Origin of the sequence: Brucepastera parasyntrophica (assembly GCF_022376835.1) — a bacterium.
Taxonomy (GTDB): Bacteria; Spirochaetota; Spirochaetia; order Treponematales; family Treponemataceae; genus Brucepastera; species Brucepastera parasyntrophica.
The window spans coordinates 2,109,631-2,167,301 of sequence record NZ_CP084606.1 but is presented as its reverse complement, the minus strand read 5'-3'; the positions used below and the strand labels follow the sequence as shown (position 1 = coordinate 2,167,301).

General features: G+C 45.8%; 58 protein-coding genes, 1 tRNA gene and 3 pseudogenes (2 of these 62 only partly in view). 17 read left to right on the top strand and 45 right to left on the bottom strand.

What is annotated here, in order from left to right:
- Positions 1 to 208 carry the start of a GGDEF domain-containing protein gene (locus K7I13_RS10285; protein WP_255945345.1) on the bottom strand. Its footprint begins 464 nt before the window's first position, so the window shows 208 of its 672 coding nt (coding positions 1–208); it begins with the start codon at positions 206 to 208; the stop codon falls past the left edge of the window.
- Between the two features lie 138 nt (positions 209 to 346).
- Between K7I13_RS10285 and K7I13_RS10280 the strand changes: the two genes are divergently transcribed.
- Entirely contained in the window at positions 347 to 514 is a 168-nt protein-coding gene (locus tag K7I13_RS10280; protein WP_255945343.1) for a hypothetical protein, read from the top strand.
- Positions 515 to 982: 468 nt separating this feature from the next.
- A complete protein-coding gene (locus K7I13_RS10275; protein WP_255945341.1) occupies positions 983 to 2,365 on the top strand; it encodes a M48 family metallopeptidase in 1,383 nt (460 codons plus the stop codon).
- 99 nt (positions 2,366 to 2,464) lie between these two features.
- Here K7I13_RS10275 and K7I13_RS10270 read toward each other — a convergent pair whose 3' ends face one another.
- Positions 2,465 to 2,827: a YgiW/YdeI family stress tolerance OB fold protein gene (locus K7I13_RS10270; protein WP_255945329.1), complete on the bottom strand. Its 363-nt coding sequence runs from the start codon at positions 2,825 to 2,827 to the stop codon at positions 2,465 to 2,467.
- 215 nt (positions 2,828 to 3,042) lie between these two features.
- On the opposite strand from K7I13_RS10270, the gene K7I13_RS10265 reads away from it, so the two are divergent.
- A complete protein-coding gene (locus K7I13_RS10265; protein WP_255945327.1) occupies positions 3,043 to 3,891 on the top strand; it encodes a hypothetical protein in 849 nt (282 codons plus the stop codon).
- 234 nt (positions 3,892 to 4,125) lie between these two features.
- Here K7I13_RS10265 and K7I13_RS10260 read toward each other — a convergent pair whose 3' ends face one another.
- The 18 genes from K7I13_RS10260 to K7I13_RS10170 form a co-directional block, all read right to left on the bottom strand.
- Positions 4,126 to 4,917 carry a class I SAM-dependent methyltransferase gene (locus K7I13_RS10260; RefSeq protein WP_255945325.1) on the bottom strand — a complete coding sequence of 264 codons (792 nt, stop codon included), beginning with the start codon at positions 4,915 to 4,917 and terminating at the stop codon, positions 4,126 to 4,128.
- Between the two features lie 365 nt (positions 4,918 to 5,282).
- Positions 5,283 to 5,825 (bottom strand): GyrI-like domain-containing protein, encoded by a 543-nt coding sequence (locus K7I13_RS10255; protein ID WP_255945323.1) that lies wholly within the window; start codon positions 5,823 to 5,825, stop codon positions 5,283 to 5,285.
- 134 nt (positions 5,826 to 5,959) lie between these two features.
- A complete protein-coding gene (locus K7I13_RS10250) occupies positions 5,960 to 6,382 on the bottom strand; it encodes a GyrI-like domain-containing protein (RefSeq protein ID WP_255945321.1) in 423 nt (140 codons plus the stop codon).
- A gap of 364 nt (positions 6,383 to 6,746) precedes the next feature.
- The gene (locus tag K7I13_RS10240; RefSeq protein WP_255945319.1) at positions 6,747 to 7,205 is read right to left on the bottom strand and encodes a GyrI-like domain-containing protein; all 459 of its coding nucleotides are present in this window, start codon (positions 7,203 to 7,205) and stop codon (positions 6,747 to 6,749) included.
- 60 nt (positions 7,206 to 7,265) lie between these two features.
- Positions 7,266 to 8,186: a helix-turn-helix transcriptional regulator gene (locus K7I13_RS10235; RefSeq protein WP_255945317.1), complete on the bottom strand. Its 921-nt coding sequence runs from the start codon at positions 8,184 to 8,186 to the stop codon at positions 7,266 to 7,268.
- 4 nt (positions 8,187 to 8,190) lie between these two features.
- Positions 8,191 to 8,979 (bottom strand): HAD family hydrolase, encoded by a 789-nt coding sequence (locus K7I13_RS10230; protein WP_255945315.1) that lies wholly within the window; start codon positions 8,977 to 8,979, stop codon positions 8,191 to 8,193.
- Between the two features lie 65 nt (positions 8,980 to 9,044).
- Positions 9,045 to 9,473 (bottom strand): phenylacetate--CoA ligase family protein, encoded by a 429-nt coding sequence (locus K7I13_RS10225; RefSeq protein ID WP_255945313.1) that lies wholly within the window; start codon positions 9,471 to 9,473, stop codon positions 9,045 to 9,047.
- Positions 9,440 to 9,838 (bottom strand): AMP-binding protein, encoded by a 399-nt coding sequence (locus K7I13_RS10220; protein WP_255945311.1) that lies wholly within the window; start codon positions 9,836 to 9,838, stop codon positions 9,440 to 9,442. The genes K7I13_RS10225 and K7I13_RS10220 overlap by 34 nt, the downstream gene beginning before the upstream one ends.
- 14 nt (positions 9,839 to 9,852) lie before the next feature.
- Complete coding sequence (locus tag K7I13_RS10215) at positions 9,853 to 10,365, bottom strand: phenylacetate--CoA ligase family protein (RefSeq protein WP_255945309.1); 513 nt, start codon at positions 10,363 to 10,365, stop codon at positions 9,853 to 9,855.
- Positions 10,366 to 10,377: 12 nt separating this feature from the next.
- Positions 10,378 to 10,944: an indolepyruvate oxidoreductase subunit beta gene (locus tag K7I13_RS10210; protein WP_255945307.1), complete on the bottom strand. Its 567-nt coding sequence runs from the start codon at positions 10,942 to 10,944 to the stop codon at positions 10,378 to 10,380.
- Between the two features lie 117 nt (positions 10,945 to 11,061).
- Positions 11,062 to 12,216 carry a M3 family metallopeptidase gene (locus K7I13_RS10205; protein WP_255945305.1) on the bottom strand — a complete coding sequence of 385 codons (1,155 nt, stop codon included), beginning with the start codon at positions 12,214 to 12,216 and terminating at the stop codon, positions 11,062 to 11,064.
- Complete coding sequence (locus K7I13_RS10200) at positions 12,195 to 12,926, bottom strand: gluzincin family metallopeptidase (protein ID WP_255945303.1); 732 nt, start codon at positions 12,924 to 12,926, stop codon at positions 12,195 to 12,197. Before K7I13_RS10200 ends, K7I13_RS10205 begins: the two co-directional genes overlap by 22 nt.
- A gap of 66 nt (positions 12,927 to 12,992) precedes the next feature.
- Entirely contained in the window at positions 12,993 to 14,663 is a 1,671-nt protein-coding gene (locus tag K7I13_RS10195) for a thiamine pyrophosphate-dependent enzyme (RefSeq protein WP_255945301.1), read from the bottom strand.
- A gap of 44 nt (positions 14,664 to 14,707) precedes the next feature.
- Positions 14,708 to 15,958 (bottom strand): sodium:solute symporter family protein, encoded by a 1,251-nt coding sequence (locus K7I13_RS10190; protein WP_255945299.1) that lies wholly within the window; start codon positions 15,956 to 15,958, stop codon positions 14,708 to 14,710.
- Entirely contained in the window at positions 15,883 to 16,176 is a 294-nt protein-coding gene (locus K7I13_RS10185) for a sodium:solute symporter family transporter (RefSeq protein WP_255945297.1), read from the bottom strand. Before K7I13_RS10185 ends, K7I13_RS10190 begins: the two co-directional genes overlap by 76 nt.
- A 404-nt stretch (positions 16,177 to 16,580) precedes the next feature.
- Positions 16,581 to 17,150 (bottom strand): M23 family metallopeptidase, encoded by a 570-nt coding sequence (locus K7I13_RS10180; protein ID WP_255945295.1) that lies wholly within the window; start codon positions 17,148 to 17,150, stop codon positions 16,581 to 16,583.
- An 85-nt stretch (positions 17,151 to 17,235) separates the two neighbouring features.
- Positions 17,236 to 17,973 carry a hypothetical protein gene (locus K7I13_RS10175; RefSeq protein WP_255945293.1) on the bottom strand — a complete coding sequence of 246 codons (738 nt, stop codon included), beginning with the start codon at positions 17,971 to 17,973 and terminating at the stop codon, positions 17,236 to 17,238.
- Between the two features lie 109 nt (positions 17,974 to 18,082).
- Positions 18,083 to 19,003: a hypothetical protein gene (locus K7I13_RS10170; RefSeq protein WP_255945291.1), complete on the bottom strand. Its 921-nt coding sequence runs from the start codon at positions 19,001 to 19,003 to the stop codon at positions 18,083 to 18,085.
- Between the two features lie 460 nt (positions 19,004 to 19,463).
- Between K7I13_RS10170 and K7I13_RS10165 the strand changes: the two genes are divergently transcribed.
- Entirely contained in the window at positions 19,464 to 20,459 is a 996-nt protein-coding gene (locus K7I13_RS10165) for a carboxylesterase family protein (protein WP_255945289.1), read from the top strand.
- A gap of 47 nt (positions 20,460 to 20,506) precedes the next feature.
- On the opposite strand, the gene K7I13_RS10160 is transcribed toward K7I13_RS10165, so the two are convergent.
- The gene (locus K7I13_RS10160) at positions 20,507 to 21,679 is read right to left on the bottom strand and encodes a hypothetical protein (RefSeq protein WP_255945276.1); all 1,173 of its coding nucleotides are present in this window, start codon (positions 21,677 to 21,679) and stop codon (positions 20,507 to 20,509) included.
- Positions 21,680 to 21,981: 302 nt separating this feature from the next.
- Between K7I13_RS10160 and alr the strand changes: the two are divergent.
- Positions 21,982 to 23,108: pseudogene (gene alr / locus K7I13_RS10155) on the top strand (alanine racemase).
- Between the two features lie 9 nt (positions 23,109 to 23,117).
- Here the strand turns inward: alr and K7I13_RS10150 are convergent.
- Positions 23,118 to 25,310 (bottom strand): DUF4954 family protein, encoded by a 2,193-nt coding sequence (locus K7I13_RS10150; RefSeq protein WP_255945274.1) that lies wholly within the window; start codon positions 25,308 to 25,310, stop codon positions 23,118 to 23,120.
- Positions 25,311 to 25,490: 180 nt separating this feature from the next.
- Here K7I13_RS10150 and deoD point away from each other — a divergent pair, with 180 nt between their 5' ends.
- From deoD to K7I13_RS10120, 6 genes are all read left to right on the top strand, one after another.
- On the top strand, positions 25,491 to 26,195 hold the full coding sequence (deoD, locus tag K7I13_RS10145) for a purine-nucleoside phosphorylase (RefSeq protein WP_255945272.1): 705 nt from the start codon (positions 25,491 to 25,493) through the stop codon (positions 26,193 to 26,195).
- A 4-nt stretch (positions 26,196 to 26,199) separates the two neighbouring features.
- Positions 26,200 to 26,421 carry a hypothetical protein gene (locus tag K7I13_RS10140; protein ID WP_255945270.1) on the top strand — a complete coding sequence of 74 codons (222 nt, stop codon included), beginning with the start codon at positions 26,200 to 26,202 and terminating at the stop codon, positions 26,419 to 26,421.
- A gap of 118 nt (positions 26,422 to 26,539) precedes the next feature.
- Positions 26,540 to 26,623 (top strand) — tRNA-Leu (locus K7I13_RS10135).
- Between the two features lie 580 nt (positions 26,624 to 27,203).
- Positions 27,204 to 28,136: a M23 family metallopeptidase gene (locus K7I13_RS10130; protein ID WP_255945268.1), complete on the top strand. Its 933-nt coding sequence runs from the start codon at positions 27,204 to 27,206 to the stop codon at positions 28,134 to 28,136.
- A 1-nt stretch (position 28,137) separates the two neighbouring features.
- Positions 28,138 to 28,746 carry a hypothetical protein gene (locus tag K7I13_RS10125; protein WP_255945266.1) on the top strand — a complete coding sequence of 203 codons (609 nt, stop codon included), beginning with the start codon at positions 28,138 to 28,140 and terminating at the stop codon, positions 28,744 to 28,746.
- Positions 28,747 to 28,763: 17 nt separating this feature from the next.
- Positions 28,764 to 29,279: a hypothetical protein gene (locus K7I13_RS10120; protein ID WP_255945264.1), complete on the top strand. Its 516-nt coding sequence runs from the start codon at positions 28,764 to 28,766 to the stop codon at positions 29,277 to 29,279.
- Positions 29,280 to 29,332: 53 nt separating this feature from the next.
- On the opposite strand, the gene K7I13_RS10115 is transcribed toward K7I13_RS10120, so the two are convergent.
- From K7I13_RS10115 to K7I13_RS10090, 6 genes are read right to left on the bottom strand one after another with little or no spacing between them, the layout of a single operon-like run.
- Positions 29,333 to 29,950 carry an energy transducer TonB gene (locus K7I13_RS10115; RefSeq protein ID WP_255945252.1) on the bottom strand — a complete coding sequence of 206 codons (618 nt, stop codon included), beginning with the start codon at positions 29,948 to 29,950 and terminating at the stop codon, positions 29,333 to 29,335.
- A gap of 35 nt (positions 29,951 to 29,985) precedes the next feature.
- Complete coding sequence (locus K7I13_RS10110) at positions 29,986 to 30,378, bottom strand: ExbD/TolR family protein (protein ID WP_255945250.1); 393 nt, start codon at positions 30,376 to 30,378, stop codon at positions 29,986 to 29,988.
- The gene (locus K7I13_RS10105; RefSeq protein WP_255945248.1) at positions 30,375 to 30,776 is read right to left on the bottom strand and encodes an ExbD/TolR family protein; all 402 of its coding nucleotides are present in this window, start codon (positions 30,774 to 30,776) and stop codon (positions 30,375 to 30,377) included. Before K7I13_RS10105 ends, K7I13_RS10110 begins: the two co-directional genes overlap by 4 nt.
- Positions 30,766 to 31,476, bottom strand: a complete 711-nt coding sequence (locus K7I13_RS10100) for a MotA/TolQ/ExbB proton channel family protein (protein WP_255945246.1) — start codon at positions 31,474 to 31,476, stop codon at positions 30,766 to 30,768. Before K7I13_RS10100 ends, K7I13_RS10105 begins: the two co-directional genes overlap by 11 nt.
- A gap of 7 nt (positions 31,477 to 31,483) precedes the next feature.
- Complete coding sequence (locus K7I13_RS10095; RefSeq protein WP_255945244.1) at positions 31,484 to 32,365, bottom strand: hypothetical protein; 882 nt, start codon at positions 32,363 to 32,365, stop codon at positions 31,484 to 31,486.
- Between the two features lie 5 nt (positions 32,366 to 32,370).
- Positions 32,371 to 34,908, bottom strand: a complete 2,538-nt coding sequence (locus K7I13_RS10090) for a TonB-dependent receptor plug domain-containing protein (RefSeq protein ID WP_255945242.1) — start codon at positions 34,906 to 34,908, stop codon at positions 32,371 to 32,373.
- A gap of 279 nt (positions 34,909 to 35,187) precedes the next feature.
- Here K7I13_RS10090 and K7I13_RS10085 point away from each other — a divergent pair, with 279 nt between their 5' ends.
- A complete protein-coding gene (locus K7I13_RS10085; RefSeq protein ID WP_255945240.1) occupies positions 35,188 to 35,604 on the top strand; it encodes an EamA family transporter in 417 nt (138 codons plus the stop codon).
- A gap of 53 nt (positions 35,605 to 35,657) precedes the next feature.
- Here K7I13_RS10085 and K7I13_RS10080 read toward each other — a convergent pair whose 3' ends face one another.
- The 4 genes from K7I13_RS10080 to K7I13_RS10065 all read right to left on the bottom strand — a co-directional run bounded on the left by K7I13_RS10080 (position 35,658) and on the right by K7I13_RS10065 (position 37,945).
- Positions 35,658 to 36,242, bottom strand: coding sequence for a TDE1717 family outer membrane beta-barrel protein (locus tag K7I13_RS10080; protein ID WP_255945231.1), 585 nt, complete (start codon positions 36,240 to 36,242; stop codon positions 35,658 to 35,660).
- 249 nt (positions 36,243 to 36,491) lie between these two features.
- Complete coding sequence (locus K7I13_RS10075) at positions 36,492 to 37,088, bottom strand: TDE1717 family outer membrane beta-barrel protein (protein ID WP_255945230.1); 597 nt, start codon at positions 37,086 to 37,088, stop codon at positions 36,492 to 36,494.
- Between the two features lie 231 nt (positions 37,089 to 37,319).
- Positions 37,320 to 37,682: a hypothetical protein gene (locus tag K7I13_RS10070; RefSeq protein ID WP_255945229.1), complete on the bottom strand. Its 363-nt coding sequence runs from the start codon at positions 37,680 to 37,682 to the stop codon at positions 37,320 to 37,322.
- A 56-nt stretch (positions 37,683 to 37,738) separates the two neighbouring features.
- A complete protein-coding gene (locus tag K7I13_RS10065) occupies positions 37,739 to 37,945 on the bottom strand; it encodes a hypothetical protein (protein WP_255945228.1) in 207 nt (68 codons plus the stop codon).
- A gap of 375 nt (positions 37,946 to 38,320) precedes the next feature.
- Between K7I13_RS10065 and leuS the strand changes: the two are divergent.
- The 3 genes and pseudogenes from leuS (at position 38,321) to K7I13_RS10045 (ending at position 42,957) form a co-directional block, all read left to right on the top strand.
- Positions 38,321 to 40,896, top strand: a pseudogene (gene leuS / locus K7I13_RS10060) (leucine--tRNA ligase).
- Between the two features lie 77 nt (positions 40,897 to 40,973).
- Positions 40,974 to 42,013: pseudogene (ltaE, locus tag K7I13_RS10050) on the top strand (low-specificity L-threonine aldolase).
- A 2-nt stretch (positions 42,014 to 42,015) separates the two neighbouring features.
- Positions 42,016 to 42,957 carry a cation diffusion facilitator family transporter gene (locus K7I13_RS10045; RefSeq protein WP_255945225.1) on the top strand — a complete coding sequence of 314 codons (942 nt, stop codon included), beginning with the start codon at positions 42,016 to 42,018 and terminating at the stop codon, positions 42,955 to 42,957.
- Positions 42,958 to 42,963: 6 nt separating this feature from the next.
- On the opposite strand, the gene K7I13_RS10040 is transcribed toward K7I13_RS10045, so the two are convergent.
- The 10 genes from K7I13_RS10040 to K7I13_RS09995 all read right to left on the bottom strand — a co-directional run bounded on the left by K7I13_RS10040 (position 42,964) and on the right by K7I13_RS09995 (position 53,222).
- A complete protein-coding gene (locus K7I13_RS10040; protein WP_255945223.1) occupies positions 42,964 to 43,818 on the bottom strand; it encodes a M15 family metallopeptidase in 855 nt (284 codons plus the stop codon).
- Positions 43,815 to 44,483, bottom strand: a complete 669-nt coding sequence (locus K7I13_RS10035) for an HAD family hydrolase (RefSeq protein WP_255945221.1) — start codon at positions 44,481 to 44,483, stop codon at positions 43,815 to 43,817. The genes K7I13_RS10040 and K7I13_RS10035 overlap by 4 nt, the downstream gene beginning before the upstream one ends.
- A 5-nt stretch (positions 44,484 to 44,488) precedes the next feature.
- On the bottom strand, positions 44,489 to 44,902 hold the full coding sequence (locus K7I13_RS10030; protein WP_255945219.1) for a hypothetical protein: 414 nt from the start codon (positions 44,900 to 44,902) through the stop codon (positions 44,489 to 44,491).
- A gap of 4 nt (positions 44,903 to 44,906) precedes the next feature.
- A complete protein-coding gene (locus K7I13_RS10025) occupies positions 44,907 to 45,233 on the bottom strand; it encodes an STAS domain-containing protein (RefSeq protein WP_255945217.1) in 327 nt (108 codons plus the stop codon).
- A gap of 12 nt (positions 45,234 to 45,245) precedes the next feature.
- A complete protein-coding gene (locus tag K7I13_RS10020) occupies positions 45,246 to 47,378 on the bottom strand; it encodes a SpoIIE family protein phosphatase (RefSeq protein ID WP_255945215.1) in 2,133 nt (710 codons plus the stop codon).
- Between the two features lie 2 nt (positions 47,379 to 47,380).
- Entirely contained in the window at positions 47,381 to 48,763 is a 1,383-nt protein-coding gene (locus tag K7I13_RS10015; RefSeq protein ID WP_255945213.1) for a PP2C family protein-serine/threonine phosphatase, read from the bottom strand.
- Between the two features lie 140 nt (positions 48,764 to 48,903).
- Positions 48,904 to 50,028, bottom strand: a complete 1,125-nt coding sequence (gene dnaJ / locus K7I13_RS10010; RefSeq protein ID WP_255945211.1) for a molecular chaperone DnaJ — start codon at positions 50,026 to 50,028, stop codon at positions 48,904 to 48,906.
- A 63-nt stretch (positions 50,029 to 50,091) separates the two neighbouring features.
- Positions 50,092 to 52,023, bottom strand: a complete 1,932-nt coding sequence (dnaK, locus tag K7I13_RS10005) for a molecular chaperone DnaK (protein WP_255945209.1) — start codon at positions 52,021 to 52,023, stop codon at positions 50,092 to 50,094.
- Positions 52,024 to 52,154: 131 nt separating this feature from the next.
- Positions 52,155 to 52,775: a nucleotide exchange factor GrpE gene (locus tag K7I13_RS10000; protein ID WP_439647432.1), complete on the bottom strand. Its 621-nt coding sequence runs from the start codon at positions 52,773 to 52,775 to the stop codon at positions 52,155 to 52,157.
- Between the two features lie 297 nt (positions 52,776 to 53,072).
- Positions 53,073 to 53,222 (bottom strand): Nif11-like leader peptide family natural product precursor, encoded by a 150-nt coding sequence (locus K7I13_RS09995; RefSeq protein WP_255945205.1) that lies wholly within the window; start codon positions 53,220 to 53,222, stop codon positions 53,073 to 53,075.
- A gap of 393 nt (positions 53,223 to 53,615) precedes the next feature.
- On the opposite strand from K7I13_RS09995, the gene K7I13_RS09990 reads away from it, so the two are divergent.
- Complete coding sequence (locus K7I13_RS09990) at positions 53,616 to 54,899, top strand: hemolysin family protein (RefSeq protein ID WP_255945203.1); 1,284 nt, start codon at positions 53,616 to 53,618, stop codon at positions 54,897 to 54,899.
- Complete coding sequence (locus tag K7I13_RS09985; RefSeq protein WP_255945201.1) at positions 54,896 to 56,158, top strand: hemolysin family protein; 1,263 nt, start codon at positions 54,896 to 54,898, stop codon at positions 56,156 to 56,158. The genes K7I13_RS09990 and K7I13_RS09985 overlap by 4 nt, the downstream gene beginning before the upstream one ends.
- 11 nt (positions 56,159 to 56,169) lie before the next feature.
- Here the strand turns inward: K7I13_RS09985 and K7I13_RS09980 are convergent, their stop codons facing one another.
- The 3 genes from K7I13_RS09980 to nagB form a co-directional block, all read right to left on the bottom strand.
- The gene (locus K7I13_RS09980; protein ID WP_255945199.1) at positions 56,170 to 56,511 is read right to left on the bottom strand and encodes an AI-2E family transporter; all 342 of its coding nucleotides are present in this window, start codon (positions 56,509 to 56,511) and stop codon (positions 56,170 to 56,172) included.
- 43 nt (positions 56,512 to 56,554) lie between these two features.
- Complete coding sequence (locus K7I13_RS09975; RefSeq protein ID WP_255945197.1) at positions 56,555 to 57,316, bottom strand: AI-2E family transporter; 762 nt, start codon at positions 57,314 to 57,316, stop codon at positions 56,555 to 56,557.
- A gap of 66 nt (positions 57,317 to 57,382) precedes the next feature.
- Positions 57,383 to 57,671, bottom strand: the end of a protein-coding gene (gene nagB / locus K7I13_RS09970; RefSeq protein WP_255945195.1) for a glucosamine-6-phosphate deaminase. The gene runs 506 nt beyond the window's last position; only the last 289 of its 795 coding nucleotides appear in the window; its start codon lies beyond the right edge, outside the window; its stop codon occupies positions 57,383 to 57,385.

Here is a 57,671-nt window from a genome sequence, read left to right as displayed (position 1 = left end):
AATCGGTCACCGACATTATTTCAAGCTGATTTTCCTTTATGTACTGGATCCTCCGGACAACGTTCAGGTTATAGGAATAAATGGAAGCCAGCAAAATAGCGCAGACAAAATAAATACCGACTCCAACATACTGATACACGGGAATGTTTCCCGCATAAGCCGGTATCGTTATAAGAAAGCCGATGGCGACACAGATGCTGAAAAACACGCAGTAAATCCACCGGGAAGGAATTAAAAAAGAGCGAAAACAATTAACAGAAAGGCCATGGCATAATCCATGAAACCGGAAGACCCCGCGGTGACCACAATGAGGAACTGATAACTGCATATAAAGATCACTTCATAAATGAAAATTGAAATTACCACAATACGCGGGTCTTTTACTTTCCGGATAATGCCGAACAGAACAAGTCCGAAACAGCATACGGAAGAACGGACTAGAATTTCAAAAAAAATAACCGATTCGTCGCTTCCAACCAGAAATAAATCAAAAAAAGCAGGAGAAAAAAGATGATGCCGACGACAAGAGAGATAATACTCATGCTATTGCGGGAAGTGTCCATATATTGGGAAAAAAGTGTTTTTCTGTTTTTTTATCCCGGAATTCGGCAATCAGATTAAGCGGTGACGCTGTTTTTTCCTTATTCATTCTGATTTTACACCTGTGTTAACCCGGAAAGAAATCAGACAGAAAACCATTATCCGGCGGACAGAGACTGTCTTTCATTTCCGCACGGCCTGTAAAAGTACTTTCGCACATAAAATCTCCCGGCAACTCACAAATTTTCATTTTATAAATAACTCAGACCCGGTCCGGTAACATTTATAAAAAACTGATGCCCATACAAGTCATGGCTAAAGCCGGAAAAAAGGTATTAGTATGTTAAAAAAGCTGACAGAAGGGCATACTCATACTATACTATGATATGCAATTTGAAAAGATGGGGGCCGATATGACCGGAAAAAATGTTTCCTTGTTTTTTTGATTATAGTCCAGTCATTTTCCGCATTTTCCCAAAACCTGGGAGACTTTGTTAACACGGCCCTCGACATATTAGCGCCGCTGATAATAGAAAACAGCAGCAATAAGGCCGAGACACAGCAGGTCCTTGGGTTACTGAAGGACGCAACAAAATATGCTTCAGATTACAATAATCTGTCAAATAATCTGCAGGCGGCGGCCAATGCCCATATCCAAAACGGCGCTTATATACAAAACCCCAATAATAAGGATTACGCATTAATATCTATTATATTCCAGCAGCTTTTGTCCTCTCCGCATATCCCCAAATCAGGGATGAACTGGCAGATATACCTGGATAACACAGACGATATAAACGCATTTGCACTGCCGAACGGCGCCGTCATTGTTAATAAGGGATTTATTGATTTCTGCCGGAATGATGATGAACTTGCCCTGGCAATCGGACATGAAATAGCCCATATCACACTGCAGCATGCCCTTGAACAGGCGAAGCAAGCGCTGGCCTCACAAACCATTGTTGATCAGCTGAATAAGCATATCGGGTACACCAGCAATGCAGAAGCGCAGGCGTTTAACAAACTGTTCGGTCTCGGCGGAGGAATGGCGCTCCTGAAATTCAGCCGCGATGATGAAAGGGAAGCCGACAGGGCCGGCGCGATATACGCGGCCAGCGTGGGTTACAACACTATTGTCGGGTATAACTTCTGGACCAGAATTGCGGCCCTGCAAGGAAGCGGTACTCTGGCTTTTCTGCAAAAACATCCGAGTTCAGCGGAACGGGCAAATGCCTTTCTTACAAGCAATATCCATAGTACGTACTACAGGACACGGACCTCATACCGTAATCTACTTGAATTCTATGACAGTTTTGACAATCCTTCTTCCGGCTGGGCCTCAGCAACGATTAATGAATTTCCGAATGGATATTTAAATGGCCAATATTATCTGAGCTCGGCAGAAGCGGTAAATGGCGTTTACTTTTTTCCTGCGCCTTATTACATAGGGCCAAGGTCTTCAATTTTTATTGATATTATTCCCTACAGCGGAATAAATGAATCCAATATTATAGAGGTTCAATTCAATCTCAATGAAAATGGCAGCAGTATTCCCTTTACCATATTATTTACACGGGAAAAAGTATTTATAGCCGAAATGATAAATGACAGCTGGACAATAAAATATGAAAAAGAATTCCCCACTCTCCATTCCTGGCGGCTGAATATCGTCCGTGTAGACCAGATATACCAGATTAACATTGACGGCATTGAATACTTCAGATTCCAGGTTTCAAACACCGGGGCCACTTCCATATGTTTGACAAATGCCCATGGAGGAGTCAATGTAATATATGATAATTTCATATATTATTCACTGCATTAAACGAAATAATATGTTCTGCGGGAAAGGGCAGCCCCGCCGCTCGTTTGGCCGGCGGGGTAAAATAACACCGGAAGAAATTTTCTTTCCGGAAAACCTGTCTTATTTTTTTACAATTCTGTCAACGTCGATTTCTACCTTTCCGACTTTTTTGTCGACTTCACCATAGATAATCACAACATCTTCAGCGCCGACATTCAGTCCGCCCCATTTGTCCTCATCGATCTCTATCCTGACAGTTCCCGTGCTGTCTGTAAACAGGTATTTATCACCGCCAAGGTGCCTCGTTATTTTTCCTTCGAGAGAGACATTTGTGTCATCCCGCATTTTCTTTGCTTCAGCGACAGTGCTTACCGTAATAGTGGGGCCGGTGTAACCGCCGCCTGCGGCAGTCTGCGTGAAAAGCGGCAAAGAAAAAAGGACTCCCATCATTAAAACTAAAAGAGAACTTCTGATTTTTTTCATTGGATTTTTCCTCCTGTAAAAGAAATTCCGGTCCGGAAATCCGCGGACCCTGTATTAAAGATACTGTCTTTGCGGCGGGGAAGCAAGGCTTGTTTCCTCAAATAATTCTCGGAAAAAACGTATTTAAACCCGTCCCCGAACGGGTTCGGGAATTTGCCGGAACAGGCTTGTTTTCAATATATTATAAATATAATTATTAAAAGGAGGGAATGCTTATGTCAAAAGCACTCCGATACGGAAAACACAGTATAGTTTTTATTTTCGCCGTCTTCATTCTGGTTGCGGCGGCAGGCTGTAAACAGTCAAATGATAATGTTCCTCCGGCGGATACCCCGGATTGGAAAAGCTGGCCCCAGGATGGGGTTTGGGCTGCATACGGACTCAGCGGTATACAGGAACCGGCTTCGGCCAGCGGAACGTTCAGGGGTGGCTGGAATGTTAACCGTTTTGACCTTGACGGTATTACGGTAAGCATGAATGGGATTACCGGGACGGAATTTGATACATACCGTTCTAACCTGGAAACAGAATTTTCCGCCCTCCCCCTTGTATTCTCACAGGCAGGAAGTTATTTCAATAAGGCGGGCGCAAGCTCAGACATGTATACTTCAATATATCAAAACAGCGGCAAGTACTACACTATCTTTATAAGCCGCGCCAATCAGGCTTATACAATTGATAAAACCAGCGTGCCCGAAAACAGAATGGATTTTTCGGTGTTGGATGGATATGCCGGAACAGCCTGGCTTCCTGAAGGCCTGCTTGCCAATTTCGGCTTTACAGGAATAGACCAGCCGGACGGAACAACAGTTGAAGCTTCCGTTGCCACAAGCAGCGCAATCCAGCTCATCTCCCTTACCGGGATGACCGGGACAGTTTATGCAGACTTCAAAGCGGAACTTGAAAGCGCTACAGGAGAGACATTCACACAGGAACCGGATGACGGCGGTCTGGAATTCTATCTTATGCAATATACTATAGGAAGCGACACGTTCATACTTTCCACATTTTACAGTACTGCAGACAGCAGCTTTTTATTGTATGATGTCAAAGTGAGCAATTAATAATAGCCACACTGCCCGGATAATGTATCCAGGTTAAAATAAAACCGGGCGGGGCATCAGGTGAAATGCCCCGTCGTCTGTTCAGCGTCAGGTAGCTAAAAGCTCAGTCCGGCTAATGTCCTTTGTGCGGTTTTGTTCCGCCATATTTTATGCGGTTACAATAATCAGGAAGCGGTCCGGCATTATTTCTTTTTACAATCTGTTATATATCTTAATGGGAGTCTTTTCATATTTTTAATATCTTTTCATTTTATATATACCGATATTTATTTCATGCATTATTCTGAATGGTTCATCTGTTATTTCCTTTACCATTTTCATATGGTCCCTATTAAAATCATTTACAACAGGTTCCGGCAATGAAGCGGAAACCCCGCGGCAGGCCCTTATTCTTCCGGTCCATAATTCATAATTAAATTCAAGGGCCTCGGTATAATTTATTATTTCTTCTGTTTCCAATATTTCAGGCAAAAAGTTCAGAAAATTATTGTGTGAACGCTTGTAACCGGAACCGGTCCATTCGGGATTGTATTTTAAAACAAGCCTTTCAGTTTCTTCGGCTATTTTGCATTCATCAGGAAGCCAGGCCATCCATATTATTACTACTTTACCGTCTTTTTTTAAAAGCCGTTTTATTTCAGGCGTAATTTTTTCTTTATCAAAATATATAAAGCTTTGAACCGAAGTTATTATGTCATATTCATTTGAGTTTAATCCTGTTGATTCAGCGGAACAGGCTTTAAATACTATATCCATATTCTGGGCTTCACGTAATTTTTTTGCACATTCAATTTGCTCTTCTGAAATATCTATTCCGGTAAATTCTGCTCCGTATTTATACATTGCCCTTGGGAACACACCTGTTCCTGTACCCATATCAAGAATTTTTTGCCCCTTCAGTCCGATCCCGCGGCTAAATAATTTTCGGTACATCGAATCAGGATATATATCCCTGAATTTTGAATAATCCGATGAGGTTTTACCCCAATTAAATTCATTGCCGTTATCTATATTTTCCAGTTTCATAAACGCCTCTTTTTACTATATCCGGAAATATGCAGTAAAAATAATTACACAGTAAGCTGATGCAAAACGTCCCGGATATAACAGACCTCAGCCGCGTTTCCTGTTTATTCCAGGTATCCTTCCGGCAGCCACCCGTAATAACAGGGCCCGCCTCCGGCTGTAAAATTCAATAAGTAATAATACCAGACTATTCCATGTATATCAGCTTTAGCAAGTTTTACTGTTTTTTTGCTGCATGAAATCAGGGAGAATACCAATAATAACAGGAATATTCTATTCTTTTAACCACCAGAGCCTGCGGGCCCTGTATCTGGCTTCCGCTATTCATTTATACACAGTTATCCGGATTTTCCGTCATGATCATTTTACTGCGTTATAATTTTCCTGTATATTATTTTTTTTTCAGGAACATCATATATTTCCATTACAGGTCCGTCATTATATTTATGTTCCCGCATGTATTTTTCAATTGCGGGATAGACTCTCATAATTCCCATCATTATGGAAAATGATCCCCGGAGAGGAAATTCTGCCACCGCGCAGTTTTCAACGGGTAACTGTTTTACCTGATATTTTTCCCTGAGTTTTTCAGTGACAGTATTATCCGCATTTTCTATTATACACCCGACTTCGGAACGCAGCTTATCCTGCGCAGTATTTTTCGGATTGTCATAATAGATTCCGAATCCCTTTGTTGTTTCTATTCCGTCATTATCCAGCAGGTCGTAGTATATTCTGTCGGAAACTTTTGCGGACTGACTGTATGGACCTGTTACATTTTCATACACCAGAATTTCACCGCCCTGGTTTAGAGTCCGGATAGTTATTTTTGCAAATCCGCCGAAATATCCATAGAATACGGCAGCAATTATCAGGATGGCCGCTACGATTTTAATAGCAATTTTCACTGGGTTCTTCCTTTGCAGATATTCTGTCAAAAACAGTATTATGTATGCACGCCCGGAAAAACTACGCAATCCAGCGGCCGGTAAATCCGGTTCACATCAGACCGCTAATTTTTCCGGGCCGCAATATGACAGTTTTACTGAAGCTTCCTTACCGGATGCCGCAGCACTGTTTTCAAATTCTTTGCCGCAGTTTTTCTCGGGTCGTTAAGATAAATTTCATGGTGCCGCAGAACAAGACCTTCCGGCGACTTTTTTCCTATGGCAATTTCGAGATTGTTCGCGGCAACAAATTCTTCCATCTTTTTCATGGAAGCCGGTTCGTCATCATAGGGACCCTGGTGCATAATCTGAACACAAAGTCCTTCCGTGTATGTTTCAAAACGGGCCTTTGAAAAATCAAGCTCGGGCCGTTTCTTTTTCAGAATATCACAGGCCCAGGAAAATATTTCCGGGGTGACGAATTCCGGCTGACGGACCATTGATATCCAGCGGAATTCACGCTTGTTTCCCGTAAAATCATACTGGATATCCCTGCCATCGCGCTCGAGCCACCACAATCCTTCAAGGGAGGCATTGCATAATCAAAATATCCGGGAAGCTGGGTCCCGTTTTTTCTGCTCATCTTTATGGTAAAATACAGGCCATAGTGAATTCCCATCGTTTGCTGGTATTCGCCGCCGGTTTCATTGGGGTCGCCCTTTCCGCTCACCATGACGAAATTGATTGCGGGTACTTCAATGAGCGAAGGTTCCTTTTTCGGTGTATATAAATCCCTGTATTCCTTTCTGTAATCTTTTTTCTTTCCCGTTTCCTGCATCCCATACCTCCCGCGTCGCTGCTGTCTGTCTTGCATTTTGCGTGTGTAAACACAGACCGGTCTGTTCAATAGCTGCTGTATGACCGGAATATGTTCCCGCCCAGTTATTCCTTCAGCGCAATATATATGTGGATCTCACAGTTAGTCATATCACCGTTATTCTGGTATTCCTCAAAATCTGCGGTATATGCCCGGTTTAGATCCATCTTCCAGAGGCGTTTCCAGAAAGCCGCGACATCTTTCTGTACATCGCCTCTCACAATAAAGCGGGCATAGATTCCGGCAGGAATTTCCGCGGAAGCGGAGCCCACAGGCAGAGAGGCGTCAGACCGGACCTCGCAGCAGGCCAGCATGTCATAATCACTGTCCGCGTCTCCCGCGTAGTTTGTATACAAGCCGATCGCCTTTGCATCCGGGACCGCCGGCAGCAAGGGATACAGGCTGGCGTAAAACTGCTTCCACGCCCCGCCTATTTTTTCACCCATTCCTGCGTCGTGATTATTGGTGCGGATTAACACGCCTGCCACTTTTTTTGCGGACAGTCGAACCTTTTCATATTCCATATATTCCTCCTGGGATAGTTTCTGGTTCCACTATAACAGGAAAAACCTGACACAAGTCTGTCAGGTTTCAGAAATATTTTTGTATTTTTCCGAAACTTTTTCCGCCTGTTCCAGAAGCCGGGCGGCGATATGCTCGGGAGAAAGAACCGTTACCGAGTCTCCGTAAGAAAGAAGATAGCTGCACACCCAGGAGTCATCGGGAAAAGCAACGGAAACCCGCAGACTGCCGTCCGCAAGCTGGGTGACGGAAAGAGGATCGAATTCATCATATACCCTGAAAGCGCATTCCGCTTTAAAAAGCAGTTCGAGACGGACTTCTGTATACGGGATTTTTTCTTCATTTTCAAACCGCGGAACGGAAGGTACCCGGCCTGCGGGCTTTTCCGGCAGAACTGAAATATCTTTCATCCTGCTTATTTTGAAAAACCGCCAATCCTGCCTGGTGGTACAAAAAGCATACACATACCAGCTCCTGCTTTTAAAAAACAGTTTGACAGGTATTGCAGTGCGTCCGGTTTTTTCTCCTGATGTATTATAATAGGTGAAGGTTATTTCCTTCTGCCCGAAAATGGCGTTTTTGAGAAGTGTGAAAATTTCATGCGTACCGAAACCCGTGGACCAGGGAGAAAAATCTATTTCGATCCAGTTTGTCCCCGTTTTTCTGAACAGGCCTCCTATTTTTTCAATAACGGACGACTCGTCGGCGGCCCCTGTTGCCTGAAGACTCCGGAGCGCATAGAGGATTTCATTCTGCTCGCTTTCCGAAAAAAAAGATCGGTCAAGAGTAAAGGTATCCATGAGTCTGATGCCTCCGCCCTTTCCCTGAAGTCCGTATAGCGGGATGCCGGCCCCGGAAAGTATTTCTATATCCCGGTAAATAGTCCTGACGGATACTTCAAGCTTCTCCGCAAGTTCCGCCGCCGTGGTCTGCTCCTGCCCAAGAAGAATATATACTATCTGAAAAAGACGGTGTATCTGCATGTCATTATTCCCGGCGTCTGATCACTATATCGGGATTCACCCCTGTCAATTCAGCTTCCGATCCGAGGCCTCCGGTTATGCCGCAGGCAGCCACGCCGGCGTTTTTGCCGGTGGCAATATCAATGGCAGAATCGCCTATCATTAGGGTTTTGTCCGCGGGTATTTCCGTTTCAGTCATTATCGAAAAAATTCCTGCAGGGTCCGGTTTCAGGGTCTGTATCCGGTCTGGCCCCATTATTACGGAGAACAGGCCGTCCGCTTTCAGCGCGCTGATTATTTTTTTCGCCGCTGCATCCGGTTTATTCGAAAGTACTGCAAGGGTTTTCCCCCGGGTAAGAAGTGTATCCAGCCAGCTGCGTATTCCGGGATAAAATGAAGTATTGTCCGTACAGTGTTGTAAATATATTGTCTGATATCCGGGAAGCATCTGGGTGATGAGCGTATCAAAAAGAGGATAACGGTCGGCCCGTTCATTCGCAGTCAGGGGATCAGGATCATCAAGCACATCGCTCCAGATAATTTCGGAAAGGCAGTTGTCCAGTCGGTATAAATCATCACTGCTCATTTCAGCGACCGCCTGTTTCGCGGAAAAAATAAAAGCCCTGAACAGAAGATTGCGTGCGCCGGTCCCGACACAGCGCCGGACGGTTTCGCTTCCGACAGGAGGAAGTTCACAGCGTCTCAGAAGGATGTTCACCGAGAGAGTCAGATCAGCAAGAGAATCAAGCAGGGTCCCGTCGAGGTCAAAAATGTATAACATAAAGCGGTCTGGAATGTATCCGTCGTAATCCATAAGCCTTGTCTCCAAACTATAACCATATTACCGGGACCGGCCAATGAAAGGGCCTGGTCCGGGATCTATTCCTGCGGCCGTCTGTCCTCAACCCGTTTTGCCTTGCCTTCGGAAACAGGCAGGGAACCGGGCTGTTTGATTTCAACGACCGGATTAATGGTAATAAGCGCGGCTATTTCATTCTCGAGCCGGCGCCGGAGCGCATTGATCACCCTGGAGTCATCGGCAAACATTTCGGGAGTGATTTCAACCTGCACGGTAAGACGGTCGAGCACGCCTTCTTTTGTAACGATTATAAAATAATTGGCGCCTACTCCCTTTGTCCGCAAAAGCACTTCCTCAATCTGGCTGGGGAAAACATTTGCCCCGTTAATTATAAGCATATCATCCGTACGTCCCGTAAAGCGGGCAAGACGGCGGTGGGTTCTGCCGCATTCGCAAATTCCGGGAACAAAACTGGTCAGGTCACGCGTGCGGTAACGGATAAGGGGCATCGCGTCCCGGCATAAAATAGTGACAACCAGTTCCCCGGTTTCACCTTCCCCACCGGCTCAAAAGTTTCGGGATTGAGGATTTCCGCAATATAGCGGTCTTCCCAGATATGCATTCCAGTCTGGAAAATACATTCGAAGGCGACTCCGGGGCCATTGAGTTCGCTCATGCCATAACAGTTGTATATATGAATGCCTAATTTATTCTGTATTTTTCTGCGGAGTTCTTCCGAGTGGGGTTCCGCGCCTGTTATTGCCTTGCGCAGTTTAAATTCCGAACGGTCATATCCTTCACCTTCTATGGCCGCGTGAAGATGGAGAAGATAACTCGGCGTGGCGTGGATCATGGTTGTTCCGAAATCTTTCATGAATTTAAGCTGCCTCAGGGTATTTCCCGCCCTGTAGGAATAACCATCGCGCCCAGGCGTTCAGCGCCGTAATGGAAACACATACCGCCGGTAAACAGGCCGTACGACATCATATTCTGTATAACATCTTTTTTTGAACCGCCCACGGAAGCGAGCGCCCGCGCCATAGTATCGCTGGCAGTATCAATATCTTTTTGGGTAAGAAAAATAACGGTCGGCGTACCGGTAGTTCCGCTCGAAGCATGAAGCCTTACCACATCGTCCTGCGGAACGGCCAGGAGTCCGTACGGATAGGCTTCACGCAGATCATTTTTTGTTGTAAACGGAAGTTTACGTATATCGCTGAGCGACTGGATATCCTCCGGGGAAGTAATTCCCGCTTCTACAAGACGGGGCCGGTAAAATTCCGTTTTCATGCCCTGTTCAATCTGCCGCCGTAAACCCTCGAGCTGTATTTTCCCGATTTCTTCACGGGAGGCGGTTTCTATCTGTTTATCCCAAAAGGGAATTGTTTGCTGTTCCGACATCATCTTCTCCGTTCAGGCCTTTTCACCGAGTTCAAGGGCTTTCATATTTATTTCAATAAGTCTTGGATCTTTCTTTGCGAAAGTATCATGGACACTTTGCGCCACCGCCTTATCGGTCAGAGGAAGAGAAGCAATAGCGGAACCGATTAATACTACATTAACGGACTTGGCGTTTCCGGCTTCCTTTGCCAGTTCTTCGGCATGGACAATACGGTGCCGCGGCAGTTTACGGATCCCGGCATATACAGTTTCAATTTCAGGATAGTTTGAAATATTAACAAAAGGTTCGGCGGCGGTTATAAGAATTCCTTCCGGCTTTAAATATGACAGATAGCGGAGGCTTTCAAGCGGCTCCATAGCAAGAACCATGTCGGCTCCGCCTGAAGGTATCAGATCGGAATGTATTTTCCGGTCGGATATGCGCATATGCGCCTGGACGCCGCCGCCGCGCTGGCTCATGCCATGTACTTCCGACTGCCTTACTTCATAGCCGTCTATCATAGCGGCCCGCGCAATAATTGAAGCAATCGAAAGGACTCCCTGGCCTCCAACACCGGCAAGGATAATATCAAATGTCATAACTTACTCCTGTTTCTTTTCTTTCATCGGCAGCGGAATAGCCGCAGGCCTTTCCGCAATACTTATATTTATGTTCCGTTTCCGGAAACGGAAAGACCGGAGCCCTTCCATATTATTTTATCCTGCCGCAGCATGCGTTTCCGCCAGTGCGCAAAAATCATCAATTTCATTATAGAAAATTTCAAGCCCCGATCTCCAGAATGATATATCTTCAATGTTAAATCCTGCGGATGCTGTAAGGGCTACGGCATCCATACTTCCGGTGGCAAGCAGAATACTTTCATAGGTTTCCGCAAAGCCGCTCCCTTCGGAAAGATATCTCGAATACAGGGCCATTCCGAGGAGCTGTCCAAATGCATAAGGAAAATTATAAAACGCAAGGCCGCTGGAATAATAATGACTCTTGACCAGCCACATATACGGGTGCAGGTTTTCAGGATCGAGACCGTCGCCATAGGTTTTTTTCTGGGCGTCAGCCATAATGCGGCAGAATTCATCCGCGGGAAGTTCGCCTTTTTCACGCAGGGCAAAGACCTCCTTTTCAAAATAAAACCTTGAAAGTATATCAACTATAATCTGGCAGCCGTCCTGTAAATGTTTTTCAAGTAAACCGAGCCGGAAACTTTTTCTCGTGTTTTTTTTCAGCTCGGCGTTAAATATAATCGTTTCCGAAAAGGTTGAAGCTGTTTCAGCCAGTGTCATGGGAACACCCTGCTGGCTGCCAGGGAGATTTTTCATTACATCAAAATGAAAGGCATGGCCGAGTTCGTGCGCAAGAGTCATAACACTGTTAAAGGTATTATCAAAATTGCACAGTATCCTTGGCTCCTTTTTTGCGGGCATTCCGGTCATATAAGCCCCGCCGACTTTTCCCCTTCGCGGCTCGGCATCTATCCATGATGACGCGAAGGCCCGGTTAACAAAAGTACCCATACGGGGGGAAAAAGAAAAAAAATCTTCCAAAAGCGTTGCCCTGGCCTTTTTCCAGTCATAGACCGGGCCCTGGCCACCCACCGGAGCGAAAAGATCATAAAAGGCACAGGCGTCGATTTTCAGCAGCGAGGCTTTTGCCCTGAGATATTGCCGCCAGCGCGGAAGAGATTCTTCCATCGCAGCAATAAGGGCTTCCAGTGTTTTCGGGGACAGCTCGCCCTGTTTCACCGCCTTATCAAGAGAAGGGCAGCCCGCGTCTGATTTTTTCTCCCAGTGGCGGCGGCTGTTCAGTGTTATCCCGGTCCCCTTCACGCCGTTCAGCGCCGCCGCGACTGGCAATGCAATTGACCGGCATACTTCCTGTTCTTTAAGAAAAGCTTTTTCCTCACGGAACGGCTGGGGTGATAGGCAAGAGACCTGAGTTCGGTCAGCGTTTTGCGCTCTCCGGTTTTCCGGACCCATAGACAGTCCGCCGTAGAAGTAAGCTGGGAATGCAGTCTGTTCCAGGCATCGCCTCCCGAACGCGCGAGATCGGCGGCAAGGTCTTCTTCAGCCGGAGACATCTGTTTTTTCTGCCAGAAAAGAAGATGGTCAATATAATATGTGTAATCATGAAACCTGAAATCAGTCTGCGTTTTGTCCCGGAGAAAATTTTCATGGGCTGCAATTGTGTCGGCAAAATTCACAAAAATACGCGCATAAGGCTGTGTAATCTGTTCCACCGCATTCAGCTCATTCAGGGCCTGTTTGTCTTCGGTATTTGTTGAATACCGGGCATAACAGTATGAGGCCAGGGTTTCCTGCAAAAGCAGATACTCATCATTCAGGCTGAGAAAATCAAAAAACCAGCCGGCTTTTTCATCGTCCGGTTTTTCTCCGGCAGACTGCGCAAAATGTTCAAGGCGCTTTTCCATTTCCGCCAGAAAGCCTGTTACTGTTTTTTTTGCCTCATCATATTCCGCCGAATTAAAGCCGGGAAAAACCGAATCCAGCTGCCAGCGCGGCGCCACGCCGTTCCGCGATTGCTGTGCGTTATCAGTCTGATTCATATCATGTCCCTCCTCGTTTATTCTGCGGGTATGTTTTGCCGGCGTCCCTGCCGGGGATCATATTCTTCAGCTATTTTCCGCCGGGCCCTTTTCCAGGGCTTCCTTTTTTCTCCGGAGACGGAAAGCCTCGAGGCATTCACGGACCATAATTATAACTGAAAGGCCCCTGTACTCGGCCTCTTCAACAAGCGCTTTTGTATTTTCTTCAAGTTTTGCGGGACTCGCGGAAAGGGTCCGTATATGGGCCGGATCAACACCAAGGCCGGCGACTATTTTTTCAAACTGGCTTGACGGCAGCATTGTAGGCTGGCAGCCGGTCATGGCGACAATAGAATTGTCAAGAATGATAACGGTCATCGGAGTATTGGAAGCAACTGCGTCAACAATTCCGGTCAGGCCCGAATGAAGGAATGTGGAATCGCCGATAACGCCGAAGGTATATTTATACCCCGCATCCGAAGCGCCTCTTGCCATACCGATAGAAGCCCCCATACATACAATTGTCTCAATTGCCTTGAGCGGGGCCGAGGCTCCAAGCGCATAACAGCCTATATCCGCGGCGACAACCGTTGAAACCTTTCCTTCTTTTTCATTCAGAATCGCGACAGTCTGGTTCAAGGCTGTATAGGAATCCGTATGCGGACAGCCCTTGCACAACTGGGGCGGCCGGCCCGGAAGTCCGGACTGGTCCATGGAATCCTGCACGGATGCCTTTGGAGCGAGACCAAGAGCCTTGCGGACAATATCCGGGTTCAGCTCGCCGGCGCGGGGGAGGAGTCCGGTATATTTTCCGGTAATTTTATTTTTGCCGGGAATAATACCGCGCAGCTGTTTTTCTATAAAGGGCATACCCTCTTCAATTACCATGATGGTCTCGGCCGCCTCGGACAGCTTCAGTACAAGACCTGCAGGGACCGGCAGGGTTGAAATATGCAGGGTGGACGGAAGTCCGGCGTCGCCGCACAGGGCCTTGTAATCAGCCAGGTTTTCCTGAAAATAATTAAGCCCCAGACCGCTCGTTATAATAGCGAGGTCTTTCCGCCCGGAATTAATGTTCAGAATATTTCTGCCGTACCCGTCTGCCCAGGAACCGAGGGCAGGCTGCTTGTCGAGCATTTTATTGTAGTTTTTCCGGGCAAGCGCGGGGAGGAGCATCCAGTCTTCGGGCTTCCCTTTTTCGAGCGGATTTTCCGGCCGGGCCGTATCGGAGGCATGGACAACCGCCCGGGAATGCGCGAGCCGGGTGACCATACGCATAATGACAGGCACATTGAATTTTTCTGAAATTTCAAAAGCTTCGCCAACCATTTCATACGCTTCCTGCTGGTTGACAGGTTCAAAAAGGGGCACCATGGCAAAGTCGGCGTAAAACCGGGTGTCCTGCTCCCCCTGACTGGAATGCATGGAAGGATCATCGGCAACAACACAGATCAGTCCGCCCTTGATTCCGCAGAGAGAAGAATTCATAAAAGGATCGGCCGCAACATTGAGGCCGACATGTTTCATTGTCACAATCGTACGTTTTCCGGAAAAGGAAAATCCGAGGGCCGTCTCATACGCTGTCTTTTCGTTTACGCACCACTGTGCAAGGGGTCCGCCGTTTTTTTCATAATTTTCAATAAGATACTCCAGAATCTCCGTGGAAGGTGTTCCGGGATAGCCAAAACAGCCGGAAACTCCCGCGTGAAGCGCGCCGAGCGCAAGGGCTTCATCGCCCAGCAAAACCATTTCTTTCATATTTTTAACCTCAAAAAAGCATCATATATAATATCACGACAGCGTCAGGGCTGCGGTTTTCTGAAAGCAGTTTCAATAATCGCTCCGTCCATCTTCGGCGTTACCAGACTTACCAGAGGCACAACAATAAAGGGCGCGATCATGGCAATACTGGACGCAAGCGGAGAATTCTCGGGGCCAAGTACAAAGAAAAGCAGAATGGCAAGACCCGCACCGGTAAAAAGTCCGGCATAGGCCCCGGCCTTTGTTACCCGTTTCCAGAAAATCCCGAGGATATAGGGGGCCATAAACCCGCCCGAAAGAACTCCCCAGGAAAGAGACATAAGGGTAACGATAAAGCCGACCTGCATCTTTGAAATCGCGTATGAACAGATAATAAAAACACCGCTCAGCACCCTGATAAGTATAAGCGAAGTTTTCTCGGACACATCAGGATTCAGATATCCCTTATACAGATCAATGGTTATCGCCGAAGACGAAACCAGGATCATGGAAGCGAGCGAAGACATTGAAGCGGAAAGGACAAGAAGCATTATTACAGCCAGGAGAAATTCCGGCAGATAATTCGCGAGGAGAGTGGGCATAATCAAATCGAAATTGATACCGCCGGAGTCGAGCCTGGGAACGGACTCAAGGTCGAAGAAAACATGGCTGAGCGAGCCTGCGGAATAAGCGGCGACTCCGATAATCAGTGAAAAAATGGTCGTAATCACAGTAGCCTTTCCGATAACTTTTTCGTCCTTGATCGCGTAAAATTTCTGCACCATCTGGGGAAGCCCCCAGGTACCGAAACTGGTCATAAAAACCAGCGACCCTATAGTAAGCAGGGAAGGTCTCGTCTCCGGAGGAACATGCTCGGCGTAGTTTTTCGCAACATTTGTCACGGCCTCGGCAGGACCGCCCGCCTTATACACAAGCACAATCACCATTGCGGTCGCGCCGGCAAGCATGATAATGCCCTGGATAAAATCGGTAAGCGTCACCGCAAAATAACCGCCCAGAATCAGGTACAGGCCTGTTATTCCTACCAGAACGATAAGGGCGAAATCATAGGAAACCTTGAAAGTCGATTCGAAAAGGTGTCCCAACCCCTTGAAAACCGAAGCCGAATACGGCAGAAGAAAAACAAAAATCATGACGGCCGAAATCATTTTGAGATGGTCGGAACCATAGCGGGCTTCCAGGAATTCCGGCATGGTCATAACATCAAGATTCTGGGTCATGCGCCGGGTACGCTTTCCAAGAACAATCCAGGCAAGCATGGCCCGAGTATTGCGTTCGCAACGCCAATCCATATAGAGTTCAGGCCGAATTCCCAGCCCTGTTTGCCCGCAAAGCCGATGAATATGACCGCGGAAAAATATGTGGTGCCGTAGGCAAAGGCGGACAGCCAGGGTCCGAGCGTCCTTCCGCCCAGAAAGAAATCATTAACGGTGGTGGTTTTCCGCATTCCCCAGACACCGACGGCAACCATTACGGCTAAAAATAAAAGAAGCAGGACAAGACTGTACATTCAATGCTCCAACTGATAAATATAATGAAAGTATATACTATTATATTATTCCATGTAAACATTTTGAAGCGGCCAGGCTTTGCGGCGCGTTCCCCCGTTTTCAAACGCCTCAGAGTCCGGCTGTATCTCCATACTTATTATAACACTTATAATAAGTGTTATAATAAGTATGCGGCCATATAATTCCGCAGATAAGACGGGGGGGTGTATGATTTTTTATATGTTAAGCATCATACAGAATCCCTGCCGCCTGATTTTAAAAGACGGACAATACCTGTTTTTTTACAGTTATACCAACGGGTGTAATAATTTAGAAATCGCCAGAGAATCATAAACATTTGGAAGGTTTATTATATAAATCTTAAAATTATGGGTTTGAAATAAATAATTATACAGGTCCTGCCCTATTTCAGCGATTTGCTGGTTATAAGATAGATAGCGTAATCCCTGTCACTGTCCTCAGCCGCCTCTATCCTGATGCCGAGCTGGGGCTCAAGTATTGGCCCAGTCATTCCTGAATATGCTATCAGTTCACTTGATTTGATTTCGTCTTGTCTTGATCGCGCGATTAGTATATGTGTAAGATTTGTATAATCGATAATAATATCTCTACTTTGTATAGTTATAAAATTTCCATCAGAAATACTATAACGTAAACTGACTGTATATCCATCCCACAATGGATATACAGGGATGCCTCGAGGCATACGGATACTGAATTTATTTTTTTCATAACCCACAATATCAGCAACCATTTCATCAGGCAGAAGGACAAACAGAGTTTCAGATACCTCTGATTTTTCGGTGTCTGTTTCGCTTCGCAGATATTCCAGTTCGCTGCGCGCGGCAGACTGATCTCTTACCAGATTCTGTGCTTCCTCCGTGGTCAGTAACTTAAACCTATTACTTTCCGCAGAAAGTCCACACAGGATACAGATGAACAAGAGTTTTGTCAGAATTGTTTTTTGTTTCATAGGCTGACGTCCTTTTATCAACTTGAAAGAACAACGCCTTAATATCTGAAACTGATAATATGACAATGATAAATTTTCTCGTTTCTCATTTAAATTCTATAGTTGACAGTATCATTTCAAATGCATGCTCCAATGCAAGTACCTGTTTTGGCAATGTCTTATCATGCATTCTCAGCAATTCATAAAATTGAGCAGGTGACTCCCGACTCTTCCAATACCATTTTTTATTCTTTCGCTGTTCAAAAATGTCAGGGAAGCGGTTAAATTTTTCAGTATTAACGAGATTGAGCGTTATGCTATAGACCGTCTCGTTATATAAAAGATTGATTGTATATTGATAAGTCCCATTTGCCAATAATTCTTCAGAAGATGCGCTAAAGAAACTTTCGCCGCGTATCTGCTTTGCCCCATCATAAACATATCCATACGATTCCTTAACTTGTCCTGCCATTGAAAAGTATTTTGTCAACACAAATGTTGCGCCTTTCTGAAATAAGTCATATATATCTGTTTCTGTTACTTTGTTATTCGATTGAATTATTTTCAATATATCTTTTGATAACAAAGACTCTTTCTGTTTCTGAAACATTCCGATATCCATTTTTGTTACATTATAAACGATTTTACCTTTTCTATAGTTTAACTCATCTGCATAAGAACGAAATAAAGGAAATTGACTATAGTCTAAAAGTTCAGAAGGATATTGAAATACCAATCCATCATCTTCATAGCTTAAAAATGAATTCTGTGGAAAACATATCTGTATAGATATTATGAAAATAATTAAAGACAGAATAATTTGTTTTCTTTGTATCCGACACATTAATCTTCTCCTTTTTATAATTATATTACTGGTATCAAAAACTTAAAACTTTTTTGGTTTTACTTTTTCTGATATTACTATTAAAGAAATTACCCATATTGTCACCTGATTACGGGATAAAATCAAAACCTCTGTATGGTCTATCCTGTTGTAATGAAGTATCCCCAACTATACCAATTTCCCCATTCCATGGATCATAATAGGTACCATCCGCTGCAGAATTGGTAAAATGTGTAGGAAAATTGCTGGTACCTTCAGCATAAATGACATGATCAGCTGATCCTGTTTCATTAACAGTAAAAGAACCCGTGAGTCCAGTTGATTCCCACATGCTATTAGCTGCATCTCCCCAACTGTTTACAAACGCATCAGTTGAATCGATATATCCCGCACCGACGGCAGCAGCCATAGCTGACTCTGCTTGTTCCGTTGTCATTACATTCCCGGTTTCCGCTGTATATCGTTCTGAGATTTCATTTAATATGGAGGTAGCAGCACAAGCTTCATTTCCAAAATTTTCACCATATTCTGTAGAAAAATCATGTTGATTAAAATACTGGGTACTTTCATTTCCTGTTTGTGCATCACCTTGTTCTGTGACAGTTTCTCCACTTAGAGTTGTATTACCGCCCGAAGCAAAACTATCCGAAGAACCCCCACTTTCATCCTGTTCCAGTCCTCCTGTCGCCGCGTCATACCCTGACCCGGCCCCATATGTTGACGACGAAGCTCCCGGATATACATAGTCTTCAAGTCCGCTCGTCAGCGCGCAATATGATGGGGATGCCTCACTCGTGGTGACCGTTCCGGTCGTGCCGCTGGTCGTTGAACCTCCGCCGCTTGAACCGCCGTAGTTTGCCGATGATACAGTCACTGAGCCTCCACCGATATTCGAGCTTGACGAATACTTTCCTCCGCCGGAACTCGATGAGTATCCGCCGTTTACCGCAAGCAGATCTTCCAGCTCAAGTTCTCCGTAGTGTTCAATAAATGAGTCCATTTCCACAATTTTTTTAAGCAGCATTTTCATTATTAGTCTTCCTTTTTGGGTTATCCATACCCCCGAAACATACCTTCACCCTGAAGGCTTTTTCATCATGCATACCTGTTTGTGATACCAGTATATCAATGCGATACATTACGGATGATGTTCAGTGGAGTATGAACGTATAGAACACGGCCTGCGCGATGGCTGCCAGCGTGCCTTTTGATGTAAAACATATATATTTTATTCAGCATTTTTATACTGGAGAAAGTATAAAAACTATCCTCAAAATCTGTCAAGGCAAATAGATGCATTTTAAGGCTTTTTAAAGAATATTCTGCTTGAAAGATATATAGCGAAGCAGGCTTGGCACATATCTTTAACACTCGAATTCACAATGAACAGGGCCTAACCCGATAAACACCGGTATTATGGTTTACGCGGGTTTTTTCGTATATTTAAAGTATCCTGCCCTGGCGGGAAAACTTTTTTGCGGGAGAATACCATGAAAAGGGCTCTTCTTTTTGGTTCGGCAATTCTTGCGGTAATTGCGCTGAATACCGGCTGTGCAACGTCAAAAACCACACAGCAAACGGACTCCTGGGATACATCGTACGGAGGAGCCGATAAAAGCTTTGACACCGGACTGCTGGAACTTCGCGCGCAGATAGCCCCGAAATTCAAGGCGTTCGAGTTTCATGATACGGTAACAGGAAGAACACTGGCGTACAATCTTTTCATACCGGAAGACTATGATGAAAACCTGAACTATCCGCTGGTTCTTTTCCTGCATGACGCAAGCTGCGTCGGAAAAGGTGTGGAAGCGCCCCTGATGCAGGGCTATGGCGCTATCATTTGGGCAACTGATGAAAGCCAGTCGGAAAACCCGTCCTTTGTTCTCGCTCCCGCGTATGCCGGTCCCGACCCTGTCACAAACGATGACTGGCAGGTATCCGGGGAACTGGACATGACGTTACGGATGCTGGACTATGTTACGGGCCAGTACAGCATTGACGAAACCAGGCTGTATATTACCGGGCAGTCCATGGGCTGCATGATGGCCTTCTATATAAACGCGAACCATCCCGATTTATTTGCCGCGTCCATGTATGTAGCCGGCCAGTGGGATGCTTCCGTGCTGGCTCCGCTCGCAAACATGAAATTTTTCTACATCATATCTGAAGCCGACCCCAAAGCCTCTGTGGGCATGGGTTCACTGCGGAGCATTCTGGAAAAATCGGGGGCGGTAATCGGGGAAGCAAAATTTTCCGCCCGCCTCCCGGACGCCGAACAGGAAAAATATGTGCTGGACTTAATCCATAAAGGCCACAGCATCAATTTTGTCCGTTTCAATAAGGGAACCGTTGTACCTGCAACCTTTAATCCGGGGAAGCCTGACTTCTTCGTTGAACACATGTATTCTTTTGACTGCGCTTATAAACTCAGCTCCGCAAGGACCTGGCTGTTTGAGCAGTCAAAAGAATTCTATACAACGGAATAGATATGAATGAACGGTCCTGAGCAGAACCCGGACCGCCGCGGGGTGTTTTACAGATTATACAGGAGTTCTTCAGGGAGCATTTCCCCGCTGATTTTTTTCCGCGCGAGGTCAATGGCTGCGTTCGCGGTTTTCGCCGTAGCTGTATAGTCTATTACGGTTTCAAAGGTTTTCACCGCGGAAGTAAAATCCCACACGGAAATATTGGCGACAGCGGTACAGTTCCAGGAAGTATCCTCGGCCTGCGAAATATCGGTAAGTTTCACGGTGCCGTAAATTAACCTCTGAACGCCGGTTCCGAATTGGGCCGCGGCCGCTCGTATCAGCGCGTCTTCATCCCCGGAGGCAAGCTGACCCGGAAAATCCGCCATGCCTATTCTGGAGAACCCTTTCTGCACCAGAGGCATTAAAAGGGCTGTTGATGAAACATTGCTGTTTAAAACGGGTTTCCCGTTTCTGTCATAATCAAGAATGGAAATGGAAGTTGATATACTTTTTTTGTTTGTAGCCACAATATGCGGAAATATGGCGGAAAGTGTTCCTGATTCTATTTTTTTATTTATATAATCAGACAGAACAGGGTCGCTGGTTTCAAAGGCCGGGAAAATTACCAGATTATTCTTTCCTGAAAAGGCGGGGACCGGAGCGGAAAAGGAAACGACGCCGCTCCCGTCCGTTTTGAGCTGCTTCGCTGCCGCCCCGGAAGGTTCGGGATTTGCCGGACAGGAGACAGCACACAATAGTCCGGCAACAGGCAGGACTGTTCCGTCATTTTCAGCGGATATTTTTACCGAAAAGTCTTTTTTAAAGGCCCTGCCCGCGATGGTTTCATCGGGAGACGAAACCGCTTCAATGCTCAGAAGATCAAGGGACCTGATTATTTTGTTTCTGTTTTCATCAATTTCCTTCCGGAATGACGCGTCATTCTGCAGAAGTGAAAAAATCTCGTTATATGCGGAAAAGGCGCCCTCATAATCAAAAAGAGCGAGGCTGTCATTCAGCAGAACGGCATACTGCTCATAGCCGGCGGGAATTTTTTTTATCTGCCGGGTTTCAGCGGGAGCCGTATCCTGTGAATTTTTCCGCTGGGCCAGATATATATCGTTCCGGAAAGCCGAGTCCTCAGCCGAGCCGGCGCCATAAAGGAAAGGATTCTGCCTGTTGTTTATTCGAGGCGAGGGTTTAATACCTCGCTGCTCCGCAGCGGTTTTTATAGGTTCCATGGTATTAAACCCGAGACCAATTCCTCGGGAGAGAAAAATACCTCGCGGCTCTGCGGCGAGGTATTTTATTCCGGAAAGAGATGTACAGGACACAAAGCACAGACACATACAGGAAAAACATAAAACACGATACATAACTTCTTTCTCCGAATAAATACTTCAGCTTATGATAACATAAAAACAGCTTTTCAGCAAATAAAGTAACCCGATAAAATGTAAAATTTACGGACACACGGTATACGGAAAAAACACTCCGGACGGACGGCTTGCACACCGGTTTTTAAATAGGTACAATAACGGATATGCGTGCAACACGGACCCTGATTCATCTTGAAAATCTCCGTTATAATATTAATGAAATCCGAAAAAAAGTGTCTCCGGAAACGGAATTGTGCATTCCTGTTAAAGCAAACGCCTATGGACACGGCGCAGTCAGAATAGCGCAGGAATCCCTCCGGGAAGGAGTATCTTTTTTGGCGTTGCCTCTGTTCAGGAAGGCATTGAATTGAGGGAAGCAGGGATAGACGCCCGGATACTTTCCTTCAGTCTCCCGATACCGGAAGAAATTCCCCTGCTTGCGGAATACGGCCTGACACCCCTTGTCGCCGACGCCGGATTGGTTGAAGCAATAAATACGGCGGCAGCGGCCATGAATAAGACGGTTTCCGTCCATATAAAAATTGATACGGGAATGGGCCGGATCGGATGCCGGCCGGATGCAGCGCTTCAGCTTGCGGAGCTGATAGCCGGGAAAAAGAACCTTATTCTGGGAGGGGTCGCTTCCCATTTATCAGTTTCGGATTCCTGCGGAGACAATGACGCGGAATTCTCAAAATATCAGATAGATTTATTCAACGATTCCGTCAATGCCATAAAAAAAGCCGGTATTGATCCCGGAATATTGCATGTGGCTGCTTCAGGAGGAATTCTGCGGTATCCGGAAGCCCATTTCGACATGGTAAGACCAGGCATAATGGTATACGGGTATCCGCCCTCGCCGGAAACGGAAGGACTCATACAGCTTAAACCTGTTATGGAGCTGGAAACCCAAATTGTCGCGATAAAACAGGTCCCGGCACATACGCCGATTTCATACGGCAGGACCTGGACGGCTGAAAAAGAAACCTTTATCGCAACCCTTCCCGTAGGGTATGCTGACGGTCTCACGCGCCGGCTGTCTCCCGGCCTGTCCGTCCGGATAAAGGATAAACGCTACCCCATTGCCGGAAGAATCTGCATGGACCAATGTATGATAGATATAGGCCCGGAACCGGAAGCCGTCTTGTGGGACCGCGCGACCATTTTCGGCCCCGGACCCGAAGACAATACAGCAGCCACCCTGGCCGAAATGCTGGAAACAATACCCTATGAAATTACCTGCGGAATTTCCGCCCGGGTACCAAGGATATATACAGACGCCGGAAATTAAAAAAGGAAATCAGGCGCGGACCTTAGCAACCATCCCGCGGAACAAAACGCTTTCTTCTTTTGCCGTTTTAATAAAAGGATTGTCTTCCACTCTTCCCAGTACGGCGTCCCGTTCTTCGGTATTTCTGTAGGTTATTTCCCTGAAATGATTAGCATAATCTTTTTTCTTCGTCAGATATACCTGTTCTTCAATATATTCCCGGATTCCGAGAGATTCATCGAGTAATTCATTCCATTTTTCCGGCGTGATATTCTGCTGTCCGGTCAGGTGACGCAGTGCGGCATAGGCATTTTCGGACCGGTCACGGGGATAGGCTGCCCACCAGTCTTCATACTGCCGGTGAATTTCTTCCCACGAAGAAAAAAGCCCTGAACGTATTCCTGCGCGGAGGGCGTCAACCTTTTCTTCCGGAACCAGCTGTCCGCCCAGATTAACCCACTTCATGTTTATATTTGCCGGGACCTGCGCGGCAAAGTATTCATAGTGTATTCCGAATTTGGAAAGATATTCGGCAATTGATTTTACTCCATAGTATAAGAGCATTTGCCGGTACGCCCGCCAGGCCCGGGCCGCTTTTAATATGCGGACAGGCCTGGTTGTCCGTTCTATTTTTTCACCGCCAATAAAGAGCGCATCAGCCAGTTCCGGCATGCTGGACAGAATGGCCCTGCCCTTTTCCTCAAGGCTGCTGTCTTCTATCAGGGAGGCGTCCAGCCCTTCCGCGGCATACCAGGCTTTGCCTGTCCAGAGTTCCAAAAGCTTTAAGGCGTGACATATTTCACCGGCTGTATCCGGCGCAAGATGGTTATTTTCAATATGCTGGGCAATATGCTTCCGTTTGTCCCTGTTCTGGTATTTCCAGCTGTTGCGCTCAAGCGCGTACATATTGTACATCCAGTAATAAGCCGGCATAATTTCAAGCCTGTCATCCTTTCTGTTTTCCAGTACCATGCAGAAAGGAAACGGAATATCCATTTCAGCAGGGTAACTGCCCTTGGTGAGCAGTGTATAACTGGCAAAACGGCAATTATGTTTCAGGGTACTGGAAAGGCCGGGCCAGAAACCCCGGCCGGCTATTATTTCACCGTCGTTTCCCCTGCTGTTATGATTCGAACCCACCGTTGAACCGGCGGCCATATTCGACTGGCCCATGACAAGCGTTGCGATAAGAAAGGAATTATTATGGTGCTGTTCATGTCCAGGAAATACAAGATTATTCAGGACTTCGCAGCAGGAAATAGTGGAATTATCTCCCAGAATGGAATGGATCAGCCGGGCGCCGTATTTCAGGTTTGAGTTATTTCCCAGAACAAAACGGACCGCTTTCACGCCATAAAAAACATGACAGCCAAACCCAATAATACCGTTAACCAGTTCAACTCCCTCCCCGATCTGGGTCGGTTCATCCCTGCTGGATTTGATTGTCAGATTTTTAAGTTTGTTCGCGCCCTTTATATATGCACAGGGGCCTATCAGAACATCTTTGATAATCTGGCAGCTTTTTATTATTGATTCGCGTCCAATAACACCATAATATCCCCGGCGGGAATCAGACTGGGCCTGTGTTATTTCCTTAAACCGCTCCATTAATCCGGCGTCATCACGGTATATAGCCCATAAATAGGCGTCGGCACAGATCATTTCCGTGAAAGGAAGAATTGACCGGCCTCCGGCTTCGTTTATCGGGTCAATCCAGATACGGACATCCTCTTTTTCGCCGTCCTTTATAATTCCTTCGCCGAATTTCGCGTGATTGGTAGTGGTAATTTCATCAATACAGAATAAAATCACCCTGTCTTCAATAATATAATGGGAAATTGTTGCGCAGTTATGTATCGCACAGTCTCTTCCTATATCAGAGGAGATAATTCTGCTGTGCGTAATACCGATAGGAGACACAAAGTCATGGTATTGGAGATAGCTCTCCCTGTTTGCGCCAATCCGCACGAGACCGGCAAAAAAATTGTCTTTTACAAGATCCGGATTAAAGGGATCTTCCACAAGAACATCTTCCCAATTCGGACAGATATTCCTGTTTTTTTCCAGCTTTTCCACTTCGTCAGGGCGCAATTGCCGCCATACTGTTTCAGATGTGTTCTGTATATTCCGGAAATAATTTTCATCTTCTCCGGGTACAAGAAATTCGGCGGATACAAAATCATACCCGAATTTGTCGGCGGGCAGTATTGATATTTCATTCATTATAATACAATATATCCTTAGTTTATATAAACTTGCAATTCCTATAACCCGGATTTTTTTTAAACAAAAGAACTATTTCGGTTTTTATTAATGAAATTTTATATTATTTTATAAAAAAGCAGAGGGAAGCCTGAACCGGAACAGGAATATTTCCCGGACCCAGTAAAAAAAGGAGCGCTTATGAGTACACATATAGGGGCAAAACCCGGGGAAATTGCGGAAGACATTCTGCTTCCCGGCGACCCCCTGAGAGCAAAATTTATTGCTGAAACATATCTGGAAAATCCTGTCTGTTACAATGAAGTCCGCGGAATGTACGGTTTTACCGGAACATATAAGGGCAAAAGAATTTCCGTGCAGGGTACCGGCATGGGCCAGCCATCTATTTCAATTTATGCCAATGAACTTTTCCGCTTTTACGGCGTCAAAAGGGCAATCAGAGTGGGAACCTGCGGAGGGATACAGCCGTCTGCAAATCTCCGCGATATCGTCATAGCGATGAGCGCCTGTACCGACTCGTCTCTTAATGGCTACCGGTTTGGAGGAAGGAATTTCGCGCCCACGGCCAGCTTTAATCTTCTCAAAAAAGCCTGGGAAACTGCCGCTACTGCCGGAATAACGCCGCTCGTGGGCTCTGTAGCTTCTTCGGACATGTTTTACGATGATAAGGAAGCGTGGAAGCTTTGGGCGCAGTATGGCATTCTCGGCATTGAAATGGAAGCCGCAGAGCTGTATACACTGGCCGCGTTTTATAATCGCGAAGCGCTCGCAATCCTTACCGTTTCCGACCATATTGCCAAAGGGACGGCCACAACTGCCGAAGAAAGGCAGAAAACCTTTAATAAAATGATGGAAATCGCCCTTGATGCGCTTTCCGGGGAATAAAAGTATGAAAGATCCTCAGCCAACCGAAATAGAATTAACGTCAAAGCGAAAGAAAAAGTCTTCCTCACCGGCAAAAAAAATTGTATTTATTATTATTCTGGTAATTTTTATTGCTTTTATTTCAGCTGTTACCATTGCGCTTGCACACCGGGCATCCCTTGTTCCCGAATCGGTCCAGTCAGGAAGTCTTCCCGTAACGGAATCGCTCAGCGAACCCACTAACTGATCCGCGGCAGTAAAAATCCGTCCTTTTTGGAAACGGCAGGCTTTTTTATCCCTGCAAAGGCGGAAATATAAAATATTCTTGACACGTACAAGCGGTTTCAGGTACACTTTCCTCTATCCCCCGGATGGTGGAATTGGTAGACACGCTAGTTTCAGGTACTAGTGCTCGCAAGGGCATGGAAGTTCAAGTCTTCTTCCGGGGATTGCAAATAAGTCCCTGCATTGCAGGGACTTATTTTTTTTCGCCCTTCCTGATGATATAAACCATACATGTTACAGAAAACCCTACACTAGTTATTATCTTTAATCAGAAACAAAATTGAGCTGTATCAGGTGCGTGACATTTTTGCTACTTTTTTACCCGCTTTATGGGTATTTTCGTTACTGGTAAAAAAGACGATGCAGGTGAGCGGAACGTTCCGATATTCATTTCAATAATCATGATGTTTTATTTTTTTACGCATGACAGTATATATCCTGACCGTAATTTGCCGGATAAAAAAATACCTCAAGATTATATGAACGCACTTGACAGGTTTTGAGGATAGTTTTTATACTTTCTCCAGTATAAAAATGCTGAATAAAATATATATGTTTTACATCAAAAGGCACGCTGGCAGCCATCGCGCAGGCCGTGTTCTATACGTTCATACTCCACTGAACATCATCCGTAATGTATCGCATTGATATACTGGTATCACAAACAGGTATGCATGATGAAAAAGCCTTCAGGGTGAAGGTATGTTTCGGGGGTATGGATAACCCAAAAAAGGAAGACCAATAATGAAAATGCTGCTTAAAAAAATTGTGGAAATGGAATCGTTTATCGAACACTACGGAGAACTTGAGCTGGAAGATCTGCTTGCGGTAAATGGCGGATATTCATCGAGTTCCGGCGGAGGAAAATATTCGTCAAGCTCGAATATCGGCGGAGGAACAGTGACTGTATCATCAAGCGGGTACAGCGGCTCAAGCGGAGGAGGATCAAAAAGCAGCACTCCGGTGGTGACGACCGCAAGTTCCGCGCCTGCAGGGTATTGCCCGCTGACGGGCGGGCTTGAGGACTACGTATATCCGGGAGCTGCCGGGAACCAGAGCGGCTATGGTGTGCCTGCGGGCTATGATCCACAGACCGGTTGGATAGACCAGGGAGGAAACGGTGAGACATCTGATGGACTGACGCAGGGGGGCACCGGCGACGGAACTGTACAGGGTGGCGATGCGGCCGGAGAAGCGGACAATACCCCGGTAGTCACTGAATATGCGGTAGTCATAAATGGTATTGCCTGGCCCCTTGGGTTGGGATATGACGACAGCCATATCATGAGCAGTGATTATGGCAACCGTGACGCAATTCCAGACGCAGGTATCAATTATAGCAACTACCACAATGGTATGGATTTGGCCGCAGATCAGGGGACCCGTATTAATACTGTAGGCGATGGAGTGGTTACGGATGTTGGATATAGTGAAGCCCTCGGAAATTACGTTGTGGTCCAGCACGCAAACGGAACAAGCACCCGCTATGCTCATTGTGATACCGTATCAGCGGAGGCAGGCTCCGCCGTTCTTGCCGGACAACAGATAGCTACCGTTGGCAGTACAGGCTATAGCACAGGACCGCATCTGCATTTTTCATATGACGCGAATGGTAACGGGAGCTTTAATGATCAGGGAATTGATGATCCGACCTCATTATTATTCGGAGGACTATAATTTGAATATCAAAAAAAAGATTGTTTTTCTTGTACTTCTTGCGGTATGTCTCGGCAGAATCGCCGCAATCGAACCTGTTCAGCGGCGGTCTGGAAGCAGCATGCGATTTCCATTTATTGACCAGCTAACTGTTTATGACGGCGAAGGGCATGAGTTCCGCCTGTGGATGACAGCGGATGAGGTTGTCGCACAGTTGGGGGAACCTGATACAATAGAATATTATAACACCTTTCCCGAAAACAAGGATAAATATAACCCTGTAAAAATAAGCTATAACAGCGGTATTACTTTTTCATATCGAAAAGGGTTCCCTCAAATATTTGACATCACGCTTACCAGATCTGCCTATTATGTTTCCCTGGATAAGTTATCTCCGGGAGAATGTACCGTTGAGGATATTTTAGCCTGTTACGGAAGAATGACATATATGACGTCGGTGCGAAAAAGAGCGGAAGGGGATGTATTTCATGTGGCCTATGCAACTCAGAACGAGAAACTGATCGGCAGCGAACCATTCAAAAATGAGTACACATTTGCCATACATTTTTATTGTGATTATGATTCAAAGAAATGTTTCCAGATCGGTCTTTTTGCAGATTCCGGAGTATAAAACAAGGGGGTGCCGCCATGAAAAAGCTATGTATACTTTGCTGCATGTTAATTTTTGCGGTAAACGGCATCAGCGCTTCCGGAAAGAAAGAAGTTAAAGAAATAACATCTGACTATTCTTTTCTAATTGGAGTATGGGATATTTATCCAGAAGTTAAGACCATTGAACGAGAATTCTCTTGGGGAAAAGCCCAAGTAGGAAATAATAGTTCTGTTATATTTGATTTAATTGCTCCCATACCTTATGTTGAAATTGGAGGGATGGGACGGTTTGAAATCCGTAAAATAGAACAAACCGGGAATATCATCCGGATAACTGTTTTCTTTGACCGTGAGGGTACGGATTATGATATAGTCATTCACCGGATAGATGGCAATAAAATTTGGGTAGAGACAATGTTTTTATTTGGTTCCAAAAAAGAAGGACAGATTGATCTGTATAAATTAAATGGGTCGGAGTTGTTAAATAAAATACCAGTAAGTTTAGATTCTAATGCTGTTATTTGCCATGTTATGGAACCGGAAAAAGAATAAGCAGGTTTATAGTACGATTGAGAGTTTGCTGAAGAACAAGCAAAACTCTCCTTTCAGCTGATCTTGAATCTGACAGGATAGCGGTAGCGGACGGCCACGGGCTGGCCGTTTGATTCCGCGGGCTTCCCCTTCACTCCCCTGAAAGCGTTTACCGCGGCCTCGCCGAAACCCCGGTTTTCAGGGGTTTCCTTGAGTATTTTGATATCGCGGATATTGCCGTCACGGTCAACAAAAAGCTCAAGATATACTGTTCCTTCTATACCGGAACGGAGGGCAATGGGCGGATATACAGTGGCCCTCCTTATTTCATCCTCAGGGAAAACCGGAAGCACCGATATTTTGCTCATTGGAAGGAAATCAACAACCTCGTGAAGGACATGAGGGACGGATGATGTAACTGTTTCCGGAGGCGGTTCTTCAGTGGCGATCATAGTTGAAGCCACCGCTTCAACGGTATTGGAAAGGGTTTCCGGAGGCGGCGTTTCCCGGAGGGGCGGCGGAGGCGGGGCTTCGCGGATATCGACCATTTTCATTACACCGGCTATTTCCGTTTCCCGGGCGGGTTCCTGATTAATGGTAAAAACAAGGGAAAAAATGACTATCAAATGCAGCGCCGCAACTATGATAAAAGAGACAAGCCTGGTAATATTATTTTTTTCTTTTTCAATCATATGACATACTCTCTTTTTTTACCCTGAAGCCGGCCTTATTTAACAACAAAACTTACGACCCGGTACTGAAGAATCTGCAGAATATCAAGCACCTTGTTTACATTCCGGAAGGGTGTTCCCCGGTCAGCGATAACATGAACCCGGGTATCCGGCGCTTCCTGGTACGCGGTTATTATCCCGGCCTCAATGGCATCCAGATTGCTTGCAATTCCGTTCAGGTAAAGATTGCCTCCACGGTCTATCCAGATTTCAAGGTTTTTCTCGGCGCTTGTTTTCTTTGCCAGTTCCGCTTCAGGATATTCAATCTTTACTTCTCTTCTGTAATTGATCAGCGAAACCAGCATGATAAAAATAAGAAGCAGAAATGCTACATCGGACATCGAGTTTGTCGGAATAAGAAAATCCGATCTTCGTTTCTTTATTTTCATATACTGCCCTTCATATTAAAGGAAAATGAATCAACCTCCAGTTTTTGCGCCAGTTCCACAAAGGAAACCACCTCCTGCCACGGGGCTTCCGAATCAATGGACAGGACAACTGCCAGATTAGGATGCCGGTTCACCGCGGAACGGATTATTGTTTCCGCATCACCGAGGCTCAGCAGGCCGCCTTCATATGAGATAAAACCCGACTCATCCATGTCAAAGCGCATAAGATCGTCTTTCAGAATCATCCTGGTGGAATCCTTTGCCGGGAGCGTTAAGAGAAAACCGAAATTGACATTAAAGCCTGCAATAACCAGAAAATAAATGATAAGCAGAAACGCTACATCACTGGAGGCGCTGGTCTCACTGAAACTTAATCTTTTACGCCGTTTAATTTTCATTTTGCTCATCTACCGGAACCGGTTCACTCTGCGGCGCCGGAGATTCTTCTGTTTTGCCGTAGTGACGGAATTTAGCGATATCAATAATAAGATCGGAACAGGCCTTTTCAATATTTCCGGCGAACTTGTCCACTGCGCCGGAAAAAAGAGAATGGGCTATCATGGCAACAATAGCAATGCAGAGGCCGAAAACGGTGGTAATAAGGGCTTCATAAATACCGTTTGCAACGATCTGAGCGCTTACATCCTCGGCCTCGGCAATGGAACGGAAGGCTCCTATCATCCCCGAGACGGTTCCGAGAAAACCTGTAAGAGGAGACAGTGAACCAAGGGCAGTAAGATAATTAAAACCATTTTCCAGAGAAGCGATACATTCCCCGGCCTCGGCCTCGGCGGCTTTTTCGGCCAGCTCGTATTCGGGAAGATCCGCATTGGAAACAAGCGCGAAAAGGACCCTCGCGCCCATCCGTTTGTCAGTCTGTTTTTCAAGAAATTCCCCAGCCTCTGCGAATCTGCCTGACCGTATGTATTTTTCGGTTTCCAGCTTCAGATCATCAATCCTGAGATTGTGTCTTCCCAGATAGATTATCCGTTCCAGGGCAATTGCCACAGTGGCGACCGAAAAGGCCAGAAGAGGCCACATGAAGATGCCGCCCAGCTGAAAGAGTTCCAAAAGCGCGAATGATGATGTTCCTTCCATAACTAAACTACCTCAATGTTAATCTGATGCCATTAAGGGACGCAATTATTGAATCCCAATGACATTCATAAAATATCCATGTTACCGCTTCTTCCCAATCCCTGAGCAAGGCTCCTGAATTACGCAGTTCCCACAACTCTTCGGGAAAAAGGAATTCCGTGTATGTTTTATTCCATCTGATACTGTCCGTCCGTATCCATTGCGCATTTTCTGTACTGTATACCTGAGGCCGTTCTTTTTTCTTTACCAGTTCAGGAAACAGGATAGGCTTCCAGTAATTCTCAAACTCTTTTTGCGAAGAAAAAGTACTGCCTCCCCATTCGCTGTCTTCCATCCATTCCGCAAGGGCAAGGATACGTTCCCTGCGGTTCCTCAGTGAAGTAAGGGCCTCGCCGCCGGTTAAGCGGCGGCTTTTCAATCTGATCATGCCTTCGCTGACCTGTATGCGTTCCGGAGGCGCGTCTATTTCCAGCGAAGCGTAATATCCCCTGAGGATACAGTGGGCTGTCCCGAAAAGGTCCAGCGAAAATTCATTCCACCCATACACATGGGAGGAAAGTATCCGCGCCCTGATGAACTCAATTTCAGCGGCGTCTAGCGAATATCCCGGAACGGGAACAGTGCTGTACAATTCAAGACCGGGAAAGGCCTCCGATGTCATGACAAGCAATTCCCTGTCCGTCTCCTTCTCCCGTATAATCCGCATGTCGGACCGGGAACCTTTCTCTCCGGAACGGTAGATGGCCGTCGTTTTCTCGTCAAAAGCCGATCCGTCCAGAACCTCACCCGACTTCTCGACAAGGGTCGAGCATCCGGCTGATATAAAAACACCGCTTATAAGCAAAACAAAAAACGGAAACTGTTTCCATCGCATATACTTCTGTTTCATTTTACTCAATAACTCCATTTGAATCCGAAAGATATCATCGGGATCGGCAATTCATAACTCGCGCTCTGGCTGCCCGTATCTTCGGTACCGGTATACTGATTGAACGTGGTGTTCCCCTGGGGGCGATACACCAGCGAAAGCAGATTTTCCGCGGCAAGATAGATTTCAGTCTGTACCTTGTTCTTCGGATTAAACAGATACCAGGATAGTTTGACATCGAGCGGGATTGACCAGGTGGTACGGTTATTGTCGTCGTATGATGAATCGCGGCGGTATTTGGTAATAACCGTCCCCGGATTTCCGTCTTTATCGACCAGCTGAACCTGATAGGAATAAATTTCCCCCGTTTTGTTTAAAGGCCGTCCTGAAGCCAAACCGAGGCGTGTATAGATATTGAAATTACGCAGCGGTTTGATATTCAGCACCAGATTGATATTGTGAAAACGGTGAAAGCTCGGATAATACCAGCCGGAATCAACAAGCTGTGTTGTGCCGGAAGATGAAAGCGTCCCGCCGGGCCGTTCACTTTCATGGTACTTCGCCCAGGTAAAGGTATAGGAAACCCAGCCGTCAAAATATCGGCTGTCGAATTTCTGGAGCATCGCGTCAAATCCCCATACAATGCCGTCACCGTCAAAACGGTACACCAGCTCTGAATTAACGGTGTCGGTTGTATATGTATACTGATATGCCCGGTCAAAAACATATTTATAATAGCCCTCAATATTAAAACTCCAGCCGCCCGCGAAATCAATCTTTGCTCCGATGATGCTTGTCCACGAACGGTTGGGTGTAAGCGTAAAATCATCCACCCCGCTGTTAATTTCAATTGAGGAAACTGCGTCATTCACCGATGAAAAAAGTCCGGACCCGGCGGTAATGTCCAGGGACTGAATTATGCCCTTATTCTTGAAAACATTAAAATCAAGGTTCAGCCTGGGATTCAGTACCGGCTTAGTCTGAATATCAAAGCCGTCTCCCGCAAAGTACAGATGGTCCAGGCGCAGACCAAGCTCGGCGCCAAAACGCCGGGCCGGACTTGTGTATTCGACAAGGCCATAGGCCGAGGAAGTGAGCATGCTATTGCCCGCGGTAATCTCCATCTGCAGGGGATACTGCATGTAGTCAACCCCGGGAATTCCGGTACCGCCGGTAATTCGCCGCTCAATAAAAAAGAGTCCGTCCTGTTCCGCTGACTGGCTGCGGTATAATTCCTGTATGCCCGCGGCAAGAAGAAATCCCCTGCCCAGGTCCCAGTCAAAATCAACGCGTCCCTGCACATTAACAACATGGTCAACCAGATTAAGGTCCATATCAAGATAATCGCCGGGGATTTCGTACTTTAATGTTCCGTCAGGATTATAAATCCTGACATAATCGTAATCAAAAAGACCGTCAAGCAGAGAACGGCTGTAACCGGCGCCGGCGGTTGCCCGCAGAACCATATCCGGCCGGGGCGTGTATGTAAGGCCGGCATTTAAAAAGGTCTGCAAATTGTCCCAGTCAAAAAGCATGTGCAGTTTGCTCTGAACTTCGGAATTATCATTTTCGTTGGCATAATCTGCGCCTACGCCGTCGGTGCCGATAAAACTGTTAATTCTGAGTTCAAGATCGGGGGTAAATTGATAATTGAAATTCACCGCGGCGCTTCTGATGTACGGCGCCGTGGTAACAGCTTTTACAAGGGCAAGGGTTTCATTGCCGGTAACATCTGCAAGTCCCTGTACTGCCCAGACAAAGGGGTCCCAGAAGGTCACCCTGCCCATGACCATAAAACCGCCTTTTTTATTCACCGGAATGGACGCGTTCAGGTTTACCGCGCTTGTCGAAATACCAAGTTCCAGTTCAGTCATTTCGGTGTTGGCCTTCTTGGAAGTAACTTCAAGTATGCCTGAAATGCTGTGCCCGTAACGGACGGAAAAAATACCATGAGAGAGCTGGGCGCTTGAAATCATGTTCGGATCGAAGATGGAAAGGCTCCCTCCCCAATAATAGGGATTTTCAATATAAAAACCGTCATACACCGCCATAAGGTCGCCGGGATCGCCGCCCCTGATTGAAGGCATGGCGTTAAACATACTGGTATAGCCAACTCCGGGGAGCAGTTTTATCGATGTCATTACATCTTCGATAAAACCTATTTTGGCGGTTCTTTCCAGCGTTTCTCCGGAAATCGCCACACTGCGTCCGGGCCTCGTTTCACTTTCTCCGGGCTTTTGCGCTTCGATGACAAGCTCTTTCCCTTCCATAATTCCGCCAAGACTTAAACGTATGGTAAATTCTTCCCCGGCAAGAGGAACGGCGAACCTTCCTGTTTCATAACCGGGATAGGTCACCTGCAGCGTGACCTGCCGGCCATCGGGGACGGTAATGACCGCTTCACCAAAATCATCACAAAAATATATTTCTCCATCCCAGGAATGAATCACTGCGCCTTCAAGGGGCAAATCCAGATCTTTGTCTGCAACGGAAATTTTCACTTCCCGCCCGAAAAGCGTGAACGACAGGAGAAAAAAAACTATCCGGATTACCTTATTTTTCATATTCATTATTCACCCATACGGGAAGGCAGAATAAACAGCCAGGCGCGTTTTCATGTACAAAATAACAGGCGGCACTATGACCGGTATACCATAAACTCCGGTTAAACTCAACTTAATCTTTGTGTTATATTCAACAAAACGTGTTATTTCCCGGGGAGTCCTTCCCATTAAAGAAAGCGGAAAATATAAACGATAAATAGTATAAAGATGTTTTTTAACACCCGGAATATTTCCAGAACAGGGAGTGTATTCCGGCTATCATTAATCCCGGAGACTTATATGTGGGCAGTATATGCAGTTCTTTCAGCCGTGTTCGCAGCGCTTACGTCAATTCTTGCCAAAGTAGGTATCGGCGATATAAATTCAAACCTGGCTACCGCAATCAGAACAGTCGTTGTGCTGGTTATGGCCTGGGGAATTGTATTCATTTCAGGCGTCCAGACTGAAATCAGGAATATATCGGGGAGGAGTCTGCTTTTTCTGGTACTGTCAGGCATTGCCACAGGCCTTTCCTGGCTCTGCTATTACCGGGCAATCCAGATCGGCGACGTTTCAAAAGTGGTGCCTATCGATAAATTCAGCATTGTGATTACTATTGTGCTGGCTTTTATTTTTCTGCATGAAGCCATTACCCTGAAAACGGTTATAGGCTGCATTCTTATTACGGCGGGAACTTTTGTCATGATTTTAAAATAAAAGAACCGCCCGGAAAAGCCCGAACAGTTCTTCATGGCGTTTATAACAGAATCTTACAGGAACCTGTAGCCGATCGCCGCCTTGAAATCCAGTCCGGATTTGAATATGCCGTAGTCCACTCCCAAAAGGGAAGCATAATCCAGAAGATCACTTTCGATCACATTTTTTGTCTCTATGCCGAACAGAGCGGTGCCCCGTATAAATAACCGACCCAGATTAATATCCAGCTGCGCGCCAAGTTTAACCCATAATGTATTGAAATCAGCTTTACTGTATCCGTATGGCTCGGGATCGAGAGCAAGGGTTATCTGGTAATCAATACCAATCATCGGAGCCAGCGTGATAAATCCCAGTTTAAACGGATATTTGGCATACAGTCCAAGATTCATAAAAGTAAAATCAAGAGTATAGAAATCGGTACTGCCGAAAAGAACACCGATATCAAATTCCAGATAGGTTAAATCAACAAACCCGTATGCGCCAAAATAACTTCCGGCATATGTTTCCTTGTCACTGCCAAGTTCTTCCGATAAGAATGTGAGATCAAACTGACCTCCCAATCCGGCGCTCAAACCAATTGCGAAAGTCCCTGAAACCATCAGAACCGCGCACATCAATACTGCAGCAAGCTTTTTCATTACAACCCCCAAAACTTTTTTAGTGATTTATCATAAAATCACTTTATTATGCGCGTGATATTTTTGCCTTATAAAGCGGAAAGAAAAAAATATTCACCGGGAAACAGAATCTCCACTAGTATTGTAGCGCACTATATACAAAAAAACAAACTAATAAATTAAATTTACAGAAGGGCTTTGTCATGATTTTAAAATAAAAACGCCGTAAAGACAAACAGTACGGCGTTTTTTATTGCTTAATAAGTACTCTTACAGGAACCTGTAGCCGATTGCGAGCCTTAAATCCAGTCCGGTTGTAAAGATACTGAGAGAGGAAACTGATGTATCCATTAAATCTATCAGGTCTTTTTCAAACTTATTATGCAGTTTTATGCCAAATAACGCATTACCCCGTACGAACAGCCGGCCGAAATTGATATCAAGACCGCCGCCAAGTTTAAACCACAGGTTATTTAAATCAGCCTTATCCACTCCTATTGGCTCGGGGTCCATAGCTACACATATCTGATAGTCGATACCAAGCATAGGATACAGGGAAATCATGCCTAACTTGAAAGGATATTTTCCATACAGGGCAAGATTCAATATTGTCAGGGATGAGTCAAGGTCATCATCCTTGTCAAAGAGCATACCGATATCTACTTCCACATAGGTAGCATCGATGAAACCATAGAAACCCAGAATACTGCTGGAATCACTGTCCTTCGATGTTGCGCCCAAAAGTTCTGTCTCGGTAGAAACAAACCCAAAATCAAACTGGCCGCCCAACCCGGCGCTCAAACCGATTGCGAACGTCCCGGAAATCATCAGAACCGCGCAAGCCAACACTGCAATAATTTTTTTCATTGTGACCTCCAAAAACCTTTTGTTTAGTGATTTATCATAAAATCACTTTTTTACAGGTGTGATGTTTTTTGCTTAAGAAAGCAGAAAACAAAAACTCCGTTCAAGAATGTAAACGGTGTTCTGTCTTATTGTAGCGCATAATACACAGAAAAACAAAGAAAATCGTTCTTTTTTCGGGATTTTTATCTTTTTCAAACCAATGGATACATATATTTCCTGCCGGTATATTTTTTACAGAAACCGGAATCCGACAGCGAATTTCAGATCAGGGCCCGAAGAAAAAATACTCTCGGAATAATCGTTTTTATCGGCATAATTGGCAAGGTCTTCTTCCAGGCTGTTATAGAGCCGGAATCCGTACAGAAGGCTTACGCGCAGGAATACTTTTCCGGATACGGAAAAATCAGAGCCCACGCCGAACTTGACCCACAGGGCGCTTAAATCAGAGTCCTTGTAGGAATAACCGGGAAGCCAGCTTGCCGTACGCCAATCCGTATCGCTTGATATATACCACTGGACTTCAGCGCCAAAAAGCGGAAAAATTGTCACTGCGCCAAGATTGAACGGATATTTTCCATACAGCCCGAAATTCATTCCTGTGGCCTTGTCATACCAGAAATCACCGGAACGGTAAAAAAGAAAATTGACAGTCAGTTCCGCATACTGCGCATCAAAAAACCGTGAAACCCGAAAGAAACCGCGGAATATTCGATAGTATCGGCAAGGGAAGGAATTTCCGTCCTGATCTTTGTCATTTCCATTGAAAAACTGCCTCCGAGGCCAGCCCGCAGTTCAATGGCAAATGAAGCCTGTATTGTTATAAGGAGAAGCAGTATCGCTATAGTAATTTTTTTCATTGTGTATCTTCCGTCCCTGTTTGTAAATATACGGTTTTTTTTTCCTGCCGTCTTCCGAAAAATTCCGCAGAATTTTATTCGTGGCGGAGGTTTATACCCCGCTGCAAAGCAGCGTGGTATTTTATTATACACTATTTGAAGGTCTTCGGGGAGAAAATATTGCCCCGGACCCTGAATAGACCATAACAATTCCTGACCATTCCGGATAAACAGGAAAATTCCCATTCTTGTATAAGAACAATTATTTTTATAGAATGAAATCATCGGCATATCCCGCCTGAAACAGACGGAGATATGCTGTTTCTGTAACATATATCCTGAGTATACATAATACTCCGAATGTGAAAAAAAGTCCGGCGGCAAAGGAGCGGAACAATGGCTAAATATCCCTTTGAGACAATCGAACCAAAGTGGCAGAAATTCTGGGATGACAATAAAACATTCAAGACAATTGAAGATCCTTCAATTCCGAAGGAAAAACGGCAATATGTTCTCGATATGTTCCCCTATCCCTCGGCAGCAGGACTCCACGTCGGACACCCGGAAGGATACACGGCAACCGATATCTTTTCCCGTTATCTCAGGATGAACGGCTATGCGGTTCTTCATCCGATGGGCTTTGATTCATTCGGCCTTCCGGCGGAAAATTACGCAATAAAGACAGGGACGCATCCCCGTATAACTACCCAGAAAAATATAGACAAATTCCGGGAACAGATAAAAGCTTTCGGCTTTTCCTATGACTGGGACAGGGAAATTTCAACCTGTGACGAGAATTACTATCACTGGACCCAGTGGATTTTCCTGCAGCTGTTCAAGCAGGGCCTCGCCTATGAGGCTGAAACACCTATTAACTGGTGTCCGAGCTGCAAAACCGGCCTCGCCAATGAGGAAGTAAAAGAAGGCAAATGCGACCGGTGCGGGACCCAGGTGGAGCGGAAAAACATCCGGCAATGGATTCTGAAAATTACGAAATATGCGGAACGGCTTCTCAATGACCTCGAAGACCTCGACTGGCCGGAATCGGTCAAGTCAATGCAGCGGAACTGGATAGGCAAAAGTGAGGGGGCTGATGTAACATTTAAAATAGCCGGCACTGAAAATGAAGATCTGCTTATTTATACCACACGTCCGGATACCCTTTTCGGGGCAACCTATATGGTTCTGGCCCCGGAACATCCGCTTGTAACGAAAATAACAACCCCGGACCGGAAAAACGCGGTTGAAACCTATATTAATGAAGCTGCAAAAAAAAGCGATCTGGAACGGACTGATCTGGCAAAGGATAAAACAGGCGTTTTTACCGGAGCGTATGCAATCAACCCGGTAAACGGCGTAAAAATCCCTGTTTGGGTGTCCGACTATATTCTGATTTCCTATGGGACCGGCGCTATTATGGCGGTTCCCGCCCATGATGACCGGGACTGGGCCTTTGCGCAGAAATTCGGCCTGCCGGTCATCCAGGTAGTGGCTTCAAAGGAAGAATGGGAAAAGAAAGGGAAAAACGGGGATTATTCCGCGGTTACGGAAGAATGTACGGCGGCGGACGGGTATGCAGTTAATTCAGGAGAATTTACCGGCCTCGAAACCGCTGAATTCAAAAAAAGAATTACCGGCTGGCTCGAAGCAAAAGGCATCGGAAAACGGGCGGTAAATTACAAACTGAGGGACTGGATTTTCAGCCGGCAGCGTTACTGGGGGAACCTATCCCTCTCATTCACTGCGAAAACTGCGGTGTTGTCCCGATGGACGAAAAAGACCTGCCGCTCCGCCTGCCCGAAGTTGAGCGTTACCAGCCGACAGGAACGGGAGAGAGCCCTCTTGCAGGAATTGACGACTGGGTAAATACTACCTGCCCGAAATGCGGAGGACCGGCCAAGCGGGAAACTAATACAATGCCCCAGTGGGCAGGCTCATGCTGGTATTATCTGCGGTATCTTGATCCCAAAAACCCGAAGGAATTTGCCGCGCCGGACAAAATAAATTACTGGATGCCTGTTGATCTCTATGTAGGAGGCGCGGAGCACGCGGTTCTCCACCTCCTGTATTCCCGCTTCTGGCATAAGGTTTTATTTGATCTCGGCCTGGTCAATACCAACGAACCCTTTACACGGCTCATTAACCAGGGACTGATAACGTCATTTGCCTTTCAGCGGAAAAATAAAACCCTTGTGCCGATGGACGAGGTCCGTGAGATTCCGGGGAAAACCGATGAATATGAAGAAACAGCCACGGGCGAAAAACTGGAACGGGTTATCGCCAAAATGTCCAAGAGCCTGAAAAATGTCATAAACCCCGACGATATTATCAGTGAATACGGCGCGGATGCCGCGCGGTTATATGAAATGTTTATGGGTCCGCTTGAAGTTTCCAAACCCTGGAATACCCATGGTCTGGTGGGGATCAGCCGTTTTCTTGAACGGGTATGGGTCCTTGCCGAAAAACAGATGACGGACAGTTCAACAGAAGACGTATCGACCCCACAGGCCGAAGAAATTTCCAGACTCCTGCACAAGACAATAAAAAAAGTCACGGAAGATACCGCTTCCCTGAATTTCAACACCGCAATCAGCCAGATGATGATTTTTACGAATGAACTTTCCAAATATGACTCTTTCCCGAAGGCTGTCTGGGCGGAATTTATCAAGCTTTTATCCCCCTATGCGCCCCATCTGGGGGAAGAACTCTGGGAAAAACTCGGCAGCACGGAAACAATAACCTATGTCCCCTGGCCGGTTTACAATGAAGACCTGTGTGAAGATAACATCTATACCGTAGTTGTCCAGGTAAACGGAAAAATAAGAGATAAATTTGAAGCTCCGGTCGACACCGGCAGGGACGAACTTGAAAAAAAGGCCCTGACCATGCCCGGCGCAATCAAATTTATTGACGGAAAAACACCGAAAAAGATAATTGTCGTTCCGGGAAAGCTGGTTAACATTGTTGTGTAAAGACTTGCCCCGGAATAATACTTTTCAGGGAAAAAGTTCTTGTACTCGATTTCAGTTTGTATTACATTAGTAAACATATGAAATACATAGATTTAAGAAGCGATACGGTAACCTGGCCCACAAAGGAAATGCGCGACGCAATGGCAAATGCTGTTGTGGGCGATGATGTTTACGGTGACGATCCTACCGTAATTGAACTGGAGGCATATGCCGCCAGCCTGACCGCAAAGGAAGCCGCCCTGTTTGTTCCCTCCGGAACATTCGGGAATCAGCTTGCCCTTTTCACCCATTGCCCCGAGGGTCCGAAATAATACTCGATGACAGCTGCCATATAATACAGCATGAAGCGGGGGCGGCCGGCGTTATTGCCGGGGTACAGACAAGAACGATTGACTTCGGAAATGAAATGATATCCTTTGACCGCATTAAAAAATATATACGGACCGAAGATGATATGCACCAGCCGAAAACCAGCCTGATCTGTCTTGAAAACGCCCATTCAAACGGAAAGGTAATTCCTCTTTCTGTTATGGAAAATATCCGCCGGGGAGCGGACCGCTATCATGTTCCCATACATCTCGACGGCGCCCGCCTTTTTAATGCGGCGACCGCGCTGCATGTGCAGGCAAAAGACATAACGCAGTATGTTGATTCGGTTATGTTCTGCCTTTCCAAAGGCTTATGTTCTCCAGTCGGTTCAATCCTCGCGGGAACCCATAAATTCATTGACGAAGCCCGGAGAAAACGCAAAATAATGGGCGGCGCCCTCAGACAGTCCGGAGTTCTTGCGGCGGCGGGACTCGTGGCGTTAAAGGATATGCGCCGCTATCTTGAAACCGACCACGAAAACGCGCAGTTTATGGCTGAAAAACTTGCTGAAATTCCGGGAATAATCATAAACCCGGAAGATGTGCAGATAAATATGGTTTTCTTTAATCATGAGCAGAATGAAACTATAAACAGTGAAGCCTTTGTCGAATTTATGAAAGACCGCAATGTCCTTGTAAATAACAGTGACGCGGACAACAACTTCCGGCTGGTAACCCATTATTGGGTAGACCGGGAACACATTCTGACAGCGGTAAAGGCTATAAAAGAATTTTACGCACAGGAATAAACATGCAAAAAGATACAGCTCCGGACAGAATAACTCTTGTCCGGAGGGCCGCATTCATTGCGTTATTCGGCAATCTTGTTCTTGCCGCAATGAAGATAGCAACCGGAATTTTCGCAAACAGCCTCGCGGTTCTGGGAGACGGAATTGACTCATCAACAGATGTTGCCATCGCTCTGATTACTCTGGTAGCCGGAGCTATCATGAATCAGCCCTCGGACCGGAAGCATCCCTGGGGGCACCAGCGGGCGGAAACTATTGCGACCGTCATAGTGGCATTTATTATCATGATTGCCGGTTTTCAGCTCGTCAAAACCTCTGTTACCCAGCTCTGGAACCGGGATTTCCAGAACCAGCCGGAACCCATTGCCCTGATAATTACGGCAATTTCCATTGCGGGAAAATTTCTGCTCGCCTTAAGCCAGTCCCATTACGGGAAGAAGGCAAACAGCGCCATTCTGAGAGCCAACGCGAAAAATATGGTCAGTGACATTATTATATCCGCGTCTGTTTTTGTCGGTCTCGGGGCCTCAATGCTTTTCAAACTTCCGATACTGGATCCCATTATTGCCCTTCTTGTGGGATTATGGGTAATGAAAAACGCTCTCGGCATTTTTATGGAACAGAACCTTGAACTCATGGACGGAAATGCTGACGACCACCAATACCAGATACTTTTTGACGCGGTAAAATCAGTCCCCGGAGCAAAAAATCCGCACAGGGCCCGCATCCGGAAAATGGCAAACGCCTGGGACATTGATCTTGATATCGAAGTAGACGGGAACCTGACCGTTTACAAGGCCCACGAAATTGCGCAGGCAGTGGAAGCGGCCATCCGGGAACGGATTCCTGAGGTTTATGATATTATGGTTCACGTAGAACCCGCGGGAAAAGGCGAACACGGGGAACAGTTTGGCATAGCGTCCCGGAATTTTATGGTCAAATAATCTAAATTATTTGACCATTTCCGATTCTAAACTTATAGGAGTATAAATCGGAATCAGAGTCTCAGGAATAATTTTTTTAAAAGATTTCCATGCATCAATAAATTCGAGCATATATTGCTGTATATTGTTAAACCATTTCTGCTGAAAAGCTGTGGCCTCCGGACCTATATACCGGTAATGCCAGCATTCCCATAAATAGCCGGTTACATCTTCATATCCGTCGGGAAAAGACAGGGACCAGCCAAAGCGGGCGGCATTTGCGTCAAGCCACCGCCCCGCGCGGGTCCGGATAAATTCCGGCGTGATTGAACCAAAATCCACAACAGTTCCAAGCTGGTGCTGACTCGCTCCGGGACGGGCGGATTCGCGGTCCGCGGCTTCCTGCCCCATCTCCCTTACATATCTGTTATATAACTGGACCTGATACTGGTAGGACCGGTATGTCGAGCTGGCGAGGAGTGTTATCCCTTCTTTCCGCGCGGCAGCGGCCATTTCCTCCAGCGCGGCTTCAACATTGGCCCGCAGAGAGAGGTCGTTCCTGCTTATTGTATATGACGTTCCTTTTCCGCTCAGCGGAACCAGAGCAGGCGGAACAAAATCAGCCGGCAACAGGTTTTTTTTATCAACCAGAATGAGCAGATTATCCGTATCGTTTGCAATGAGCCGTTCCAGTTCGGAAATGAATTCAGCCTGATTAGCGTTTATATACGCAATTAGTCCGGAGGGAATGGACGCCGGAGCCTCAAAAAAAACTTCCACAGCCGCCTCCTTTCCGGAAGAGCCGCCCTCGTCCTTTTTTTCTGAAAAGCAGGAAGAAACAAGCAGCAGAAAACAGCAAAGCATAATACCAGTTTTTTTCATTTTGAAAAGTCCTTTATTGACCAGCCCCGCCTGCGGGCTATTCTGCGCAGCCGCCAATCCGGGTTAGCTGCAACCGGATCGCCGACAATTTCCAGCAGCGGAAGATCATGAATACTGTCAGTATAAAAAGAGCAAAACTGCAAATCTATTTTTCCGCGCTGGGCAAACGTATTGATAATATCCCTTTTTATCCGGGAAAATACCGGCGCTCCGGCAAGACGTCCGGTAAAAACATCGTTTACATATGAAAACTGCGTTGCTATAATATCCTCGGAAGATATTCCGTAATACTGCGCAAGCGGATATACGGCTTCAAAAGGCGTGGAGGTTGCAAGAACGATCCTCTTCCCCTCGCTCCGGAGTTTTTCTATTTCGCGGGAAGCTCCGGGATACAAATCGTTTTTGAGTTTTAACTCAAAGGCCTCTTTTCCTATATCTTCTATCTCGTCCCTTGTTTTACCGCGTAAAAAGGGAAGGGCAAAACTATACAGATTTTCAATCTTGAAACTGAAAAGCCGGTAAAAAATATACAGAAACGGCACAAGGAGAAAATACCACCATTTAATATAATGACGTTTCATACAAATAAGCGCAAAAGCAAGGGCGGTCGCCCTCCTGCTTATGGTATGATCAACATCAAAAAAAGCAATAGAATCACACTGCATAATTATTAAAGAAAAACTGCTATACGGCTTTTGATAATGCCGCTCTTATACAGGATCCGTGACGAAAGATTATTGCACATTTGCAGTCCCATGCCCCGGTAATGTCCTGAAACCATATCATAATACATTCCCGTTCTTTTGTCAGCACGCACCAGTTCATCAAAATTTGATGTCGCATATGCGATAGTAATCTTTACCGGCGGGATTTTCTTCAGGGAAACCCTTATTTTCTCTGATAAAAATAACTTCCGTTTACTGTATGATATGATATTATCAACATACTCGCTTGCTATTAGCAGGCACCGTGTCCTTTCATCAGAAGTCAGAAACTCACAGGACAGTATTTTCCGCTCCAGCAGAATCAGAGAGGAAGCGTCCTTATTCAGGAAAAACGAACAGGTGTTACTCTGAACGCGCAAAAAACTAAATAACTTCCGTAAGTGAATAAATTACGGTAAACAGCTCACTGAAGCCGGTCGATTCAAGGGCAAGGCGCACAGCTTCCGAAGGCTTCATGATAAACAGTTTATGCTTGAAATCCTCGCTGTCATTATATGCCGCGATAATAATTCCGATGCCGGAGGAGGAAATATTCGTAACCTGGGACAGATCAAGAACCAGATTTGTTTCCTTGATCGCCTCATACATTCTTTTTTCAAGATCTGCCGAGGTATAGGAATTTATTCTTCCGTGAACTTCAAGCAATATATAATTAGGGCCGCTTTTCTCAATTATTGTCAGATTCTCCATACAAAGGCTCCCTTATTTACTCAAATATTTTATTACCAGAACGGTAATATCATCTTCAAGTTCCCTGGATACGAATTCGACCAGGGCGTCACACTGGAATTTGGCGATACGGCTTGCCGGATAACCCCTGTTATCGAGAAGCAGCCTCTGGATCCTGTCTTTTCCATACGGCTCGCCCCGGAGGTTGGTTGCTTCTATCAGTCCATCCGTAGTCATCAGGATGATATCTTCGGGATTCAGGGCAATTTTCTTTACCTTCAGATACTTTCCTATATCCTTAACAAATCCCAGAATTTTTCCGTCGCCCTGAATTTCTATCGCGTTATTATAGGAGGCGGTATACAGGAACATGACCGGAACGCCGCAGTTAATATAATACATGGTATTTTCACTGAAATCCATGAGTCCGAAAACTCCGGCAAAATAAGTTCCCTTGGGCAGGTTGTTGCGGACAAACGCGTTAACCTTGATAACAAGCTGCTTGAAATCGGTTGTTTCCGCGAGCATGGTCCGGAGCAGGGCTTTGAGGATAACCATTGACATTGAAGCGTTCAAACCCTTTCCGGAAACGTCGCCCATTACATACAGGTATTTTTCATCGGTCAGCTTGATAAAGTCGATAAAATCCCCCCCGATCTGACGGGCGGCCCTGGTAATAAAATCGGCGTCAACCTTCGGGTGCTGGATCCGGTCAATATTGTCCTGAATACCGGTAATAACCTGCGCGGAATACTCTATTTCGCGGTCAATCGTGAGAACAATGGATTCTTTCGCGATATTCTTCAGATAGTACATAACAAGGAAGAAGTTCGAATACAGTTTTGAAAGAATAGTATAGTCATAATCGGTATAATCCGACCCCCGTTTTTTCGGACCGAACATAATCATTCCGACAACATGGTGTCCTTCACGGAGCATCATAAACGCGTCGGCGTTGCTCATATCAAAAAGCTGCAGCAAATCGGGTTTTACTTCCGCATACACATGACTTGTAATGGCCTGCGTCTTAAGCACAATGGATTCATTTTTACTGAGCAGGAAATTCAGGGCCTTGTTTCCGGCGGAAGGGAATGATTTTTTTTCTCCCGACTCGGTATACGCGCTTACGAGATTATTGCTGTCATCCGAAACAAAAATTTCAACGCTTGAACTGTCAACATAATGCTTTATGGTTGAAACAACCGAGTCAATTATTTTTTCGCGGCTCAGGGTAAAATCGAGTTTTTCCAGAGCTTCTTCAAGTTCCCGCTCGTATTCGCTCCCCGCGCGGACAAACCTGCTGAGGACCTTGCCGACCTGGTCCCGCAGCAACAGTATCATAACCACTATGAATACCAGCAGGAAGAAAACGACAACAGCGTTCGGAATATAATTGATTGCCAGACTGACAAGAATGGCGGCAAGGAGGCTGGACATAACGCCCAGAACAATAAAATTGACCAGGGATGTCGCGAACTGCGACCGGTCTATCAGGGTTGTTATTGAAACAGACCGGTATACGGCAATCAGCAATACGGCCAGTCCGAAGGGAATAAGGGGGAAAGCCCAGGTAAACTGAGTGGAAAGCCAGTACAGAACATAGGAAGAGGCGACCCCGGCAATAACTGAAACTGCCAGAAAAATAAGCCGCTGCCTGTAGATCCGGCTTCTGATTGCTATCGCGCGGATAATCAGGGTAACAAGGGTCAGCGCGGGATAGCCTACAAGATATATCAATGCATACAGGAGGAATCCGTCCATAAGGCCGAAGAAATCCCTTGAATGAATGATTATGCTGCCTTCCGGTGAAAGTTCAAGGCCCCTGACGGAAACAAAAACAAGATATACACAGAAAAGAATCAGAATCCAGTTCAAAATGGTCAGAACGGTAGGGCGCGTATTATATGGGACTGAAACGGTAAAACTGAAAAGCGTTACAAAAACGCCGGCCAGACAAATCAGCGCGAGACGGAAAAGAAGCGGACTGATGGTTGTATTTCCCAGATACAGCAAATGCACCGAAAGCCCGGCAAACAGGGAAACAAATGCGGAGAGCATTGTTATCAGGGTAAACATTCCATTATTTCGTTCTGAAACAGAATCCAGATAATAGGAAAAGAAGAAGAGCGCAATAGCGAAAATATAATTAAAAAAGAGCAGACTCATAGTTACTCCTCAATTTTTGCAACGAGCACAGTAATATCGTCGCGCAGTTTTTTATCACCGTTGTATGAAAATACCAGATCAATCAAATCATCCAAAAAGGGCTGGGCCTTTTTCGGTGCGCTGTTCCGCAGCGTATTCAAATACAATTCCGTATCACCCAGCTCTACGCCGGATTCATCCATAACTTCCGAAATACCGTCCGAAGCCATTAAAATAACATCGCCCCGGTACAGGTTTGCTTCTTCTTCATCTATATCCCCAAGTTCAAGAATACCAACCAGACTGCAGGTTGAAGGCAGTGACTTGATTTTATATCCCTGCGGAGACTTGCTCAGAATCAGGGGATCAGCCATTGAAGCATTAACATATCTGATGGTCATCTTCTTGGTATCGACAATACCGATAAAAAGAACCGCGTATTTATCCTGCAAATGCATGGACTTGATCGCGGTATCAACCGCCCTGACAACGCCGGGAAGGTCTTCCTTGTTTTCAATAACCTTAACGGTATTCATGATAACACCCATAACAAGGGCAGAAGCGAGACCCTTGCCGGAAACGTCTCCAAGCAGGAAAAAGGTTCTGTTTTCATCGAGCGGAATAACATCATAGAAGTCCCCGGAAACATTAACAAGGGGACGGAAATATGCGGATATATCTATACCCGCTATTCCTGACGTATCCTTTGGAAGGAAGGAAAGCTGGGTCTGCGCGATCATATTCCATTCTTTTGAAAGCTCGGAAATGGCCGTCAGTTCGGCGATTGTCCGGGAACGTTTCAGGAAATTGCCGAATTCATATACCATATTGGTAAAAAGACTTTCTTCAAAAACTTCCATATAACGGCACATTACGAAAAAATGCTGTTTTTCATATACAAGAAAAAAACCGCGGGCGTTTTTAAATTCGGAAACGAGGCCCATATTTTCATCTATAAGATAAAAACCCTCCGGCCAGCGGTGATTAAAATTGAGGTTGAGTGTTTCCAGGGTTTTGGGATCGGTAACTACCCTGCCGGGACTGTTATAAATTACGTAGGAATTTTCCGAGTTAACATATAATACCGAACAGTCGGCCTCATATTCCAGTACGCCCTGTATCGAATCTATTAAATCTTCCAGGGTAAAGGAAAACCTGAGCCGGTCAATAAACCGGACAAACAGTCTGTTGGCGTCAATATGGAAACATTTATACTCCATGCGCGACCAGACAGCGCTTACGAGCAGAGAGGCGCCCGCCGTCGCAACAAAGAAAACAATGGCTGCCGCAATAAAGTGTCCGCTGAAAGGGAAATCCGGAATAATAATAAACATGAAAAAGGTAAAAATTAATCCGACAAATATATCAATAACAAGTTTAGCGAGCCGTTTCCGGGTCCGAATCATCTTGAAATACCTCTTAGTGTGAAGAGATTATATGGTCAATTTTAAAACCAATATAGTTATTGTAACACAGCTTCAATTATTTGAGAACAAAAAAAAACAGGAATTGCCGGGCAATTCCTGTTTTATTGATATTTTTCAGCTCAGTGCTGCTTATCAGCAAAGGGAACAGGTGTCGGTTCGGTATTTTCACCCTGAATTTTGGAAACTTCCTCAAGCAGGGTTTTTGCCTTCGGAGACAGCTTTGCCGGAACCTGCACAATGATTTTAATATACAAATCACCTTTTTTGCCGGAAGGCGCCGGCACTCCTTCGTCCCTGATCCGCAGAAGCTTGCCGTTCTGTGTCCCGGACGGGACTTTCAGGCGAAGCTGTTTTTTATCAAGGGATGAAATCACTATCTCTGCGCCGAGAGCAGCCTGCGTTATTGAAATGGGGATAGCGACATACAAATCCTGTCCCGAACGCTCGAAGTAGGGATGCGGTTTTACGCGGATAAAAACATACAGATCGCCGTAGGGGCCGCCGTTTGGACCGGCGTCGCCCTGACGGGGAATATTGATCTTTTTACCGTCTTCCACCCCGGGCGGAATTGTAACAATAATTTTCTGGCGTTTTGTCTGTACGCCGGAGCCGCCGCAGTCTTTGCACGGGTTTTCTATTATAGACCCTTCACCATGACAGACAGGACAGGGTGAAGCAATGGAAAAGAACCCTGAACTCTGGCGGACCTGACCGGTCCCCTGGCAGGTGGTACAGGTTTTTCTCCCGGTTCCGCCGGTACCCTTACAGGTAGTACAGGTTTCATTCCGGTGATACTGGATTTCAGCCTTGGTCCCATAGACGGCTTCCTGGAAGGATATCTGGAGGTCGTACCGGAGGCTTGCTCCCTGAGTTGCACTCCTTCCACGGGAAGAAGAACGCCGGCGGGAAGAACCGCCGCCGAACAGGTTTTCAAAAATTCCTCCGAAGTCTCCGAAAATATCCTCAAAGCCCTGAAAATGGCTCGGATCAAAACCACCGGAACCCCCGCCGCCCATGCCTTCAAGCCCGGCGTGGCCGTACTGGTCATAAATCTGCCGCTTCTGGTCATCGGAAAGCACTTCATACGCTTCGGAAGCTTCCTTGAATTTCTCTTCAGCTTCTTTATTTCCGGCGTTTTTATCCGGATGATACTGCACAGCCAGTTTACGGTATGCTTTTTTTAAGTCATCTTTTGTTGCGCTTTTTTGTACGCCAAGAACTTCATAATAATCTTTTTTTGCCACAGAAAACCCCGCTGTAAGTATACTGCAAAAAACGGGAATCCCTGTCAAGGATTCCCGCCTTACTTACTGCTTATCGTCGTCGCGGACTACTTCATAGTCCACATCGTCGGCAGAACCCTTGTCGGGTCCTGGTTCCGGGGCGGCCTCTTCGGGCTCCTGCTGGGCGGCTCCGCCCATGTCAGGATTCGCGCCTTCAGTATGCTTGTACATTTCCTCGGCAATCTTGTAGGTTGCCTGTTTGAGGGCCTCGGTTTTTGTCTTAATGGCTTCGGTATCACCGCCTTCAATTTCGGTTTTAAGGGCGGCGACCGCCTCTTCTATAGCCTGCTTATCGGCGGCATTTACCTTATCGCCCATTTCCTTGAGAGTTTTTTCGGTCTGATAAACCATGGAATCAGCTTCATTGCGGGTTTCGACCTTTTCCCTTTCAGCTTTATCAGCGGCGGCATTTGCTTCCGCTTCCTTTACCATCCGGTCAATTTCATTCTCGCTCAATCCGCTTGAGCTTTCAATGCGGATATGCTGTTCCTTTCCGGTGCCCAGGTCTTTTGCGGAAACATGGACTATACCGTTGGCGTCGATATCGAAGGTTACCTCGATCTGCGGAACCCCGCGGGGCGCCGGAGGTATACCGATAAGATCGAATTTCCCAAGGGTTCTGTTCTGACTGGCCATTTCGCGCTCACCCTGCAGAACATGCACGGAAACAGCGGTCTGTCCGTCCGCCGCAGTTGAAAAAACCTGGCTCTTGCGGGTCGGAATGGTTGTATTCCGGTTAATCAGACGGGTAAACACACCGCCCATTGTTTCAATACCAAGTGAAAGCGGAGTAACATCAAGAAGCAGGACATCTTTTACATCTCCGCCGAGAATACCGCCCTGAATGGCCGCGCCGATGGCGACCGCTTCATCAGGATTGACGCCTTTTGAGCCTTCCTTGCCGAAAAGTTCCTTTACAATCTGCATGATTTTCGGCATGCGGGTCGAACCGCCGACAAGAAGAACATCGTCAATCTTATCTACAGAAACGCCGGCATCCTTGATAGCCTTTTTACAGGGGTCCTTTGTCCTTTCAAAAAGATCATCGGTCATCTGCTCAAATTTCGCGCGGGACAGGCTCTTCTGCAAATGCTTCGGGCCGTTTGCGTCGGCTGTAATAAAGGGCAGATTGATTTCCGTATTGGTGACGTTTGAAAGCTCGATTTTTGCCTTTTCAGCCGCTTCCCGGAGACGCTGCAGGGCCATACGGTCCTGAGACAAATCGATACCGGTATCGGCCTTGAATTCATCAACCAGCCAGTTCATTATGCGGCGGTCAAAGTCATCACCTCCAAGACGGGTATCGCCATTGGTTGATTTGACTTCAAAAACCCCGTCGCCGAGTTCAAGAATGGAAATATCAAAAGTTCCGCCGCCGAGGTCATATACGGCAATCGTTTTCTCTTTTTTCGAATCCTTATTGAACCCGAAAGCGAGAGACGCGGCTGTCGGTTCATTGATTATGCGTTTTACATCAAGCCCGGCGATTTTACCGGCGTCTTTAGTGGCCTGACGCTGGGCGTCATTGAAATAAGCGGGAACCGTAATAACAGCTTCCGTTACCGGTTCGCCGAGATAATCTTCAGCGGTTTTTTTCATCTTCTGAAGGATAAAGGCGCTTATTTCCTGAGGAGAATACAGTTTTCCGTTAACATCTATGCGGCACTCATCTCCCTGTGCAACAACTTTATATGGAACAAGCTTTGCTTCGCCGGACAGTTCACTGTACCGGTGTCCAATAAACCGTTTGATGGAATATATTGTGTTTTCCGGATTGGTGATCATCTGGTTTTTAGCCGGCTGGCCTACCACTCGTTCGCCTTTTGCCGTAAAACCTACAATTGAGGGGGTAGTCCGGCCGCCTTCCGAATTCGGAATAACAACGGGTTCGCCGCCTTCCATAACAGCGACACAAGAGTTGGTTGTTCCCAAGTCAATTCCAATAATTTTTCCCATACTATATATTCTCCTTTATGCTCAAAAAGTTAATTATCTTATTTAATTCTTTTTTGTTCCTTACATATAAGATACTGCTTTTTTCCGCTTTTACATACTATAATTATGCGTCCGTCCGGAATACCGGAGGCTTATTTATCCGGCTGTTCTGGCATTGCAACCATAACTTTGGCGAGCCGGATAACCCTTCCCTTCAGCTTATACCCTTTCACATATTCCTCGGCGACAGTGGGTTCCTTAACTTCGGGAGCGGTAACCGAACCTATAGCTTCCTGAATATTCGGGTCAAACACTTCTCCGACGGTGGGGTAATAAACCAGCCCGTATTTATTTTCAAGCATTGAAGCCATCTGCTTGCGGATCATGATAACTCCATCCACAAAGGCGGATAACGATCCGGTATCAGGAGAAGCTCCGGCTTCAATAGCCCTGTCAAAATCATCAAGAACCTGGATCAGGTCTACAAGCAGGTTTGTGTTTGCATAATCTATGGCGTCCTGCTTTTCCTTGATCATGCGCTTGCGGTAATTATCAAAGTCAGCGACTTTCCGGAGATACAGATCCTGCAATTCCGCGCATTTTTTTTCAAGATTTTCCGGAGAATCAGTCCCTTCGGCCGCCGTTTCTTTTTCCCCCGGCTTGCCTGCGGCCTGCTCGACAACTGCTTCAGTATCGGGCTCGGACAGCTTTTTTTCGTAGTCGGGTCCGGAAATTTCTTCCTTTTCTTCATGTTTTTTCATTTTATTCCTCAAAAAAAAGATACTAATATGAAAGCAAAGCGGTCAATATTTTCTCACTATAAAAAGCACTTCAAATGTTGTTCCAGTAACACAAAAGTACCATTAGAGTAATTTTGGTGTATCCTTTTATAATATACTAAAAATAATTAGCCGGGTAACTAAAAAATTATATATGCACGGTCTGCCGGTAAAAATACGGCGGGCATTATAATACTATTGCAGTTATTGCCGAAAGATATCCGAAAACTATGTCCGGCCTCTCAGACAGGTATATAGTTTCCGGATCAGGTTCCGTTGGTATCTTTATAATTACGTATTTTTCTGGACTTCTTCTACAGTTATAGTGTATCCTTCTTTTTTTGCGAGTGCCACATATTCTTCTATCGTTCCTATTTCATCAAATTTTGCTGCAAAAGCGTCATCGGTGCTCATTCTAGTCTTAAATTCAGTAAAACCCATTCTGTCCTCCTCATCAGCATTTTTACGATTTAATTATACATTGTAATATATAGTTTCGTAAATTGAAAAATATATTGTTAGGTAATATTCTCCCTCATTTACCGTTCTTTGAGTTTTGCAAGAACGCCTTTTCATAGTAAATATACTAACTAAACAAAAAAAAGGAAGGGTGCTTTTATGCATTACCGCATTATTATAGGAAATCAGGTTTGCCGCTCCGGGGTTTTATGAGGCGCCGCAGGCAAAAAACAGGACATTTTTCCGGCAGGACAGGCAAACAATTGACTCTTCCAAAAAAATTTGATTATTATGTGTATATATTTATATGGAGTCAACTGAACCCCCTCTGCCCTTATCTACTTTATCATCTTTATTGCGTTATTACTGTGTTCAATGTTCTGTTCCGCTTCGGAAATAGCCTTTTTGTCCGCCAGCAAGCTGCATATCAGATATCTCAGGGAAAAAAAGAATAAAGCCGCCGCGCGGGTTGAAAAATTGATGAAGAGAAAGGATTTCTTTATCAATACGATTCTGGTGTGCAATAATATTGTCAATATCGCCATTTCGTCCATTGCGACTGCCATAGCCGTCCAGCTTACCGGAAGCGCCGGTGTAGGTATTGCAACCGCCATAGCGACCGTTGTTATTCTTGTTTTCGGAGAAATACTGCCAAAATCCTTCGCGCTTCTTATTCCCGAAAAGATTGCCCTGAAATTTTCCTTTCCCCTGATGATTCTGGTTTTTGTGATGTCGCCTGTTGTTTCCGTTATTTCCGGTTTTATACGTATTATTATGAAGCTGTTCCGGGTCCGTACCAATACGGACAAAACAACAGTCACAGAAGAAGACCTGAAAACGCTGATTGAGGTAGGCACCGAACAGGGTGTAATAGAAACAAAAGAAAGCGCCATGATGCGGAAAATTTTCAATTATACCGATCTGAACGCCCGGGATATTATGACCCCCAGGACGGATATTTCATTTATCCCGGTTACGGCAACACGTTCCGAAATTCTGCAGCTCTCCGATACTTCGACCCATTCGAGGTTCCCTGTTTACGGCAAAGACCTGGATGACATTCTTGGCATATTGTATGTAAAAGATTTTTTGTTTACCGATATTCGGGATCCGGAGCAGTTTTCACTGAAAAAAATCATGCGGCCGGCCCTTTTTATTTTTGAAAACCAGAAAATTTCAGTCCTCCAGAAGCAATTGCAGGAAGCTAACCAGAATGTCGCGATAATTATTGATGAGTACGGCGGGACATCCGGTATTGTAACAACAGAAGATATTATCGAAGAAGTTTTCGGGGGTATCCGGGACGAATATGATACACCCGCCCGTATTCCGAAGGGAAAAGACAGCGGAGAAAAGGCTGCCGGTGAAGACCAGCCTCAGGAGACCGGGAATGGAGAAACGCTGAAAACGGAAGAAATTATTCCGGGAAATGAACGGCTTGATATTCTGAATGAGCATCTGGGGATACATCTGGCTTCCGAGTTTTATGATACAATTGCTGGCTTTATTATGGAAAAAACAGACGCTCTGCCTTCCGAAGGAACATCAGTGACCGAACAGGGATTCACTTTTACGGTAGATAAGGTGAGAAAAAACCGTATTGATACCGTCACTGTCCGCCTGGCAGCTGAAGATGAGACCGGGAGGGACAGTATATGAATACATTACTCGTAACTACCATTTTACCTCTCGTGATATTGCTTGTCTTCTCCGCATTTTTTTCGGCTTCAGAAACGGCTTTTTCATCCATCTCAAAAGTGCAGCTGCGGCAACTGAAAAAAAGCAAAAACCGTTCGGACAAACGCATAGTGAAGATTCTGGCCAGGCCGGAGAGAATGCTGAATTCCGTTTTAATCGGTAATAATATTGTCAATACCTGGGCGTCGAGTATAGCGACGGCCTTCGCAATAAGTGTTTTCGGGAATAGCGGCGTGGGGATTGCTACGCTTGTAATGACAGCCGTGATTATACTTTTCTCCGAATCAACCCCGAAAACACTTGCGGCCCAGAATCCTCTCGGAACGGCGCGGAGGTTTTCGCCGATAGTTTCCGTTTTTTTGATAATTATGAGGCCTCTTTCCGCCGTTTTTTCGGCAGTCAATACCCTTTTTATAAAAGTCCTTAAATTCATTATGCCTGATTCAGGCCATAGCCTTACGGAAGATGAACTGCGGACCATAATGACTGTAGGAAAGGATGAAGGCGTGCTTGAAGAAGATGAACACAATCTTTTAAACCGCGCCTTTGATTTTACCGATTTAAAATTGAAGGAAATCATGACGCCCCGGACCAATATCATTGCGGTTTCCGTTGATACTGGGCTAAGGGAAATTTATGAACTTTTCAGGGTTCACCAGTTTTCACGCATACCGGCTTATGAAAATACGATTGATAATGTTCTGGGCATGATACATTACAAAGATATTCTGTTCAGTATTGAAAAGGGGAAAAAGCCTGCCGTAAAGGAACTCATCCGGCCCGTTCTGTTTGTTCCGGAAACGCAGTCAACCTACGATTTATTATATGAAATGGACCAGCATTGTTCAAATATGGCCATTGTAGTGGATGAACACGGTGCGACAGTAGGGCTTGTTACGATAGATGATGCTATCGCGGCTGTTTTCGGAACGATAAATGATGAGTATGACAGAGGCGCCGTTAAACCATACGAAAAGGTTCAGGTTTTTTCCGCCGGCCATATCCGTGTTCCCGGCGACCTGAAGCTGGATGACCTGAACGCGCTGCTCAAGACTTCTTTCGATTCCGAATATTTTGAAACCGTCGGAGGTTTTGTTATGGAACTTGCAGGAAAACTTCCCGAGGCGGGAGAGGTTTACCATAACCTGAACGCAGATTTCAAGATATATGAACAGCATAACAGAAAAATCCTGCGGGTAGACATTTTTCTGCACAGCTGACCGTATCCGGGTTATGTCCCCGGCGATTTACTTTTCTTCGGGACCGTTTTTTCCGGAAGAGTTTCCGGTTCGCCGGTATAATTGCTGGGTTCCTGTTCAAGCGCGATATCAACAATTGTGAAGAACAGTATAATAATTATGGGTCCGAGCAGGATTCCGTTAAAACCGAAGGCCTTAATTCCTCCCAGGATGGAAAAGAAAATCAAAAGAGGGTGAACACGTATCTGTTCCTTCAGGAAAAAAGGCCGCAAAAAGTTATCAAAAAAGCTGATAAAGAGAGCGCTGGTAAGCAGAAAAGCAATGCCGTAACCGACGCCTTTGGTAAATATAAGACCTATCCCAGAGGAAACCATATGAGGGCACAGCCGAACATGGGAACAAACGAACAGAACATAGTCAGGACTGAAAACAGCAGGGCCCCTGGACCCTGAAAAGGGAATATATTATCAGCGCAGCGACACCCTGATAAAACGCGACGAGAAAAAATCCCCTGAAAAGGTTTTTGGTAACGTCCCGGAATTTTGAAAGCAGACGCTGGGTGTCATTCTTATCAATGGGAATAGCGTTTATAAAAATCCGCGCGAGGGCCTTGCCGTCAACATAAAAGAAGTACAGTGAAAAACATACAAAAACCAGGGAAACAACAAAGCCGCTGATATTTTTTATAAGGTTTCCAGCGGTTGACATAATTTTTTCAGCATAGGAATTCAGAAAGCTGAGGGCCTCGGCCTTTAAATCAAAGGAAGAAAGATCTATCGCGCCAAGGGACAATTCCCTGGCTTTTTCAGCTATATTTACGCCAAGGTCTTCGTCCTGAAAAAAGTGGGGATTTTCCAGGATAAACTGTTTAACCTGATCAATGAAAACCCGTATCTGCCCGATCAGTTTAAAGCCTATGAAAAAAAAGATTCCGATCAGCAGCAAAACCGTAAGGACGGCAAAAGTACCCGCAAGCAAATGCCGTTTTGCTTCATAAAAACGCTTTTTCGGATTCATTTTTTTGAGAATTCTTGAATAGAGGGGGTCAATCAGAATATAGCAAACGGCGGCCCATAAAAGCACATCAGCATAAGGCAGAAAAATCATACCCATGAGAATAAGCATTATGGCCAGCAGTCCGATCAGCGAAATGGTTTGTATTTGTTTTCTTTGCGGCATAATTAAACTATAATAACAAATCCGCCGGTTTGCATACCCCGGGAAAAGGGAACTTGCGCCGGAGCGCTACTTGCCCCGCTTCCCTTCTATATCCTTGAAGTACCGGACTGTGCTTACCCGCAGTTCGTCAACGGCATCTTCATCACAGACAATAATGGCGTTCGGGTGCATTTGCAATACGCTGATTGTCCACATGTGATTGACACCTTCTTCAATTGCATGGCGAAGCGCCCGGGCCTTCGTATAGCCGGTCGCAAGAATCATTACTTCCTCTGCTTCAGTTATGGTACCGATACCGACGGTCAAAGCTTTTGTCGGGACCAGATCAGGGTCCCCGCCGAAAAACCGGGAATTC

Bases quoted from the DNA above. Each gene is read 5' to 3' on its own strand.
- K7I13_RS10280 (WP_255945343.1), top strand. From the start codon at position 347: ATGAAAATTGAAATTACCACAATACGCGGGTCTTTTACTTTCCGGATA.
- K7I13_RS10270 (WP_255945329.1), bottom strand. From the start codon at position 2,827: ATGAAAAAAATCAGAAGTTCTCTTTTAGTTTTAATGATGGGAGTCCTT.
- K7I13_RS10265 (WP_255945327.1), top strand. From the start codon at position 3,043: ATGTCAAAAGCACTCCGATACGGAAAACACAGTATAGTTTTTATTTTC.
- K7I13_RS10260 (WP_255945325.1), bottom strand. From the start codon at position 4,917: ATGAAACTGGAAAATATAGATAACGGCAATGAATTTAATTGGGGTAAA.
- K7I13_RS10240 (WP_255945319.1), bottom strand. From the start codon at position 7,205: ATGGAATATGAAAAGGTTCGACTGTCCGCAAAAAAAGTGGCAGGCGTG.
- K7I13_RS10235 (WP_255945317.1), bottom strand. From the start codon at position 8,186: ATGCAGATACACCGTCTTTTTCAGATAGTATATATTCTTCTTGGGCAG.
- K7I13_RS10230 (WP_255945315.1), bottom strand. From the start codon at position 8,979: ATGGATTACGACGGATACATTCCAGACCGCTTTATGTTATACATTTTT.
- K7I13_RS10225 (WP_255945313.1), bottom strand. From the start codon at position 9,473: ATGCCCCTTATCCGTTACCGCACGCGTGACCTGACCAGTTTTGTTCCC.
- K7I13_RS10220 (WP_255945311.1), bottom strand. From the start codon at position 9,838: ATGAAAGATTTCGGAACAACCATGATCCACGCCACGCCGAGTTATCTT.
- K7I13_RS10215 (WP_255945309.1), bottom strand. From the start codon at position 10,365: ATGTCGGAACAGCAAACAATTCCCTTTTGGGATAAACAGATAGAAACC.
- K7I13_RS10210 (WP_255945307.1), bottom strand. From the start codon at position 10,944: ATGACATTTGATATTATCCTTGCCGGTGTTGGAGGCCAGGGAGTCCTT.
- K7I13_RS10200 (WP_255945303.1), bottom strand. From the start codon at position 12,926: ATGAATCAGACTGATAACGCACAGCAATCGCGGAACGGCGTGGCGCCG.
- K7I13_RS10195 (WP_255945301.1), bottom strand. From the start codon at position 14,663: ATGAAAGAAATGGTTTTGCTGGGCGATGAAGCCCTTGCGCTCGGCGCG.
- K7I13_RS10190 (WP_255945299.1), bottom strand. From the start codon at position 15,958: ATGGATTGGCGTTGCGAACGCAATACTCGGGCCATGCTTGCCTGGATT.
- K7I13_RS10185 (WP_255945297.1), bottom strand. From the start codon at position 16,176: ATGTACAGTCTTGTCCTGCTTCTTTTATTTTTAGCCGTAATGGTTGCC.
- K7I13_RS10180 (WP_255945295.1), bottom strand. From the start codon at position 17,150: ATGAAACAAAAAACAATTCTGACAAAACTCTTGTTCATCTGTATCCTG.
- K7I13_RS10175 (WP_255945293.1), bottom strand. From the start codon at position 17,973: ATGTGTCGGATACAAAGAAAACAAATTATTCTGTCTTTAATTATTTTC.
- K7I13_RS10170 (WP_255945291.1), bottom strand. From the start codon at position 19,003: ATGAAAATGCTGCTTAAAAAAATTGTGGAAATGGACTCATTTATTGAA.
- K7I13_RS10165 (WP_255945289.1), top strand. From the start codon at position 19,464: ATGAAAAGGGCTCTTCTTTTTGGTTCGGCAATTCTTGCGGTAATTGCG.
- K7I13_RS10160 (WP_255945276.1), bottom strand. From the start codon at position 21,679: ATGGAACCTATAAAAACCGCTGCGGAGCAGCGAGGTATTAAACCCTCG.
- K7I13_RS10150 (WP_255945274.1), bottom strand. From the start codon at position 25,310: ATGAATGAAATATCAATACTGCCCGCCGACAAATTCGGGTATGATTTT.
- deoD (WP_255945272.1), top strand. From the start codon at position 25,491: ATGAGTACACATATAGGGGCAAAACCCGGGGAAATTGCGGAAGACATT.
- K7I13_RS10140 (WP_255945270.1), top strand. From the start codon at position 26,200: ATGAAAGATCCTCAGCCAACCGAAATAGAATTAACGTCAAAGCGAAAG.
- K7I13_RS10130 (WP_255945268.1), top strand. From the start codon at position 27,204: ATGAAAATGCTGCTTAAAAAAATTGTGGAAATGGAATCGTTTATCGAA.
- K7I13_RS10120 (WP_255945264.1), top strand. From the start codon at position 28,764: ATGAAAAAGCTATGTATACTTTGCTGCATGTTAATTTTTGCGGTAAAC.
- K7I13_RS10115 (WP_255945252.1), bottom strand. From the start codon at position 29,950: ATGATTGAAAAAGAAAAAAATAATATTACCAGGCTTGTCTCTTTTATC.
- K7I13_RS10110 (WP_255945250.1), bottom strand. From the start codon at position 30,378: ATGAAAATAAAGAAACGAAGATCGGATTTTCTTATTCCGACAAACTCG.
- K7I13_RS10105 (WP_255945248.1), bottom strand. From the start codon at position 30,776: ATGAAAATTAAACGGCGTAAAAGATTAAGTTTCAGTGAGACCAGCGCC.
- K7I13_RS10100 (WP_255945246.1), bottom strand. From the start codon at position 31,476: ATGGAAGGAACATCATCATTCGCGCTTTTGGAACTCTTTCAGCTGGGC.
- K7I13_RS10095 (WP_255945244.1), bottom strand. From the start codon at position 32,365: ATGAAACAGAAGTATATGCGATGGAAACAGTTTCCGTTTTTTGTTTTG.
- K7I13_RS10090 (WP_255945242.1), bottom strand. From the start codon at position 34,908: ATGAAAAATAAGGTAATCCGGATAGTTTTTTTTCTCCTGTCGTTCACG.
- K7I13_RS10085 (WP_255945240.1), top strand. From the start codon at position 35,188: ATGTGGGCAGTATATGCAGTTCTTTCAGCCGTGTTCGCAGCGCTTACG.
- K7I13_RS10080 (WP_255945231.1), bottom strand. From the start codon at position 36,242: ATGAAAAAGCTTGCTGCAGTATTGATGTGCGCGGTTCTGATGGTTTCA.
- K7I13_RS10075 (WP_255945230.1), bottom strand. From the start codon at position 37,088: ATGAAAAAAATTATTGCAGTGTTGGCTTGCGCGGTTCTGATGATTTCC.
- K7I13_RS10070 (WP_255945229.1), bottom strand. From the start codon at position 37,682: ATGAATTTCGGGCTGTATGGAAAATATCCGTTCAATCTTGGCGCAGTG.
- K7I13_RS10065 (WP_255945228.1), bottom strand. From the start codon at position 37,945: ATGAAAAAAATTACTATAGCGATACTGCTTCTCCTTATAACAATACAG.
- K7I13_RS10045 (WP_255945225.1), top strand. From the start codon at position 42,016: ATGCAAAAAGATACAGCTCCGGACAGAATAACTCTTGTCCGGAGGGCC.
- K7I13_RS10040 (WP_255945223.1), bottom strand. From the start codon at position 43,818: ATGAAAAAAACTGGTATTATGCTTTGCTGTTTTCTGCTGCTTGTTTCT.
- K7I13_RS10035 (WP_255945221.1), bottom strand. From the start codon at position 44,483: ATGCAGTGTGATTCTATTGCTTTTTTTGATGTTGATCATACCATAAGC.
- K7I13_RS10025 (WP_255945217.1), bottom strand. From the start codon at position 45,233: ATGGAGAATCTGACAATAATTGAGAAAAGCGGCCCTAATTATATATTG.
- K7I13_RS10020 (WP_255945215.1), bottom strand. From the start codon at position 47,378: ATGAGTCTGCTCTTTTTTAATTATATTTTCGCTATTGCGCTCTTCTTC.
- K7I13_RS10015 (WP_255945213.1), bottom strand. From the start codon at position 48,763: ATGATTCGGACCCGGAAACGGCTCGCTAAACTTGTTATTGATATATTT.
- dnaK (WP_255945209.1), bottom strand. From the start codon at position 52,023: ATGGGAAAAATTATTGGAATTGACTTGGGAACAACCAACTCTTGTGTC.
- K7I13_RS09995 (WP_255945205.1), bottom strand. From the start codon at position 53,222: ATGGGTTTTACTGAATTTAAGACTAGAATGAGCACCGATGACGCTTTT.
- K7I13_RS09990 (WP_255945203.1), top strand. From the start codon at position 53,616: ATGTTCTGTTCCGCTTCGGAAATAGCCTTTTTGTCCGCCAGCAAGCTG.
- K7I13_RS09985 (WP_255945201.1), top strand. From the start codon at position 54,896: ATGAATACATTACTCGTAACTACCATTTTACCTCTCGTGATATTGCTT.
- K7I13_RS09980 (WP_255945199.1), bottom strand. From the start codon at position 56,511: ATGGTTTCCTCTGGGATAGGTCTTATATTTACCAAAGGCGTCGGTTAC.
- K7I13_RS09975 (WP_255945197.1), bottom strand. From the start codon at position 57,316: ATGCCGCAAAGAAAACAAATACAAACCATTTCGCTGATCGGACTGCTG.